Annotated in this window: 25 protein-coding genes; 8 read left to right on the top strand and 17 right to left on the bottom strand. The window is 72.0% G+C overall.

All coding sequences use genetic code 11. From position 1 onward, the window contains the following. Together EAO75_RS09070 and EAO75_RS45675 are read right to left on the bottom strand one after the other, a co-directional pair. The coding region (locus EAO75_RS09070) for a hypothetical protein (RefSeq protein WP_147994539.1) at positions 1-1,450 on the bottom strand (1,450 nt) is incomplete at its 3' end. A gap of 144 nt (positions 1,451-1,594) precedes the next feature. Continuing rightward, entirely contained in the window at positions 1,595-17,128 is a 15,534-nt protein-coding gene (locus tag EAO75_RS45675; RefSeq protein ID WP_187284360.1) for a hypothetical protein, read from the bottom strand. Between the two features lie 458 nt (positions 17,129-17,586). On the opposite strand from EAO75_RS45675, the gene EAO75_RS45670 reads away from it, so the two are divergent. The 4 genes from EAO75_RS45670 to EAO75_RS45655 all read left to right on the top strand — a co-directional run bounded on the left by EAO75_RS45670 (position 17,587) and on the right by EAO75_RS45655 (position 19,917). Further along, positions 17,587-18,231: a hypothetical protein gene (locus EAO75_RS45670; protein WP_187284359.1), complete on the top strand. Its 645-nt coding sequence runs from the start codon at positions 17,587-17,589 to the stop codon at positions 18,229-18,231. Between the two features lie 168 nt (positions 18,232-18,399). Further along, positions 18,400-18,897: a hypothetical protein gene (locus tag EAO75_RS45665; protein WP_187284358.1), complete on the top strand. Its 498-nt coding sequence runs from the start codon at positions 18,400-18,402 to the stop codon at positions 18,895-18,897. A gap of 30 nt (positions 18,898-18,927) precedes the next feature. Then, the gene (locus tag EAO75_RS45660) at positions 18,928-19,284 is read left to right on the top strand and encodes a hypothetical protein (RefSeq protein ID WP_187284357.1); all 357 of its coding nucleotides are present in this window, start codon (positions 18,928-18,930) and stop codon (positions 19,282-19,284) included. A gap of 324 nt (positions 19,285-19,608) precedes the next feature. Further along, entirely contained in the window at positions 19,609-19,917 is a 309-nt protein-coding gene (locus EAO75_RS45655; RefSeq protein ID WP_187284356.1) for a hypothetical protein, read from the top strand. 458 nt (positions 19,918-20,375) lie between these two features. On the opposite strand, the gene EAO75_RS09060 is transcribed toward EAO75_RS45655, so the two are convergent. The 8 genes from EAO75_RS09060 to eccD all read right to left on the bottom strand — a co-directional run bounded on the left by EAO75_RS09060 (position 20,376) and on the right by eccD (position 29,338). Continuing rightward, entirely contained in the window at positions 20,376-20,750 is a 375-nt protein-coding gene (locus EAO75_RS09060; protein ID WP_147994538.1) for a hypothetical protein, read from the bottom strand. A 2-nt stretch (positions 20,751-20,752) separates the two neighbouring features. Continuing rightward, the gene (locus EAO75_RS09055; protein WP_147994537.1) at positions 20,753-21,208 is read right to left on the bottom strand and encodes a YbaB/EbfC family nucleoid-associated protein; all 456 of its coding nucleotides are present in this window, start codon (positions 21,206-21,208) and stop codon (positions 20,753-20,755) included. A 157-nt stretch (positions 21,209-21,365) separates the two neighbouring features. Next, positions 21,366-24,440 (bottom strand): AAWKG family protein, encoded by a 3,075-nt coding sequence (locus tag EAO75_RS09050; RefSeq protein WP_147994536.1) that lies wholly within the window; start codon positions 24,438-24,440, stop codon positions 21,366-21,368. 24 nt (positions 24,441-24,464) lie between these two features. Continuing rightward, a complete protein-coding gene (locus EAO75_RS09045; RefSeq protein ID WP_147994535.1) occupies positions 24,465-24,935 on the bottom strand; it encodes a type VII secretion system-associated protein in 471 nt (156 codons plus the stop codon). A 181-nt stretch (positions 24,936-25,116) separates the two neighbouring features. Next, the gene (locus EAO75_RS09040; protein ID WP_147994534.1) at positions 25,117-25,425 is read right to left on the bottom strand and encodes a WXG100 family type VII secretion target; all 309 of its coding nucleotides are present in this window, start codon (positions 25,423-25,425) and stop codon (positions 25,117-25,119) included. Between the two features lie 87 nt (positions 25,426-25,512). Then, positions 25,513-25,848 carry a hypothetical protein gene (locus EAO75_RS09035; RefSeq protein WP_030955148.1) on the bottom strand — a complete coding sequence of 112 codons (336 nt, stop codon included), beginning with the start codon at positions 25,846-25,848 and terminating at the stop codon, positions 25,513-25,515. A gap of 477 nt (positions 25,849-26,325) precedes the next feature. Next, positions 26,326-27,891 (bottom strand): type VII secretion protein EccB, encoded by a 1,566-nt coding sequence (eccB, locus tag EAO75_RS09030; RefSeq protein WP_147994533.1) that lies wholly within the window; start codon positions 27,889-27,891, stop codon positions 26,326-26,328. A 40-nt stretch (positions 27,892-27,931) separates the two neighbouring features. Beyond that, complete coding sequence (gene eccD / locus EAO75_RS09025) at positions 27,932-29,338, bottom strand: type VII secretion integral membrane protein EccD (protein ID WP_147994532.1); 1,407 nt, start codon at positions 29,336-29,338, stop codon at positions 27,932-27,934. Positions 29,339-29,795: 457 nt separating this feature from the next. Here eccD and eccCa point away from each other — a divergent pair, with 457 nt between their 5' ends. Continuing rightward, entirely contained in the window at positions 29,796-33,779 is a 3,984-nt protein-coding gene (gene eccCa / locus EAO75_RS09020; protein WP_147994547.1) for a type VII secretion protein EccCa, read from the top strand. A 170-nt stretch (positions 33,780-33,949) separates the two neighbouring features. On the opposite strand, the gene EAO75_RS09015 is transcribed toward eccCa, so the two are convergent. From EAO75_RS09015 to EAO75_RS09000, 4 genes are all read right to left on the bottom strand, one after another. Continuing rightward, entirely contained in the window at positions 33,950-35,170 is a 1,221-nt protein-coding gene (locus tag EAO75_RS09015; RefSeq protein ID WP_147994531.1) for a S8 family serine peptidase, read from the bottom strand. Then, entirely contained in the window at positions 35,167-38,478 is a 3,312-nt protein-coding gene (locus EAO75_RS09010) for a right-handed parallel beta-helix repeat-containing protein (protein WP_147994530.1), read from the bottom strand. Before EAO75_RS09010 ends, EAO75_RS09015 begins: the two co-directional genes overlap by 4 nt. Positions 38,479-38,640: 162 nt before the next feature. After that, positions 38,641-39,897 carry an RICIN domain-containing protein gene (locus EAO75_RS09005; protein WP_147994529.1) on the bottom strand — a complete coding sequence of 419 codons (1,257 nt, stop codon included), beginning with the start codon at positions 39,895-39,897 and terminating at the stop codon, positions 38,641-38,643. Next, complete coding sequence (locus tag EAO75_RS09000) at positions 39,894-40,646, bottom strand: type VII secretion system-associated protein (protein WP_147994528.1); 753 nt, start codon at positions 40,644-40,646, stop codon at positions 39,894-39,896. Before EAO75_RS09000 ends, EAO75_RS09005 begins: the two co-directional genes overlap by 4 nt. 485 nt (positions 40,647-41,131) lie before the next feature. Here EAO75_RS09000 and EAO75_RS08995 point away from each other — a divergent pair, with 485 nt between their 5' ends. The 3 genes from EAO75_RS08995 to EAO75_RS08985 all read left to right on the top strand — a co-directional run bounded on the left by EAO75_RS08995 (position 41,132) and on the right by EAO75_RS08985 (position 44,424). Continuing rightward, positions 41,132-42,160, top strand: coding sequence for a mannose-binding protein (locus EAO75_RS08995; protein WP_147994546.1), 1,029 nt, complete (start codon positions 41,132-41,134; stop codon positions 42,158-42,160). A 319-nt stretch (positions 42,161-42,479) separates the two neighbouring features. Next, on the top strand, positions 42,480-43,766 hold the full coding sequence (locus tag EAO75_RS08990; protein WP_147994527.1) for a ThuA domain-containing protein: 1,287 nt from the start codon (positions 42,480-42,482) through the stop codon (positions 43,764-43,766). Between the two features lie 16 nt (positions 43,767-43,782). Beyond that, complete coding sequence (locus EAO75_RS08985) at positions 43,783-44,424, top strand: hypothetical protein (protein ID WP_147994526.1); 642 nt, start codon at positions 43,783-43,785, stop codon at positions 44,422-44,424. Here EAO75_RS08985 and EAO75_RS08980 read toward each other — a convergent pair. Genes EAO75_RS08980 through EAO75_RS08970 form a run of 3 tightly spaced genes read right to left on the bottom strand, consistent with a single transcriptional unit; the run spans position 44,393 to position 49,184 of the window. After that, complete coding sequence (locus EAO75_RS08980; RefSeq protein ID WP_147994525.1) at positions 44,393-45,526, bottom strand: PP2C family protein-serine/threonine phosphatase; 1,134 nt, start codon at positions 45,524-45,526, stop codon at positions 44,393-44,395. The genes EAO75_RS08985 and EAO75_RS08980 overlap by 32 nt on opposite strands. Further along, positions 45,523-47,718 carry an FUSC family protein gene (locus EAO75_RS08975; protein ID WP_261989211.1) on the bottom strand — a complete coding sequence of 732 codons (2,196 nt, stop codon included), beginning with the start codon at positions 47,716-47,718 and terminating at the stop codon, positions 45,523-45,525. The genes EAO75_RS08980 and EAO75_RS08975 overlap by 4 nt, the downstream gene beginning before the upstream one ends. Next, entirely contained in the window at positions 47,715-49,184 is a 1,470-nt protein-coding gene (locus EAO75_RS08970; protein ID WP_147994524.1) for an MFS transporter, read from the bottom strand. Before EAO75_RS08970 ends, EAO75_RS08975 begins: the two co-directional genes overlap by 4 nt. Positions 49,185-49,630: the final 446 nt, after the last annotated feature.

Here is a 49,630-nt window from a genome sequence, read left to right as displayed (position 1 = left end):
GCTGGGTACCCGGCGCGGACTTGGCGACGATCCTCACCTGGAGGGGTTCGCCCCGGCCGTAGTAGAAGCGGTTCTTGCCGGTCAGCCGGGGAACCGGGGGCGGCGGCACGACGCTCTCGTCCACGGTGTACGTCAGGAGGGACAGCGAACCCCTGATCTCTCCGGGCGGCCGGATCTCGACCACGGCGTCCACGACGTACTCGGTCTGCCGGCCGGCGCCATCGGGCGACACCCGCAGCTGGTACAGCCCGCGGGCGTCGGCGGGCGGAGTGACTGTGCCGTCGGACAGCGGGAGTTCGGTGAACTCCGGGACGCCGAGGGGTCGTAACCACACCCTGAAGTGCGGTTTGTCCGCCCATCTGCCGGGGCTGTGGGTCACGGTCAGGGGCATCGGCGWCCCGGCCGTCCATACGTCCGCGTCGTGCCGCTCCGACCCGTACGCCAGGGTGAGTTTCTCGACGTCGGCGTCCACCGCGCCCAGGCGTGTCCCGTCGGCGGCGTCGTACACCTCGAACAGATACCGCGGGTCGTTCCGTTTCACGAAGTACTTGCCGTCACGGATCCGCAGGTCCTCCACCACGTAGTCGCCGCCGAGGGGCTCGATCGGGATCGTGCGCCGCTGCTGGCCCTCCTTGTCGTAGACGACCACCTTGTGGTCTCGCCCACCGTCGAAGACCACATGGACGCGGCCGTCCTCGGACGCGTCGAAGCCGCTGAGGGTGCGGCCCGAGACCCTGCCCGGTGTGCTCCAGCGCTGGACCCCGTCGAGCGTGGCGGCGCTGATGAACCCGCCGGGGACCACCGCGCTGGACGGCCACGCCGTGTAGAGCCGGTCCGCGCCCTCCGCCACACGCAGACCGACCGGGCCCTTCGCCGAGATGGTCGCGTCGGGCAGGTCGGGCGGTAGCCCGGTGAGGGGGATGCGTGTGCCGACGCCGCCGGGGCCGAGCTTGAGCACCCGTCGCACATGCTGGTCGATGGCGTAGAACCCGCCGCTCTCGGCGGCCTCCACGCCTCCCGGCGAGTAGTAGCCGACGTCGTCGTCGGCGGCGAACTCGTCGTAGTGGCCGAGTTCGTTGAAGTGGACGTCCCAGAAGGTGATCCGGTGCGGGAAGTGGGCGTCGGCGGTCGCGATGACGCCCTGCGCGTCGGCCGTGATGGCCTGCGCCGCGTACCCGACCCGGGCGAAGGTCTGCTCCGAGCCGTCCGGCTTGAGCCGTAGCGCACGGCCGTCGGGCCGGCCCCCGACGACGAGATAGACGTAGCCGTCCCGGCCGAACCCCATCCGCAGGGTCGGTACATCGAAGACGGGGTGGTACCGGGACACGACCTGCTCGATCGTCCTCAAGCCCACGCTCACGCGGATCTCCCCCTTGAAGACCGCGTCACGCCCCTCGTGGACGCGCCACGGCACCCGCCGTCCGCGGTTGACGCGGGCATGCACCAGCATCACCGCGTGGACATGGCGAGCGAAATCGCCTCGCCGGGCGAATGGTCGAACTCCCGGCCGAGCTACGCCGATTGCGCCTCCGGGACCACCCCGCACACGCCCCCGTGATCAGGAACGGCTACGGCTGCCGATCCACAGGTGGGCTCAGGTCGCGTCGGTCTGCTGGATGCTGTCGCCGCGGTTGTTGATCGCGATGTACGTGCCGATGCGCCGGAAATCGTTGATCACGCCGAACATGCTCTTGTCCGACGGCAGCAGGGTGCGCACAGGAGAATCCTGCGCCAACTGGGCCAGGAACGCCGCCTTGTAGGCGTTGTACACCTTCGCCGTGTAGCCGGGCTCCGTCGCCGCGTTCATCCGGTGGTCGTTGGTGACCGCGATCGAGGCGAGGTCCATGAGATAGCAGTCGATCAGGTCCGTGACGTCCTTGGACCTTGCGTTGTCCTCCCCCGTCGCCGCGTCCTGGGCCAGGATCTGTGCCATCGCCACGACGATGTCACGGTAGATCCCGTGCCGCGTGCTGCTGGGGAAGGCGGCCATGATGTGGTCGGCCTGGCCCGCGCCCTCGGTGCTCATGGTCCGCGGAGTCCTCAAGTCCGTCAGGCCCGGCACTGCCAGCGGCACGGCCTCGAACATGGCTTCCTCGTCGGGGATGTTCGTGTTCCGGGAGGCCAGGGGATGCAGGCCGATCTCGTGGGCCAGCATCCCCATGATGTAGCCGATGTCGTACTTCTCGAAGTAGTAGCTGGCCAGGTTGATCTCCACGCCGGCCTCGCCATGGTCGATCACGTCGGCCGGGGTCTCGGTCATGCGCAGACGGAGGGTGACGCGGCAGGGACGGTTGCCGATGTAGTCCCGGATCGTGTCGTGCTTCCGCAGCAGCTCGATGATCCGGACCGCCTTGTCGCGGTACTTCTCGTTCGTGTGCTTCAGATTCGTGAACTCGAAGTTGCCCGACTTGAAGGGGGTGACCGTCGCGTCCTGCGGCATCAGGGGCGCGACGTCGGTCTCGGCAGACCGGGGCAGGGAGACCGGGTCCACCCACACCGACTTGTGCGGGACCGATACGGCGGCACCGCGGGCCGCGTCCCAGGGCTGCTCGGTGTCCTGCTCGGGGGCCGGGGTCACGTCCCCGATGAGCGCGCCGAGCAGGGCCAGGTGCCGGCTCCGGAGACCGGCGACGGCGAGTGAGGCGTCCTCGGGCGGCTGGTTCAGATCGCCCAGCAGGCTGCCCGGGATGTGGGGGCGGTGCGGGGAATCGGCGTCCCGGTACTCGTCACGCAGGCCCAGCTGATGGGTCAGCTCATGGACCAGGTGGACCGGGGCGGCGTCCGCCCACCAGGTGCTCTGGTTCATCACCCGGTCCCGGCCCGCCAGGTCCACCGTCAAGTGCGGGTCCTCGGCCGGGTCGACGTGCTCGACGGTCACGTGCAGACGGTCACCGTTGGGCAGGCGGTAAGCGGGGTCGTTCAACAACTCCCGCACTCCTGCGTCGAGTTGACCGCGCACGTGTGCGGCCTGGCCCTCCGGACCCCGGATCGCGAGCCGTACCGTGAGGTCGGTGACCGGCTCGCCCTCGTACGAGAACCGCCGCGTGTCGAAGCCCGACCGCACCACGAAACGCGGGCGATGATCGCGCGGGCCGCGCAACTGGGATGTGGCGGGCGGGGTTTGCTGCGCGGGCGCGTCGGTTTCGTGCGGGAGCCTTGGGCGGGCCTCGTCGGTCGTGATGGGCTGCTGGATGCTGTCGCCGCGGTTGTTGGTCGCGAGGCTGGTGGCAAGCGTGGCGAAGTCCCGCACGACGCCGAACAGTCCCTTGTCCGCCGGCAGCAACGGGCGGGCCGGGCTGTCCTCGGCCATGTGCTCGGCGAGCAGGGCCTTGTAGGCGTTGTAGACCTTGGCGGTGTTGCCGGGCTCCTTGGCCGCGTTCATCCGGTAGTCGCTGGTGATCGCGATGGAGGCGACGTCCATGAGGTAGCAGTCGATCAGGTCGGTGACGTCCTTGGCCTTGGCGCCCTCCAGGCCGGTCCGCGCGGCCCGGGCCAGCATGTCGGCCATCGTCAGGACGATGTCGCGGTAGATCCCGTGCCGGGTGCTGCTGGGGAAGGCGGCCATGATGTGGTCTGCCTGGCCGGCGCTGTCGGTGTTCATCGTGCGCGGCGTCTTCAGGTCTGCCAGCCCGGGCACCGGGATCGGAATGCCCTGGAACATGGCCTCCTCGTCTGGGATGCTCGGGTTCCGGGAGGCGAGGGGGTGCAGGCCGATCTCGTGGGCCAGCATGCCCATGATGTAGCCGATGTCGTACTTCTCGAAGTAGTAGCTGGCCAGGTTGATCTGCACACCGTCGTCGCCCAGGTCGCGTACGTCGGCCGGGGTTTCCGTGGTGCGCAGGTGCAGGGTGATGCGGCAGGGGCGGTTGCCGATGTAGTCGCGGATCGTCGGGTGATCCCCGAGCAGCTCGATGATGCGGATGGCCTTGTCGCGGTACTTCTCGTTGGTGTGCTTCAGGTTCGTGAACTCGAACTTCCCCGACTTGAAGGGAGTGAGCGTCGCCTCCTGCGGCGTGCGGGCCGCGACGTCGGTCCCTGATTCGGCCGACCGGGGCAGGGACACCGGATCCACCCAGACGGACTGGCGCGGCACCGGTGTCGTGCTCGTACGGGCCGCGTCCCAGGTCTGGTCGTCGTGCTGGGGCTGTGGGGTCACATCGCCGATGAGGGCGGCCAGGAGGTCGAGGTGCCGGCCGCGCAGGCCGGCGGCGGTGAGGGAGGAGTCCTCCGGGGGTGCGTTCAGGTCGCCCAGCAGGCTGCCCGGGATATGAGGCCGGTGCGGCGAGTCGGCGTCGCGGTACTCGTCGCGCAGGCCGAGCTGGTGGGTGAGTTCGTGGGCGAGTTGGACCGGGGCGGCGTCCGTCCACCAGGTGTTCTGGTCCATGGCCCGGTCCCGGCCGGTGAGGTCCACGGTGAGGTGCGGGGAGTCGGCGGGGTCGACATGCTCGACGGTGACGTGCAGGCGGTCGCCGTTGGGGAGTCGGTGGCCGGGGTTGTTCAGGAACTCGTGCACGCCCGCTGTAAGTCGGTCGTAGACGTGGGTCGCTTCTGCGTCGCTGCCGCGGAGAGCGACGCGGACTGTGAGGTCGGTGACCGGCTCACCGTCGTACGAGAAGCGGCGGGCGTCGAAGCCGGAGCGTACGACGTACCGAGGGCGGCTGTCGCGCCTGCCTTGCGGCTTCGGCTCGGGGTTCGGCCGCGGCGCGGTGTCGGTACCGGGTTGGGGTAGCCGGGGGCGGGCTTCGCCCGTGTCGGTGCCGGTCTGGATGCTGTCGCCCTGGTTGTTGAACGTGAAGCTGGAGCCCAGACCGAGGAAGTTACCGGTGACGTTGTACCAGCTCTTGTCCGCCGGCAGCAGCGGGCGGACCGGACTGTCCTCGGCCAACTGAGCGACGAACATCTCCTTGTACGCGTTGTAGACCTTCGCCGTATTGCGAGGCTCCCAGGCCGCGTCCTTGCSCCGGTCGCTGGTCACCGCGATCGTCGCCAGATCCATGAGATAGGTGTCGATCAGATCGGTGACGTCCTTGGCCTTGGCGCCTTCCTCCCCCGCCCGCGCATCCTCGGCCAGCACACCCGCCATCTTCACGACGATGTCCCGGTAGATCCCGTGCCGAGTACTGCTCGGGAAAGCGGCCATGATGTGGTCGGCCTGGCCCGCATCGTCGGTACTCATCGTGCGCGGCGTCTTCAGGTCCGTCAGGCCCGGCACGGCCAGCGGAACACCCTCGAACATGGACTCCTCGTCCGGGATGCTCGTGTTCCGCGAGGCGAGAGGGTGCAGGCCGATCTCGTGGGCCAACATGCCCATCACATAGCCGATGTCGTACTTCTCGAAGTAGTAGCTGGCCAGGTTGATGTCCACGCCGGCCTCGCCACGGTCGATCACGTCGGCCGGGGTCTCCGTGGTGCGCAGGTGCAGGGTGATGCGGCAGGGGCGGTTGCCTATGTAGTCCCGGATCGTGTCGTGCTTCCGCAGCAGATCGATGATCCGGACCGCCTTGTCGCGGTACTTCTCGTTCGTGTGCTTCAGGTTCGTGAACTCGAAGTTGCCCGACTTGAAGGGGGTGATCGTCGCGTCCTGCGGCATGAGGGGCGGGACGTCGGTCTCGGCAGACCGGGGCAGGGAGACCGGGTCCACCCACACCGACTTGCGCGGCACCGGTGTGGTGGCGGTGCGGGCCGCTTCCCAGCTCTGGTCGTTCTGCTCGGGCTGTGGGGACACATCGCCGATCAGCGCGCCGAGCAGTGCCAGGTGCCGATCGCGCAGACCGGCCCTGGTGAGGGAGGAGTCCTCGGGCTCCTCGTCGAGGGCGCCGAGGAGGCTGCCGGGGATGTGCGGGCGGTGCGGGGAGTCCGCGTCGCGGTACTCGTCACGCAGACCCAGCTGGTGGGTCAGCTCATGCACCAGATGGGCCGGGGCCGCATCCGCCCACCACGTCGTCTGGTCCATCGCCCTGTCCCGGTCCGCCAGATCCACGGTCAGGTGAGGCGAATCGGCGGGGTCGACGTGCTCGACGGTCACATGCAGACGGTCGCCGTTGGGCAGGCGGTAGGCCGGGTCGTTCAGCAACTCACTGACACCTGCGTCGAGTTGACCGCGTACGTGTGCCGCCTGTCCCTCCTGGCCTCGGATCGCGAGGCGCACCGTGAGGTCGGTGACCGGCTCGCCTTCGTATGAGAAGCGGCGGGCGTCGAAGCCGGAACGCACCACGAAACGGGGCCGGTTGTCGCGCGGGCCCCTCGGGACCGGCGCAGTGGCGGCAGGCTCGTCCGGTGTGAGTGACGGAGATTGCGGCAGGCGCGGGCCTACCGCGTCCGTGCCCGGTGCCGGGGAGCCGGGCACCGCGTCCGTGTCCATCTCGTCCTCGCCGGACTCGTATTCCGACGAGGACCCGGCGGGATACTGCGCGTTCGCGTTCTCGGTCCTGGCGCCCTGGAGCACCCCGGCCTGGTCCAGGTAGGCGCCGATGTTCTCCGCGTTGTCCCTGATGTACTGCATCAGCTGGGGCCGCCGGCGCATCCACTGCGGCATCCGCCAGCCGGGGAAGAACATTCCGTGAGTGCCGGACGCCTGCACCTGGTGACCGAGCGCGTTCCCGACGTGCTCGTTGACCGCCTGGTAGGCGAGGTCGCAGGAGGCGCAGGCCATCTTGAACCCGCCCAGGTTCAGCGTCTGGGGGGCGTTCGGGTCGCCGGGGTTGTTCTCCCAGTGCTCGACCCAGTGCCCGAGCAGGGTCAGCTCGCCGTGCTCGGAGCCGTACGATCCGGCCGCCGGGGTACCGTCCCGGCCCGCCACGTTGAGGAGGCGCGGACTCGCCAACGCCCGCTTGACGAGGTCGAGTTCGGGCGACTCCGGGTGGTAGAGCCGATACCAGCCGGTGGCCAGGGCGCGCAGTTTCGTGCGGTCCCGCACGTCCCGCGCGACACCGGGCCGCCTGCGCGCGAGCCACCGCTCGTCCCGGCGCCACTGCTGCCGGTCCGCCGTCAGGCGCTCCTGCTCCTGCTGGGCGGCCGCTTCGTCGTCCAGCAGGGTGTCCCACTGCTGCTGAAGCCCGTCGTCCCACACTCCCGACTCGTACTGCTCCTCCAGTCGCGGTCGCAGTTGCGCCTGTTCCTGGGACCGTTGGTCGAGTTCGCGCTGCTCCTGGTCCAGCCGCGCCGACCACTGCCGGTGCGCCTCCTCGTCCCTGGACCACTGCTCCAGTTCCCGCTGCCGCCGGGTGCCGCCCGGCTCCTGCCCGGAGACGAACCAGCGCAGTTCCTCCTCCACCAGGGCTGCCTCGTCCGGCGTGAGCGCCTTCGTGCCGGTGTTGCCGGCGATGCCGAGGGAACCGTCCGGCAGCAGTCCGACGGCGATGTGCGGGGTGACCTGGGCGTCCGCCTGGCGGTCCGGTTTCCGCAGCACTTCCTTCACCAGGCGGGCCACGCGGTCCAGCATCCGCAGCGTCACTTCGCGGTCCCGTGGGGAGGTGCCGGTCGGGCGCGTCTGGATGAAGGGGCCGCCGGTACCGAGGCCGAGCGCTTCCCGCAGCTGCTCGTACTCCTCGGGGGCCAGCCTTCCGGTCTGCTCCGCCGCGTCCAGGGCCTCGGGCACGCCGATGCCCGCGTGCTCGGTGAACGCGCTGTCGAACGCGACGTCCGGGAAGCCGCCGAGTCGTGCGTTGCGCCGTCGCACCACGTCCAGCAGGGCGTCGGCCCGCAGCTCGGGCTCGTCCAGCAGGTCGGCGAACTCGGCCGCGAACTCGTGCTCCGGGCCGGTCAGGACGGCCGCCTGCTCGCTCTCGGAGCCGGAGTCGAGGTCCATCTCGACGTCCGAGTCCGCGCCCACGTCGATCGCCTCGCCGGCTCCCGACAGTGTGCTGAGTTCGTACGCCTCCTCCTCGCCCGGCATGCCCGGGCCAGGGCCGGCCGGCGGGGACACGGGCAACGGGACGGTGGCCGGGTCCAGGTCCTGCGGCGTCGGGGCCGGCTCGGGTGCCGGGGTGCGCAGGATCAGGGGGACGAAGTCGCCGCCGCGGCGGCGGAGCCGCAGGTGCGGGCCGGCTTCGCCGGACGGACCGGGGTAGGTGTGGGCGGTGCCGTTCTCCTCGATCAGGGTGACGGTGGTACCGGTCGCGGCGGCGGCCCACTCGGCCACCGCGCGGTCGGCCCCAGGACTCCAGGGCGCCTGCGTGAGGTGCCGGCGCAGGTGCCCGTCGCGGGCGTCCCGGCTGGGCGGGGGCGCGCCCCGGCGGAGTGTGAGGGGCGGCGGCGTGAAGAGCGACTCACGCTCGGCCGGAGCACCGGGCAGGCCGTTGAGGCGCATCAGCTGGGCTGGCGGTGCCCCGGCGCGCAGGCGCAGTCGACTCGCCTCGTGGCGGTCCAGGCCGGGCTGCTGGGCAGCGTGCTGCAGGGCCGAGGAGAGCGCGCCGAAGAAGCCGTTGCCTCGGCCCGTGGGGGTGCCCTGGGTGTAGGTGGCGCCGTCCGGTGCGGTGAGGACGCCGTCGCGGTCGAGACCGTAGCGCGGGCCGGTGCTCTCGGCGGGCGGGTGCCAGGGCGGGGTGGCGTGGCTGCGGTGCGCGGGCGCGGGGCGTGTGCCGTCGGTGTCCGAGGTCCCGGCGTCCGAGTCGGTGTCGGCCGTGGTCGTCGTCGCCGGCAGCGGGGTGGCGACCGGGGGCGGAGTGCCGGGCGGCAAGGTGGCGTGGAAGAAGCCGTCGGCGGCGAAGAGGACCGGATCGGTGGCCGGGGCGACGGCGGCCGGATCGGTGCCGTGCGGAAGGAAGCGCTGCTCGCGGCCCTCACCCGTCACGACGGTGACCGGGGTGCCGAGGACCCGGGCGGCGAGGGCGGGCAGCAGGTCGGCGCCGCCGTGGTCGCCGGCGCGGCGCTCGGGCGGGGCCGGTTCGCCGTCGGGTTGCGCGGTGGCGTCCGGCTGCGGCTCGCTGGTGAACGGGCGGAGCATGGCCGCGGTGGCCAGCGCCACCCGCTGGGCCGGGGTCGGCCAGAGGGTCTGCGGGAGCCGGCCGAGCGCGTCGAACTCGGCCTGCTGGGCGGGCGTCAACCGCACCTGCGCGAAGTCGAGTTCGTCCTGGGTGAAGGTGTCCTCGGCGTCCAGGGCGAGGGAGTCGAGCAGGTCCTCGTTGCCGTCCTGGCCCAGTTCCCAGGCGAGGCGATTGCGGGCGGCCCGGACGGCCCGTTCGGTGATCGCCGGGTCGCCCGGGGCGGCGGTGAACCGGGCCGCGAGGTCGGTGCCGAGCAGGTGGGGCAGCCGGCCGCGGTCCTGGGCGACGGCGATGACCGCGTGGAAGAACGAGGCGCCGTCGTGCGGCATGTCGTGCACCTCGCGCACCGTGGTGCCGTCCGGCGAGGTGAGGGTGCGCGGCGCGGAGTCGGCGCCGTCGGTGATCGTGTACGGCTCGGGCGCCTCGGAGCGCCAGTCCGGCTCGGTGTACTCCTGCGGCCGGTCCGGCACCGGCATCGTGGCCCGGCCCTGGTGGTGGGCGGTGAGGCGGGAGGCGGCGAGGTGCAGCCGGTGGTGGTCCGCGGCGGCGGCGTCGGTGTACCCCTCCCAGCGGCGGACCTCTTCGCGGGCGGCCTGCCAGGCGGCGACGGCCGGCGACTGGGCCATGGCCTGCGGCAGGGCGGTCGCCTGGTCGGGATTGTCGTCGCCGAGCGCGGCCTGTTCGTCCGCGCTGAGGTCCAGCCATGTCTCGCGGGCCCGCGCCCGGGCGTCGTAGTAGTTCTTCTCGGCTGCGGCGAGGTCGCCGGCCGCCTTGGCCAGATCGTCCCAGGCCCCGCTGACCTCGTCGGGGAACGAGGTGTCGTCGAGGAGGCCGTAGTCGCGGGCGATGTCCTCGCGCAGCCAGACCAGGGCGGTGGTCTCCGCCTCGGCCGCGCGTGGGCCCCGCTTGGCCTTGCCGAGCGCGTGCAGCGGGCGGCTGTCGGTGATCCGGTGGTCCACCTCGGCCACCGACAGCCAGCTCACCGGCACCGCGAACAGCATGCTGCGGTCGGTGACGACCTTGAGGTGGGTGCCGAGGGTGGTGTCCGCGGTGCCCTTGAGTGCGGTGCCGTCGGTCGCGCCGCCGATCGGGACGGAGGCGCCCGGGTTCATGACACCCGCGTTGCTGTTGCCGGCCAACGGTGCGGTGCCGACGACGCCTTCGACGCTGTCGGTGATGCCGGCCTCCAGCGCGTCGGAGGTCTTCGAGCGCTGCATGGCCTCCATGCGCGGCTTGCTCTCGACGGCGAGCAGCCGGGCGCCGCTTCGGTGCATCTTCGCGTAGAGCCGGGAGTCGGCGGTGTGGGACTGCCCGAAGAGGCGGGCGGAGGCCTGGGCGGGCAGCGGTGAACCGTTCGCGGTGAGCGCCTCGCGGAAGCCGGCGGTCAGGCCGACCTGGGTGGTGGCCTCCTGCTGGGCCTGCGCGGGGGCGGTGCCGAGGCCGGTGAGCGGGGTGAGGCGGGCCATGCGGACGCGTTCGGTGAGGGACCTGCCGGTGTGCCTTGTGCCGAGGTCACCGTCACCGAGGCCGTCGGCGCGGGCCGTGGCCAGGGTCAGGGCGTCCTGCACGTTGGCCGCGCCTCGGATGTCCACGGCGAGGATGCCGGAGCCGATGCGGTCGTCGAAGGGCAGCACATCAGAGGCATCGGCGCCGCCGCCGCGCCAGGTGGCTATGCCATCCGGGCGGGCCTGATCAGCCGTCAGCATCCGTACCGCGCGCTCCGGTTCGGGCACGTCCTCCTCGGTGAGCGCGCCGTCGGCGCCGTCGCCGGCGGGGGTGAGGAGCCCGGCCGGGACGATCTCGTTGAGCGTGCCGACGGACGCGACAGCCCGCGGCGAGAGCGCCTCGCCGGTCGCGTCCGTCATCGTGACGGTCAGGACGTAGCTGGTGACGATCTCGGCGTGCGCCTGGGTGGTGGCGATGTTCGGCATCGAGGTGTTGCCGGTGGTCTCGGTCCGGGTGCTCGACTGCCCCTGGGCGGCGGTGCCCTGGATCGAGGGGTTGGCGAGGAGGACGCCGCTGTCCGCCGCGCGCTGGCCGACGCCGAGCGTCACGTCGCCGCCGCGGTCCTGGGAGGAGGCACCGGCGTCGTCGCGGGCGGTGGTGCGGTAGTCCTCCAGCTCGTAGCCGGTGCGCAGCCGCTCCACGGTGGTGGTGATCGGCGTCAGCTTGAACCGGACCTGCCCGGGGCTGCCGCCGACCGGCAGATGGGTCGGGCTGCTCCAGGTGCGGTAGCGGACCGGCAGGGTCATCCCGTCGGTCGTCAGCTCGTGCAGATGGGCGCGCAGGAAGTCCGGGGAGAGCCGTTGGAGGACCTGCTCCCGGTCGTGCGAGGACACTCCGATCTTCTTCATCCGCCCCATCAGCTGCTGCGCCGCGTGGCTCGCGTCGAGCTGGCCACTGGGATGACTGGGGAAGCGGCGGCCGCGCAAGAAGGGAGGCAGCCGGTAGCCGCCGCCGAGGTTGCGCGGGGTGGTCGTGCCCAGGCCGTCGGGGGCGAGCCCGGCCTCGATGACGTCCTGCATCGGCAGGTGGAACATCACCGCGTCGCGGACGCGTTGGAGCGCGGCGGCGGCCCGGCGCGGGGCGAGACCACGGCCGAGGCGCTCGGACAGCCGCCCGGCCGCGGAGCTGATCCTGGCCCCGGCCTTGGTGCCCATCGCACCCATCGCGGCAGTCCAGTTGTCCCGTACGGCGACGGTCTCGGCGGCGTCGGCGACCACCAGGTACATCCGCCCGCCGAAGCTGAGGGTGGTGTTGCGCCCCCGGGTGACGGTCTGCGAGATGGCGCGGCCCTTGCCCCAGGCGTACTGGAGGGCGGTCGAGTAGGAGCCGACCACTGCCGGCCCGCCCGGGGCCTGTTGCAGCGGCATGTCGGCGCCCTGAACGCCGACGGTGGTGCGCGAGACGGTGCTCGCGCTGCCCGCGACGCGGTGCTCGTTGCCGATGGTGGCTTCGAGGGTCGCCGGCTTCGGGTCGCTCTTGACCCGTAGGTTGTCCAGCTCGCCGCGGATCGCGGCCTTCAGGTAGTGGGTCTGGAACGGTCCGGCGCCATTGAGTCCGGTGATGCGGGAGCCGAACGGGCCGAGGTACTGGCCGAGTTGACCGGCCACATGGAGGTTCGCCATCGCCCGTCGCAGGGCGCCGCGCACCGGGGCGCCGGGCGCGCTGACGTGCCAGGAGGTGCCCGAGGCACGGTCGGCGGTGTCCTGCATGAGCTGCTGCCGCTGCGTGCCGCCCTCGGTGCTGAGCACCACGTGCGGGGCGCTCAGCAGCTTCCGCACGAGCCGCCGGTCGGCCGAGTCCGCCCTCGGCAACGGACGGGTGCCGTCGAGGAGTTGGTCGGCCTCGGTGGCGGAGAGCCGCTGCGGTGCGGGGTCGGTGGCGGGGGCGGGCCCCGTGGGCGTCGGGTCGGCGGGGCCGTGACGGTCGGAGCCGTGCGCCATGGGCACGGCCAGCTCCACCCGGCCCACCGTCTCACTCCCCCGGCCGAACAGCGGGCGCTCCTCGACCTTGCTGACGAAGACGCCGGCGCCGAGCAGGCCGACCGAGGCGAGCCGGGCCCAACCACGCGGGCGGCGATGGCCCTCGAAGGTGGCGCCCAGCTCCACCTGGTAGCTGTAGAGGTCGGCGCCGTTCTGGAACATCAGGTGGTCGTGGTTGACCGCGACGGTGCTGCGGGTGGCCTTCTGGTCGGTCTTGGCGTAGCGGGCGCCCAGGGACACGTTGCCGGTCTGGCGCGGCAGCCCGGCCTCGGGCACCTTGTCGTGGTCGCGTGGTGAGATGCCCAGCTCGACACCGGCGGAGAGCGTGCTGGACGCTTGCTGCCCCTGACCGGAGACCTCGGTGCCGATCACCGCGTTGCGCAGCGAACGTTCGCTCATGGTGGTCTCGAACCGCCGGTCGGTGAGCCTCGCCCGCAGGATCAGCGTGTGGTGGCCGCGGCGCACCTTGCCGTCCTCGGTGAGGGTGACCGGCACCCCGGTGGTGGTCAGGTCGTCCAGGCTCTGCGCCAGGCTGGGCCGGTTGAGCGCCTCGCGGACCTGGCGGTCGTTGTGCAGCGCGGTCCGCATCCGCCCGTCGCCGTACCAGAACTTCGCCAGTCGCGGGTGCCGCAGCATCAGGGGCGGGACGAACAGCGACGGGTAGGAGCGGTGCAGGGTGTCGAGGACGGCGTCCGCGAAGGCGCGCAGGGGGTCCTGGGGGGTGGGTTGCCCGTCCTGGTTCTGTGTCGGGTCCGGCTGCTGGTTCTGATCCTGGCCCTGGTTCTGAGCCTGATCCTGACCCTGGTTCTGAGCCTGGTTCGGTTGATCCTGACTCTGATTCGGTACGGAGTTCTGCGCGCGGTCGGGGCGGAAGCCCTCGGCGCGGACCTGGCCGCTGAGGTGTACCGGGTTCTCCACGGTGAGGTACCAGGGCACCGGCGGCTCGGCGTCCGGGTTCGGACCCGTCCGGCCGGGCGTACGGCTGTCCCAGCCCGCGAGCCGGCGGGCGTCCTGGGTGGAGATCCAGTCCAGGCTGACCACCCGGACCGGGCGGGCCGCGGAGGACGGCTCGCCGGCCTTGCGCACCATCAGCGTGCGCTCCACCCGGTAGAGCGCGACGGGGTGGTTGCGGACACGGCCGGTGGTCTTGCGGGCGGCGTCGGTGCCGAGGTAGTGGCCGCGCCCGGTGCTGAGGTCGGTGCGGACCAGTGGCCCGCCCTGGAGTCGTACGTCGGTCTCCGGGCCGACGAGGGTGTAGTTGGGGCCGGCGGTGACCTGGACGCCAAAGCGGGTGTCGCGGACGTGGCCGCGCTCGTTCTGGTACGTGGTCTGGGTCAGGTCGCGCAGTTCCGCCTTGACCGACTCGGTGACGAGGGTGGCGCGATGCGGGATCGACCGCTCGACGACGAGGTGACCCAGCGGGTGCTGGCCGCTCCCCCGCGTCAGTTCGGGTCCGCTGACCGGCCCGGAAAAGCGACCGAACAGGGCGAGCAGCCGCCCCGGACGGACGTACGAGACAAGGGTGCGGTGCGCCGAACTGCCGGGCCGTGCACCGGAGATGGCGAGCGCGACGTCCTCCGGCGGGTCCGGCAGATGCAGTCCGGTGGTGTCGGTGACGCGCGGCTCGACCCCGTCCGGGAAGGTGAGCGTCTCGGGCGCCCGCCGAGGCCCCTTGAAGGGCACGGTGAGGTCGTCCGGCAGCCGCCAGCTCAGCCCGTCCCGCATGGCGAACTCCGCGGTGTGGACCGGGCTGCGCTGCCAGCGGGGGCCGGGCGCGGGCGGGGCGGCCGCCGGCTGCTCGGCGGGGTTGCCGTCCGGGCCGGTCGTGTTCGGGCCGGTGCTGTCCGGGGCGGCGGTGGTCCTCGGGCCGGTGGTGTTCGGCGATTCCGTAACCCGCTCTACGCGCACCCGGTAGTGGACATCGTCCAGGTGCAGGTGCGAGCCCTCGTGGGCGCGGTGCTCGGTCTGGTGGTACGCCTGGGTGCCCAGGGAGTAGTCGGTCCGGCGGGTCCAGCCCAGCGAGACGCCGATCTTCAGCAGCCAGTTGAGGGGCGGGCCCATGCTCAGCGCGGCGGCGATCCGGCGCCCGTAGCCGACGCTGCGGCCGCCACCCGTACCGGCCTGGCCGCGCCGCATGGTGTCCAGTCGGGTGGTGCCGCCGTCCACGTCGGAGAAGCGTTCCCAGCGGTGGTACGGGATGGCCTCGACGGTCATCTCGTGGCCGACCCCTGACTTCTCCCGGCCTACGAAGCGCGCGCCGCGCGGGGCGGTGAAGGCGCCGGGCTGGTCGGTCAGCAGGCGCAGCAGTTCCGCTTCGTCGAACTGGGAGCGCAGCTTCTTCGGCAGATTCCCGAGGATCTCCTGGGCAACCTGCTCGGGTGAGCGCAGGGTAAGGACGCCGGGGCCGGCGAAGAGGCCGGTCCTGGCGCTGTGCGGGGTCGTGTCGTCCGTGCGGGAGTCCGGACTCCCGTCGTGCGGATCGGCGTCGGGGCTGATCAGGACGGTGGGCAGCCTGCTGCCGTCCTCGAAGGTGACGGTGCGCGGTGCCGGGCCGGGCGGTGGGGCGTCCTGGCCGGTCAACAGGCGTGCCGGGCGGTGCCGTTCGAGCTGGGTCTCCAGCGGCACCGGGTCGCCCCGGTCGGGGGTCTCGGTGTCGGGGCGGTCGAGATCGGTGATCCCGCCCATGCCGCGCAGCCACTCGCTGAAGGGGTCGGAGCCGTCCGGCTCCTCGGTGGCCGGGTCCCCGGTGGCCGCAGTGGTGGTGTCGTCCGGTACGGCATTGAGCGGGGCCGTGGCGGGAACCAGGGCGTCGTAGTGGTCGCTGCCGTTGTAGGCCAGGTGCAGCGTGCCGCCCCGGCCGCCCGGGTGGAGGGTGGTGACGTGGGTGTTGGCCGGTGCGTGCGGGTCGGGCTGGACGAGGCGCAGGTCGAGGTCGAGGGTGTGCGCCAGCGCCTGCGGGAGCAGGTCGGCGAAGGGAGAGGACCACAGCCCGGGGAGTTCGGCCGCAGCGGCGATGAGCGCCTCGGTGCCGAGTCGCCGCGCGTCGGCGGGGGTCGGTGCCACTCCGGCGAGCTGCGGGTAACCGCTGTCGCGGAGGATGCGCCGCCACTGGCGGGCGTCGCCGTCGGTGACGACCGCCTGGGCGATGCGGTTCCAGCGCTGGGTGATCCGGCCGCGCGCGTCGGGGTCCCGCACTCCGGCGACGGCGGTCATCCGCAGGTCGTCCACCACGGCGAGCACCGGGTCCGGGGTGGCCTCGGCCGCCGCGGCGGCCAGTTCGGACCCGGTGATCCGGTCGCGCAGCAGGGTGCGAAGCCCGGCGACGTTCCGCGCGGCCCACGCGGGCGGTATGTCCTGGCTGCGGGCGCTGTCGAGCATCGCCCGGAAGAGGCAGTTCCCGCCGCCGGGGGTGTCGAGCCGCCTGAAGTTCCGGCCGCCCGCGCGCACGGTGTCCGTCGGGCCGGGCGTGGTGGCGCCGTTGCTCAGCACGGCCACGTCTTCGGCGAGACTCTCCGGGCGGCTCGGCGCGGGCGCCAGGTCGGGCCTGCGGCGGGCGAGTTCGGCGGTGTCCTCGGGGCTGAGTGCCAGCTCGGACAGCAGCAGCGGGGTGTCGGAGAGGGACCAGGTGATCTGCGCGGAGGGCACGTAGGAGAGACCGCGCACGTCCTGCGGCGAGACCAGGGTGTTCGGCGGGAGCGCGGGCGGCGGCGGGGGCAGCAGGGCGTCCAGCGTGGTGTCCGGCCCGGCGATGGAGCGCAACTCGGCCGCGGCGCGCAGGAAGTCGGTGTACTGCTCGGCGGTCGGGCCCGTAGCCGGATCGACGGTGCTTCCGGGCCGGTCGGTGACCATCCGGCGCAGCAGGTCGGGAGTCATCCGGCCGTCGCCGTAACGGGCGGCGGTGTCCGGGCTGAGCCAGCGCAAGCCGTCCACGTAAGCAAGCCCGGCGAGCAACTCCCGGTTCCCCGGCTGCTGTTCGGCGTCCGGGCCGAGGGCGTCCCGCAGTGTGCGGATCTGCTGGAGGGTACGGGCCCGGGCGAAGGCGTCGGCCGGTTCGGGGCCCGTGTGCAGGCCGGCGTCGCGAGCCAGGCCGTCCAGGTCGGCGCCGTCGGGCTCCGGGGTGAACAGCCGCCAGCGTCCCGGCCCGTCCGGACCCTCGGTCAGCACCGGGCGGACGTCGCCGTTGCCGTCCCGGGCCGTGCCCACTTCGGTGGTCGGCGCGTACACCTGCCGTCCGGTGCGGTTGGCGACGTGCTGGGCCACCGGTAGCCCGGCCACCTGCGGCTGCCGGCCGGTCTCGCAGGAGAACAGCACCAGCGGCCGGTCCTGATCGCCCTCCTGCGCCCAGGACTTGAGCACCTCGCCGAGTTGCACACCGCTGACCTTCACGGTGGGGCGTGCCGCGTCGTCGGTGCCGAGTGTGACGGTACGAGGGGTGCCGTGCCCCGTGAAGTAGTCGGCGCCCCGCTCGGTTCCCGAACCGGGCAGCGCGACCGGCGGGCCGGTGAACACCGTACGCGGCGGGGACTGGACGGAGTTGGTCTCCGGGGCGAGGGGGCGGGAGGTGGTGCGCACACCGCGGAAGGTGTCCTGGCCGAGCAGAGCCTGGCGGGCCACGCTGTGCGACGTACCGTCCTCGGCGGGGCTCTGCGAGATGGTCAACGTCTGTACCGCACGCCCGGGTTGGGGCTTCACGGACGTGTCCGGCACCAAGCGCCGCAGCTGCGCGAGGGGCACCGTGTGGCCGTCGAGAGTGGTGACGGCCGGCTCGCGGGCGTGCGGTACACGTCCGCCCGGTGCTGACCGAGGGTCCGGACGGGCCGGGACGCTGGCGGCTGTTCACCCCGGAGCCCGACTCCAGGTGCAGGTCGGTGGCCGTTTCGGTCCAGGGGCGGGACAGGGTATCGAGTTTGGCCGCGGGGGGTTCGGTGGTAGCGGTCGTGGTCGTGATGACGACTTTGGAATCGGGGTCGACTCCGTTGTCGTGCACGGGGGTTGTGGACTCGGTGAGCACCTTCGAGGGAGGCGGAGGCGAGCTCTCGGTGACAGGGCGGGGTGCCGGGCCCAGGGCGTCGGCGAGAGGCAGCAGTACGTCCGCGCCGGGGAAGTCGGTCTCGGCGGTGGCGGGGACATCCGTGGTCTCCGTGGTCTCCGTGGTCTCCGTGGTGCCGTCCGGCGTCACGGTGGGCGCAGGGCCGGTCAGCGGCCGGACGCGAACCGGGGCGCCCGGTCCCTCGCGGGTCAGTTCCACGGCGGCGCGAACCGGGCGGCCGGTCCCGTCCGGCGTGACCTGCGGCCCGAGCACCACGGCCCGGTCGGTCCCGGCCCGGTCCAGCAGCTCGGCCGCCTCCGGCGCCCCCTCCCCCGGCGGCGGTGTCTCCGAGACGACGATCGTCAGGGGCGGTGCGTGGGTTGCACCGCTGGTGTCGCTTACGCCGGCGGCGTCGGCGGTGTCGGCATACGAGCCGGTGGTGCTCACCTTCGGCGGAGCGGTGGTGATGTCGCCGTCCGGGGTGGACACGCTGTCGGTGGAGTCCGAAGTGACGGTGCTGTCGGACGAGTCGACGGTCTGCGGAGAGGGAGTGGACTCCGGCGAGGGCGAGGGCGAGGTCTCGGAAGGGGAAGTGGATTCCGGAGAGGGCGAGGTCTCGGGAGAGGGAGTGGACTCCGGAGAGGACGAGGTATCCGGAGCGGAAGACATCTCCGGCGAGGGCGTGGTCTCCGGCGACTGCGACGTCTGGGCGGAGTCGTCCGTCGTTGTCTGAGAACCGTCCACCGGAGCCGTGCCGTCGGGCGTACGGGTGTCCTGGGACTGCGGGGTCGAGGGCCCCTGGGTGCCTCCGGCGACGGGTGCGCCACCCGGTCGACCGCCGGTGCCCGCGCCCGTACCCGTGCCCGTACCCGTCCCTGAAGCGCTGGAGTTGTGAGAGCCGTTGGAGGCCACGGGACCGTTGTTCACCTGGCCCGGCATCGGAGCCGTACGGTCGTCCTGCTCGGCTGCCGCACCCGGATCCGGCGAGTTCTGGACGTTGCTCTCCGGGGCCCCCTCCACGGTGAGCGGGGTGTCCACCGTGACCGGTGTGCCGAAGCCGTCCAGGGCGCGGCGGACGTTGTCGGCGTCGACCTCGACGCCGGGGCCGTTCCCGGCGGGCACCACCCGGACCTCGGGCCGCTGCGACAGGTTGCTGTGCACGCTGTCGCGGACGTCGACCTCGGTGCTGCCGGGCGGCGGGGTGCCGCGCAGGTCGGCGAGGTCGCGCAGGGCCTGCTCGCGGACCTCGGCGGGGCCGTGGTGGACCTGCTGCCACAGGGCGTTCTCGGCGGAGGTCGCGGGCAGCGGGCCCGGGGAGTACCGCGGCGGGTCCTGGGTGGTGTACGACGGCGGATCCTGCGTCGAGTACGGCGGCGGGTTCTCGGCGAAGTCGGGTTGAGGCGACGTGCGCGGGGAGCCTGCGCCGCCGGTGAGGTCCGTGGTCGCGGGACCGCCGGTGCGGTCGGGTCCGTCGCCGTCCTGGGTGCGCGAGGAGTCGGCGGAGTCCCGCGTGTCGGAGTCACGGGTGTCGCCGGTGTCGCCCGTGTCACCGGAGGAGACCGTCGGCGGCTGGTTGCGCATCTTGTCGATGACGTGGCGCAGTTCGGCGCCGCTGTTCAGGGCGCCGTCGGTGAGTGTCGACTCGACCTGGCTGCTGACGCCCGCGCCGACGAAGGTGGACCAGCTGGTGGACCAGTCGCCGTCGAAGGCGCCCTTGATCAGGATCTCCGCGACCGACTCGCCGGCGCCGGCCGCGAGGAAGTCGGCCGTCCCCTTGATCCCGTAGTGCCCGGCCAGCGCGCCCGGCCGGTCGGCGTTGTTGCGCAGGAGCTGGTTGTTCCGCCACAGGTCGGGGTTGTTCCGGAAGGAAAGCGGGTCGTTGCGGAACGTCACCGGCGTGTTGTTGGTGACGTTGGGGCCGTTCCCGTTCCCGTTCGGGTTGGGGTCGGGGCGGTTGTTCGGGCCCGGCCCGGGGTCGGGGTTCGGCTTGGGGTTGGGGCTGTTGTTCTTGAAGTCGAGGTCGGGCGTGTTCCGCAGGTTGGGGTTGGGCGGCGGCTTGAAGTCGAGGTCCGGCCCGTTCTTGAGGAAGTTGTTGTCGTAGCTCTTGACGATGTTCTTCGCGAAGTTGTCGAAGATGCTGGTGAAGAAACCCGCGGCGGCGCCGAACGCGGCCGACTTCAGGATGTCGTTCCAGTCGAAGCCGTCGGGACGCCGGCCGTCCGGGGCGAAGTTCATCATCGCCAGCCGCACCGCGAAGGTGGTGAACGCCTCGGCGAACGCCTCGGTCAGCGAGGGCGCGATGTGCAGCCGCTGGAGCAGATGGGTGAGCGTGGTGAGGATGAGGAACCGGCTGCGCAGCTTGGCCATCATGATCTGGCTGGCCGAGGCACCGCCGGTGAAGAAGGACATCGCCAGGTAGATGGCGATCTCGATGAGCAGCCGGATGACCTCGGCGATGACCTGCCACTTGGACTCCATGATGTCCATGGAGGTTTTGCGCCGACCCTCGGCGATCTTGTCGAGCTGTTCGGCGAAGTCGCGCAGGTAGTTCTTGCCGCCGTCGTCGATGAGCATGCCCATCGCCTTGGCGTACGACTTGGACAGGTCGTCCGGCATGACCTCGGCGATGTCGTGGATCGACTTGTCGATCAGCGCGGACATCCGGTCCAGCTTGCGGCCCAGCCCGGAGTAGGGCTTGCGGCTGTCGAAAGCCAGGTCCTCGTCGGCGTCGATGAGCTTCTCCCCGGTGAGGATGAAGATCATCGCGTTGACCTCGGGCGATGCCTTGATGCTCACCGGCTGCCGCCCTGGGGGCCGTGCGGGCAGGACGAAGCGGCCGCTCCCGGTCCGGTGCGGGAGCGGCCGGCGGTACGGAGGTCAGCGGCGGCCATGCCCGCCCGGGCCGTCGCCGTTGAACCCGTTGTTGTTCAGGCGGTTGTTGCCCCGCTCGATGTCCTCGAGGTTACGGTCGCGGGTGCCCTTCATCATCCGGACCTGGCTGACCGTGGCGTCGGTGATGCCCACGAGCGCGTCGCGGATGGACATCATCGTCTCCTTGGTGGTCTGCCGCTCCTTCTGCTCCTGGGGCCTTGCCTTCTCGGCGAACTCGCCCTCCGTGCCGGGCCAGCTGACCGTGGGCAACAGCTCGTCGAGGAACTCCTCGGTGACGCTCGTGGCCAGGGTGCCGATCTCCTCCAACTGCCTGGCCAGGGCCTCGATGCGCTGCGGGTCGACGTAGTAGCGCTGTCCCATCGTCAGTCCTCCCCGTCCTCGCCTAGCGCGTCCCGCCAGGCAGGAGTCGCCTGGCCGTCGCGGGCGGTGTCCTCGTCGTCGTCGCGCAGCACCTCGGGGCCGAAGATCCGCTCCCAGTCCAGCTCGAAGCCCTTCAGCTCCGGCACATTGCTGCTGGGCTCCGCGAAGGGCGCCATCGCCTTCATGACATGCCGGTTCATCTTCAGGCGCGCCGCGTTCGCCGCCTCCAGGACGCTGGCGGCCAGCTCCTGCGGCGACATGTCGCGGTACTTGTTCTCCAGGAACTCGATCCCGGACAGCTCGCCCTGCGGGCCCACGGTGGCGCGGACGGCGCGGTCGGAGGAGAGCACCGCGAACGACGCCTGCCGCAGCTCGCGCTCGGTGCGCGCGACCGCCTCCTGGGCGGCCTGGAGTTCGGCCATGGCCTTTTCGAGGCGCTTCTCCAGCGGTTCCGTCACGCCCGCTCCTGCCTTGTGAGTCGGTCTCCGAACGCCCGGCCGGGTTGCCGGTCCCTCAACTGCCCTGCTGATCTTGCCTGGTGAGGCCCCGCCTGTGGAAGCCGGAGCCGCGTGGTGTTCGTCTCCGCGCGCTGGTCACACCGAAGCCGTACGGTGCTCACCGGCCGATGACGGCCGGAGTGCCGCCCTCTTCGGTGCCCCACACGTCCGCGTCCTCCTCCAGGTAGTCGGCGGAGCTGCTGGTGGACCTGCGGCCCGGCTCCGTCTCCTCCTCGGGGGAGTCGCCGCCGGTGGTCGCCACCCGGGAGGCCGGCGCCAGGAAGGTGTCGTCGTCCTCCTGGCGGTTCCACGGGCTGCGCCGCCGGCGGTTGCGGCGCTCGCTCTCCTCCGCCGCGTCGACCAGGACGGCGCGCACTCGCTCGCCGTTGCCCTTGTCGCCGCCCGCGCCCATGCCGCCCATGCCCCCGCCGCCCATCGGCATACCGGGGCTGCCGGGCATGCCGGGCGCGCCAGGGGTCCCGGCCGTGGCGGCGGGAGCGAGCGGGCTGCCCGCGCCGGCGGCAGCGCCGAGGCCGTCGAGGATGTCCGAACGGTCCACGTCGCCACGTGAGTTGAGATCGTGCAGGTTCACCGTCTCGGTCTTGCCCTGCGGGTCGGTGACGGTGGCGATGCCGGTGTCCGGGTCGATGACCTGCTTGCTGCCGTCCGGGAAGTCGGTGGTCAGCTGGCCGTTGTCGAGGCGGGTGATGGAGCCGTCCGGGTTGGTCACCGTCGCACCGTGGGTGAGGTCGGTGGTCGTGGTGGTGCCGTCCGGGTTGGTGCTGGTGAGCAGGCCGCTGTCCGGATCGAACTTGATGCTGCTGCCGTCCGGGAACTCGGTGGCGATGTCGCCGCCGGTGAGGCTGGTGCTGCCGCCCGTCGGGGTCGGAAGGCCGGAACCATCGGTGTTGAGGTTTCCGAGGTTGCCCAGGTCGCCGACCGACTCGGTGGGCAGGTCGGTGTTGATATCGCCGAGGTCGCCCAGGTCTCCGAGCCTGTTCTGGCCGTTGAGGTTGCCCAGGTTGCCGAGGTCCTGGGTGGTCGTCGTGCCGTTCGGGTCGGTGATGGTGGCCTGACCGGTGGTGGGATCGACGGTCTGGACCGTGCCGTCGGGGAACGTGGTGGTCAGCTTGCCGTCGTCGCCGAGGGAGGTGACCGAGCCGTCCGGGTTGGTCACCCGGGTGCCGTCGCCCAGATCCTGCGTGGTGACGCTGCCGTCCGGGTGGGTGGTGGTGAGCAGCCCGCTGTCCGGATCGAAGGAGGTGCTGCTGCCGTCCGGGAAGTCGGTGGTGAGCTTGCCGCCGTCGAGCTGGGTGTTGCTGCCGGTCGGGGACTTGAGGGAGCCGCCGCTGTTCAGGCCGCCGAGGCTGCCGAGGTTCTCGGTGATCGCGTCGTTGGCGGCGTTGTTGTTCGTCCCGCCCGGTCCGTTGTTCAGCGATCCGAGGTTGCCCAGGTTCGTGGTGGCCGGGGGCCCTTCGGTCCTGAAGGCCTGCTGCATGTTCAGGGGGGTGAGGTCGCCCAGGCTCTCGGTGACCGTGTTGGACAGGGCGTTGGGGTCGTTGATGCCGCCGAGGCTCTCCTGCATGGCCTTGGTCTGCTCATCGGCGAGGCGCTTGGCCTCCTCCTGCTCACGCTTCTGCTCTTCGCGCAGCTCGTCCTGGTACTTCTTGTCCTCGTCGCGCTGCTGGTTCTGCTCGTTGCGCAGCTCCTCCTGGAGCTTCTTGTCCTCTTCGCGCTGGCGGTCCTGCTCCTCGCGGAGCTCGTCCTGGTACTTCTTGTCCTCTTCGCGCTGGCGCCGCTGCTCCTCGCGGAGTTCCTCCTGGTACTTCTTGTCCTCCTCGCGCTGGCGGTTCTGCTCCTCGCGCAGCTCGTCCTGGTACCGCTTGTTCTCCTCGTTCTGCCGGTTGATCTCCTCCCGCTCCTGCTCGGCCTTGCGCTCCTCGTACTCCTCCGAGGCGGTGCTGGTCGACTTCGGCTTGGGCACGTTGTCGGAGAAGTCGTCGCCCAGGTCGAGGAAGTGGTTGTTCAGGTTCGACTGCACCTGGGCGGCGGGCTTGCCCAGAAACTCGTCGACGCCCTGGCTCCAGATCTTGACCGCCTTGTCGCCGACCTTCGCCCAGTTGGCGATGTCGGTGAGATCGCCGTACTCGGGGTGTACCTGGGTGAAGTCGGCGTGCGGGCTGTGGCTGACGGTCGTGGTGTAGCGGGAGGTGTACGACTTGATGTCCGTCTTGGCGACGTTGTTCGCGTCCACCCACTGGGCGAGGTCGTCCAGGACGTAACGCAGCACCTGGTGGGGGTCGTAGTACGGGGACTTGGCCCAGGCCAGCCAGGCCTCCAGCAGCTTGGTCGCCGCGTCCTCCAGGTACTTGCGCCCCAGCGAGAGGGCCTTCGAGTACACGGTGCCGCCGGTGCCGGTCTCGTCGCCGGAGCCGGGGCTGGAGTTGAAGGTCTCGACGTAGTTGTCGTAGTTCTCGCGGATCTTCTTCAGCAGGCTGCGGAAGACCTCCGCCGCCTCGCCCTTCCAGCTGGCGTCGTCCCGGCCGAAGCGGTCCTCCCAGTCCTTCAGCACCACCGCGTGGTCCTTGAAGAACTTGGCGGCGAAGTCGAAGGACTCGCCTGTGGTGTTGAAGGAGTTCAGGTCCACCACGTCGGCCCCGGGCACGCCCAGGTTGCTGAACCGGGCGTCCGTGGTGTTGCCGCCCAGCAGGGCGAGGAGCGCCGCCCGCGGCCCGTTCATGTACCGGGCGAGCGGGATGGTGCTCATCTTGTCCTTGTTGTAGTCCGTGAACTCGTTGCCCTCACGGACCTGTGCGTCATGGACGTTGTCCGAGCCCGGACCGGCGAAGATGATCTCTTCGCCGTCCTTCACGCGGCCCTCGAAGACGATCCGGGCCTGCATGATCGACCGCTTCTTGCCGCTGTCGAAGAACCAGATGTCGTAGTCCTCGCCCTTGTTCCTCAGGAACCCGGAGTCCTTGACGAGCAGGGAGAGGCTGCGTTCGGGGATGTCCATCCGGAACAGCTTGCCGCCGTGTTCGGAGCGCAGCGTGTCGAAGACGGTGTTTCGGTCTGGCACCGGATAGCCGGTGATGTGGGTGACCAGGGTGGCCCAGGTGTCGCCCGACGGATCGCCGGCGTTGTCGAACTTGTCGAGGTTGGCGACGGAGTTGGGATCGTACCGATCGGCCACCTGGCGCCCTTTCTGTTCGGTTGGTCAGGACTCGTCGTCCGGATCGCCGGTGCCGCCGGCGGTCAGGGTGTCGACCTCGTCGAAGGTCTGGAGCAGTGTCTGCGCGTCGATCGCGTCGAGGTTCTTGTCCTTGGTCTTGTTGGCCTCTTCGATGGTCTCGGTGAGGGCCTCCTTCAACTCCTTGAAGAGGTCCATCTGGTCACCGAGCAGCTTGTCGATGGCCGTTGCCGCGGTGCGGATGTCCTCGATCAGCTTCGGTCCCGAGACCAGGGGTTCGGTGACCATCCTGCCGATGCGCAGGAGCTGCTTGTCCTGGGCGAGGTTGTCGGGCGTGGTGTGCCCGTCGATGAGGTGGCCGAGCGGGCGGATGTGGGACCCGTCGCCCTCCTCCTTGTGCTTCTTCGCGGCGGTGTAGACGGGCTGTACCTCGTTGTCCCGGAAGTACTCCATCTGCTTGAGGTCGAAATGCTTGACGTCGGCCTTCTCACCGGCCATGGGACGCTCTCCTGCCGCTTGGTGCCGGACGGGGTTTCGGGGGCCCGGCGGGCGCCCCGTGCACGGACGACGGCCGTGCCGGGCGCCACGCGTGCCGCCGGGGCGCACCGGCCGGTCCGGAAATTCCCGCCGGCTGCGCGACGCCCGGCACGGCCTCCCGGGACTCTTCTGGGTTCAGGCCCTAGCGGGCCCGCACACCGCCCCAGTTGTCGGCGCTCTTGCGCTCGTCGCGGGAGTGGTTGTCGTGGATCTGCTGGATCAGCTCGCCGTTGTCGCCGAGGAGCTGGGCCATGTTCTTGGTGGCCTGGTCCCACTCGGCCTGGACCTGACGGTACGTCTCCTGGTCCGATCCCTCCCAGGAGTTGACGAGCGGCTTCAGCTCGTCCTCCAGGTTGTTGAGGGTGGTGATGATCTGCTGGGTCTGGGCCATCAGTTCCTCGATGGCGTTGCGGACCACGGGGTACTGCACGTCGATGATGCCGTCGGCCATGACGTCTCCTCTCGTACGGCCGGGCGCCGGCCCGGGAAGCTCAGGGGGTCCGGCCTCGCCGTGACGGGGCCGGTGCTGCCGGTCGGGTCAGCTCAGCGCTTCGAAGACGCCCTGGCTGGTCTTGCTGTTGAGGACCTCGGTGAGGTCCTGGTTCTCCTGCGCCAGGCGGTTGGCGGAGGTCACGTTCTCCTGGAGCGCGTCGACCATCTTGCTGATCTGGATGACGACCTTCTGCGCCTCGGCGTTCCAGCTGCGGAAGAGCTTCAGCAGGGCCTGGCCCTCGTCGCCGCCGACGCCCGAACGCGCCGCGATCTCCGCGACGTTGTTCTGGATCTTCTCGACCTGGCTGCGGGCCGACTCCAGGGAGGAGACACCTCCCAAGCCCTTGGCATAGTCCGCTTTCCTCGCGGCGCTGTCCGCCATGTCGCGCTCCCTTCGTTCAGGCCTGTCTCGTCGTACGTTGCTCGCTGAGGCTAAAGAGAAGCCGGCGTTGCGCGCAACGCGATCAGGGAAAGATTTGAGCTTCGGTCAGCTCACCTCAGAATTCTTGCGTGGCAAGGGAGTTGTGCCGGGGTTTCACGGAAATGAACAAGCCTCCCCGGTCGGTGCCGGGCGGGCGGAGGCGCACCGTCCACCGGGTGACGCGATGCGGGCAGAAAGCGGGCACGCCCAGATGGGATACGGGCATGAGGGAGCGCCGTATCCCGGCATTGAGAGCGCTTCCACGGGATTCCGCGGGCACGGCCGGCCGAAATATCTGAGCTTTGTTTGAGGTTCTCCGCGGACTCGATGCCGTGATGGCTCCGGGGAGTTCACATCATCGGCACCGAGTTTGGCCAAAATTCTCTGTTGCCGCGCCCTTTTCCTTTTCATCGGCGGCTAATGCACCGCTTGCCATGATCAGCGCGCGGTGTCCGCCTTGTCCGGTCCGGCGCTCTGCTCGCCCTGCTCCCGCTCTTCGGCGGCGTCGCAACTCGGAGCCGTCACCTTGGGCTCCGCGGCGCCCGCGGCGGCGGCCGGGTCGAGGTCCGCGCCGGTCGGCAGAGCCGCGAGCAGCGGCGCCGGGACCGAGCCGATGTCCGCGGCCCCGTACCCGAGGGCGGCCAGCGAGTTCTTGCTGGAGACGCGGTACTTCACGCCGTTCTCCGCCACCAGATAGGTCGTCCCGGCGTGAGCGGCGCCGCTGGCGTGCAGGGCCCGGACCAGGGCGCCCCGGCCGGGGCGGACCACGGTGGCGTCGGTCGGGACGCAGGCCGGCTGCACCGGCTGGGCGGTGCCCTGCGACACCGCGACCGGGGCGAGCCGGGTCAGCGGCACCAGCACCGACCTGATCCGGACGCCGCCGTCGTCCCCGTCCACCTGCGCGCAGAGCGCGGTACCGCGTGGCGCGGACTGCGGGACGGGGGGCGCGTCCGGCAACTCCTCGGACGCGGTGGGGTCCTGGTCCGCGGCGCGGTGCTCGCGCAGCGCGTCGGCGCCGACTGTGCGCACCTCGGGCGAGCGCCCCTCGTAGGCGTCCTTCTGGGTGGCCGGGTCGCCCAGCACCAGGGCGGCGCCGAGCCGGGTCAGCGGCACCAGGCCGTCCTCGGTCAGCAGGTGGTACGTACTGTCGCCACCGGGGACGCTGACCTTGAACAGCTGGCCGATCCGGCTGGCCTCACCGCCGAGCACAGGGCCGTCCTCACCGCGCCCCGGCACCGCGGGCGGCTTCAGGACGGGGCCGGGCGCCAGCGCGTCGAGGAAGGCCGCCGAGACCGGCATCGGCTGCTCGGAGCCGTAGCCGAGGGCGTTACGGGCGTCGGACTCGCGGTCCAGCGCCAGCCTGCTGCCCCGCCACACCAGGTACTCGGTACGGTCCGGCCCGCGCACCAGCATCGCGCGGTCGCCGTCGATGCCGCGGGAGTCCAGCGGCGACCCGGCCACCACGGTGGTCGCCCCCGGCTCCTCCACGCCGGTGCTCGCCACGGCACCGGAGGTGTCCGGCAGCGCCCCGTCAGGACCGGTGACGCACATGTGCCAGGCGCCGGAGTCGAGTTGGCCGGGCTCGGGCACGGTGTCGGGGACGCCGGGGATGCCGGCCGGGGCGCCCACGGGGACGTCCCGCAGCGAAGCGGTGCCGACGTCGACGGTCTCCAGGTCGGAGCCGCCGATCAGCCGCGCCGAGGCGTAGTTGCGCACGGGGTGCAGTGCCCCGTCGGTGCCGGTCCACAGGTAGCGGGCGCCGGTGTCGCGGTTGACCACCAGGTGCTCGCCGTCGCGCCAGGCGTCGTTGCCGCCGGGGCGCAGCAGGCCGTAGACGGTGGCGCCCGCGCCGATCAGGACGGTGACCAGCATGCCGAAGGCCACGCCGCGGGTGGTGCGCCCGAGGGGGCTCTCCGGGGCGTCCGGGTCGGCCATCAGCAGGCCCGAACTGAGCCTGCCCATCATGAAACTGTGGGCGTGTACCTGGTCGCGTTTGGACTGCACGGCCTCTCCTACTCGTTCTCTTGCCGCAGTGCGGGTGTGCTCAGCCGAACAGGCCGCGCAGCCAGCCGAAGAGTCCCGCCACCCACAGGCTCAGCGGCAGCAGCGCCACCGCGAGGCCGGTGTGCGCGATCTCCGCGGCACGGCCCCAGTACGGCAGCATCCGGCGGCCGGGCACCGTCCAGGCGGCGATGACCAGGGCGGCCGCGGCGCCGAGCAGCACCGCGAAGACCACCAGTCGCCCGTCGCCGTCGCTGTCCACGGCCCAGGCCCGCGCGAGCAGCAGCAGCCCCCAGATGCCGGGCACCGCCAGGGTCAGCCGCTGCCCGATGTGGACCAGGCCGCGGGAGTGCAGGAGCAGCAGCAGGCTCAGTGCGACCGAGGTCAGTACCTCGGGCAGGTCCGGGTGGTGGGTGAGGACGGCCAGGGCGGCCGCGGCGATGATGCCGGTGACGGCGAAGAGCGCGGTGACCCAGCGTCCGGCGAGCTCGGTGCGCTCGGCGACCTCGTCGCCCGCGTAGGGCTCGATGCCCTCCTGGAGCTGGCTGGCGGAGGAGGGCAGGGCGGGCATCCGCATCCCGGCCAGCTTGAAGGCGAACGGCGCCACGGTCCCGGCCGCGAGCGTGACCACCGTCGCCACCAGGGCCACCGCGGCCTGCACGTCCAGGTCCGAGTACCCGATCAGGGCCCCGGAGATCGCGATGGCCACCGACACGACCGCGGTGCCCAGCAGGGCCGGGGCGCCGACCGCGGTGGCGGCCAGCGCGAGGACCGCGCCGCCCGCACCTGCCGCACCCGCGGCGAGCAGTCGCGCACCCGCGACCTGCGCCGCGTCCGGGCCGGTCAGATCACCGCCGGGCAGCACCCAGCCGGCCAGCGCCAGGCAGGGCGCGACCAGCAGGCCGAGCGCGGTCGCCGAGAGACGGTCGCCGACCGCGCGGCTGGCGGTGCCCGCGCCCGCGAGCAGCAGCAGTCCCGCCACGGCCGCGCAGGCGGCCTTCAAGGAGCCGGAGCCGGTCACCCCGGGCCGGAACACCAGGACCAGGGCGGCCACCACGGTCGCCACGGTGGTGCCCACCAGCAGCCCGCGGGCCGCCTCGGGGTGCCAGGTGTGCAGCCGTCGGGCGGCGGTGTCGGCTATCCCGTCGACCAGGTCGTCGAGCCGTGCCTCGGGCAGCGCCTCGGTGTGCGGACGCAGATAGAGCACGTCCCCGTCGGCGAGCCCGGCCCGCGCGAGGGTGGTCTCCTCGTCGAGCGGGGCGTCGCCGAGCCGCTGCAGCACCCAGCCGGCATGGTCGAGTCCGGCTTCCTCGGCCTCCTCGCCGACATAGCGCAGCAGCGTGGGCAGCAGATCGGCGACCGGAACGTCGGCGGGCACGGCCAGATCGACGGAGACGCTCGGCGCACGTACGGTCAGGCGGCACAGTTCGGCCACCGCGCTGTCGGTCATCAGCTGAACTCTCGTCTTCCTTGGAGGGTTTGGCAGGAGGACTTCGCCCGCGAGAGGGGCAGTGCGAAGAGTACGGAAGGTTCGCACGGGCCAGAACAGGAGGGTCGGACAGGGGAATTGTGTCCGCGCACCCGGCAACCACCCCTCCCGCGTGGACAGGTCGCGTTACGTGAATGCAGACTACTGCCTACGCTCGCCGGATCGTGCTGGGGACCGGGCTCCTTGTCCGGTATGCAGTTGAATGGTGGGGGAGTTGAGAGTTCCCTGCTCTTTGCCCACAACATTCATCCGGCGTTCACCGCGTACCCGGGTCCCCGGAAAATGAGCGCGGTGCGGTCTTTCCCGCTAGCGGGAGTGTGCCGGTATTCGGCGCGGGCCGGAAAGCCAGTGAAACCGGAGGTTCTGTTCCTTGAGTGTGGTGCTGTTTCGCCGGCCGGCCCGCAGGCGCGGCCCCGAGATGCCCGAAGGGCAATTGACCCTCCAGGAGCCACCGGTCCTGGCCGAGACGGTCCCCGACACCTCGGCGATATGGACCTATCTGCCGATGGCGCTGATGTCGGTGTCGATGATGCTGATGTTCCTGCGCCCGGGCGGCGGCAACGGAGTCTTCATCTATCTGGCGCTGGGCGTCATGGCGCTGTCCGCCGGCGCGATGCTGCTGGGCCAGCTGATGCGCCGCTCCAGCGAGCGCAAGCAGCGCCTGAAGGGCGAGCGCCGCGACTACCTCCGCTATCTGGCGCAGACCCGCAAGCGGGTCCGGGCCACCATCGTGGAGCAGCAGCGGGCGCTCGCCTGGCGCCACCCGGAGCCCTCGTCACTGCGTTCGCTGGCCCGCACCACACGGCTGTGGGAGCGCCGTCCGGCCGACGAGGACTTCGGCGAGGTCCGGCTCGCGGTCGGTGAACAGCAGCTCGCGCTCACCCTGAACCCCGTCTCCACCCGCCCGGTGGAAGACCTCGAACCGCTCTGCGCACACGCCCTGCGCCGCTTCATCCGCGCCTACTCCACCATCCCCGAACAGCCCCTCGGCCTCTATCTGCGCTCCTCCGCACGGGTCATGGTGCGGCCCGAGGAGACCTCCGGCGAAGCGTCCGGCGCCACGTCGGAGCCCGACGCCACCGACGCCGTACGCGCCCTGGTGCGCGCCGCACTCGGCCAGCTCGCGGTGTTCCACGCCCCCGAGGAGCTGTGGATCGCGCTGTGCGTCAGCGACGAGCGGCGGGCCGACTGGGAGTGGGTCAAGTGGCTCCCGCACGCGCTGCACCCGCACGAGGAGGACGGCGCCGGCCAGGTCCGCCGGATCACCGCCGACCTCACCGAGCTGGACGATCTGCTCGGCGCCGAGTTCGCCGAACGCCCCGGCTTCGATCCGGACGCCCGCCCGGGCCGTGACGAGCCCTACACGGTCGTCGTCCTCGACGGCATCACCGTCCCCGAGGGCCACCGCTGGGAGGGGCACGGCTACCGCAACGCCGTGGTCCTGGACGTCTCCGGGGCGCTGCGCTGGCGGCCCGGCCGCAACACGCTGCGGCTGACCGTCGGGCCGGACCTGGTGAACCTGGTGCGCACCGACCGCAGCCGCAAGGAGCGTTCGGTGCCGCTCGGCCGGCCCGACCGGCTCGGCCCGCTCGGCGCCGAGGCGCTGGCCCGGCTGCTCGCCTCCCGCCGGATCAGCCTGGGCAGCGACATCGCGCAGCCGCTGGACGCCGACGTGGAGCTGACCACCCTGCTCGGCATTCCCGATCTGCACCGGCACGACCCGAAGGCCCTCTTCGCCCGGCAGACCGGATCCGCGCGGCTCCGGGTGCCGATCGCGGTCGGCGTGGACGGCCGCCCGGTGGAGCTGGACATCAAGGAGTCCGCGCAGGGCGGCATGGGCCCGCACGGCATGCTCATCGGCGCCACCGGCTCCGGCAAGAGCGAACTCCTGCGCACCCTCGTCCTGGGCCTCGCGCTGACCAACTCCTCCGAAACCCTCAACTTCGTCCTGGTCGACTTCAAGGGCGGCGCCACCTTCCTCGGCCTGGAGGAGCTGCCGCACACCTCAGCCGTCATCACCAACCTCGCCGACGAGGTGGCCCTGGTGGAACGCATGCAGGACGCCCTGCACGGCGAACTCATCCGCCGCCAGGAACTGCTGCGCGCCGCCGGCAACTACACCTCCGCCCTGGAGTACGAGCGGGCCCGCGCCGGCGGGGCGGACCTCAGGCCGCTGCCCAGCCTCTTCGTGGTGGTCGACGAGTTCAGCGAACTCCTTGCGACGCACCGGGAGTTCATGGACCTGTTCGTGATGATCGGCCGCCTCGGCCGCTCCCTCGGTGTGCACCTGCTGCTGGCCTCGCAGCGCCTGGACGAGGGCCGCATGCACCAGCTGGAGAGCCACCTGTCCTACCGCGTCGGCCTGCGCACCTTCTCCGCCATGGAGAGCCGTGGCGTGCTCGGCGTGCCGGACGCCTACGAACTGCCGGCCCAGCCCGGCAGCGGCTATCTGAAGTCCGGCGTGGAGGCCCTGACGCGGTTCCGCGCCGCCTACTCCTCCGGTACGTACCGGCGCCGGACCGGCGCGGTCGTACAGGCCCGGGTGGCCAGTCAGGTGGTGCCGTGGACCAGCGGCTGGGTCGTGCCGCGCACGCTCGAAGCCGCGCCGGAGCCGGAGCCGGAGGCCGAGGAGACCGGCGACGAGGAGACCCTGCTCGACGTGGCCCTCGACCGGCTGCGCGACTCGGGCCCCGCCGCCCACCAGGTGTGGCTGCCCCCGCTGGACGAGCCGTCCCCGCTGGACGCCCTGCTGCCCGGCATCGCCCCCGACCCCGAGCGCGGCCTCACCGCCGCCGGCTGGTCCGGCAACGGCAAGTTGCGGGTCCCGGTCGGCCTGGTGGACAAGCCCTTCGACCAGCGCCGCGACCCGCTGATCGTGGACCTCTCGGGGGCCGGCGGCCACGTCGCCATCGCGGGCGGCTCACAGAGCGGCAAGTCCACCCTCGCCCGCACCCTGATCGCCGGCCTCGCCCTCACCCACACGCCCGCCGAGATCCAGTTCTTCTGCCTCGACTTCGGCGGCGGCGGCCTCTCCCAGCTCGCCGGGCTCCCCCATGTCGGCGGTGTCGCGGCGCGGCTCAACCCGGAGCGGGTGCACCGGGCCGTCGCCGAGGTGATGACGCTGCTCGCCCGGCGCGAGCAGTTCTTCGTCGACCACACCCTCGACTCCATGCAGTCCTACCGCCGTCGCCGGGCCGCCGGGGAGTTCCCCGACGAGCCGTTCGGCGATGTGTTCATGGTGATCGACGGCTGGTCCACGGTCCGTCAGGACTACGACGAGCTGGTCCCGAAGTTCAATGAACTCGCCGCCCGCGGCCTCAACTACGGCATCCATCTGCTGATCACCACCACCCGCTGGGTGGAGTTGTCCGCGCAGGTCCGCGACCAGGCCGCGACCCGCCTGGAGTTGCGGATGGGCGACCCGATGGACTCCGAGATCGACACCCGCAAGGCTCGCTCGGTGCCGCGCAGCGGCGGCCGGGGCATCACCGCCGACAGCAAGATGCACTTCCTCGCCGGGCTGCCCCGCCTGGACGGCAGCGGCTCCCTCGACGACCTCGGCGACGGTGTCGCCCACCTGGTCGCGGAGATCGCCAGGCACTGGTCCGGGCCGGCCGCCCCGCAGGTCCGGATGCTGCCGCACCGGCTGCCGCTCGCCGAACTCCCCGCGCCCGAGCCGACCGAGGGCGGCGGTATGCGGCTCCCGCTCGGCATCGACCAGGACGCGCTGGAGCCGGTCTGGCACGACTTCAGCCGCACCCCGCACCTGATCGTGGTCGGCGACACGGAGAGCGGCAAGACCAACCTGCTGCGCCGCATCACCGAGGGCATCACCGCCCGCTACGCCCCGAACGAGGCGAAGATCATCGCGGTGGACTACCGGCGCACGCTGGTGGACGCCATCCCGGAGGAGTACCGCATCGGGCACGTGATCTCCCTGGACAACCTCACGGAGACCATCGACGGCGCGGCCCGCGCGCTCAAGACCCGCGTGCCGGGCGCGGACATCGCCCCCGCCCGCATGCGCAAGTGCGACTGGTGGACAGGGCCGCGCCTGTTCATCCTCGTCGACGACTACGACATGGTCGCCGGCAACTCCTTCCAGAGCCCCTTCGAGCCGCTCTTCGAGCACCTGACCCTCGGCTACGAGATGGGCCTGCATCTGATCATCGCCCGCAGCGCCATGGGCGCGGGACGCGGCCTGAGCGACTCCCTCATCCGCCGCCTGGACGAAGCGAACAACCCCGCCGTCCTGCTCTCCTGCCCGCCCACCGAAGGCCGCCTCTTCGGCAACGCGAAGCCCCTCAACCTCCCGCCCGGCCGGGCCCAGCACATCGCCCGCCGCCGGTCACGGTTGATGCAGACGGCGCTCGTGGAGTCGAGCCACGGACAGGAGGACTGAGCGGACGAGACGGTGAGGTAGGCGGCGGGGGTCATCCGGGACGGCCCCCGCCGTCGGCTTTTCGGGAGGGGCCGCGGGAGCCGGGTGGGCAGCCGTCGGAAGCCGGGAGGGGCCTGGCCCTCAGGGACAGCCGGTCGTACCGAGCACGCGGCCGTGCCCCGGGGCTCGGCTCAGTCCTCGCTCGATCCGCCCGCCCCTGCCGGGCGCCAGCCCCGAGCGCGGGCCCGGGGAAGGGTGAACGCGGCCCACAGGACGGTGAGTACGGCGGCGGAGCCGAGGATGACGAAGAGGGTGGCGCGGCCCGTCGCGCGGTCGGCGGAGGAGGTGTCCCGGACGGACACGGGTTGTGCGGCACGCTCGCCCCCGACCGGTGCGCCCGAGTCGCCGAGGACCGTGGTCACGGCGGCATAGGCGTCGAGTTGGGGGATGTCGGCGGGGTAGGCGGTCGCGGTCAGGCGGTGCGTGACGGCGTCGGGCGAATCGGCGGGGTGGGCGGCGCGGACGACCGCGGCGGCCCCGGCAGCGTAGGCGGCGGCCACCGACGCGCCGGCGCCGAGGTAGTGGCCGTCACCGCGCGGGCCTCCGGAGACCACCCCGGCCCCCGGGGCGGCCAGGTCGATGCCCGTGGTGGGCAGGGCGCTGTCCGGGCGGACGCCGCCGGGAAGCATGTCGGCGACCGAGAGGACGCCGGGTTCACCGGCCGGCCAGTACACGCGGGACGGGATCTCGTCGGTGCCCCGGGACGGCGGGTCCGGGGTGGCCGCGGCGATCACGACGGCACCCGCGCGGCGGGCCTCGGCGACCGCGCGGGTCAGTGCCGTGTCCCGGCGGGGCAGGGCCACGGTGACCGCGATCACGTCGGCCTCGGCGTCGGTGGCCTCGCGTACCGCCTCCGCGACCAGCGCGGCGCTTGCCTCACCGCGCGTGTCGGTGCCGCGCAGGGCCAGGATCCTTGCGCCCGGGGCGACTCCGGCGAGGCGCGCGCTGTCCCCGCCGGTCCCGGCGATCAGCCCGGCCAGGAAGGTGCCGTGCCCGACGCAGTCCTCGGCGGCGCTACCGCCGGCGGTGACCCGGCCGTCGAGGCCGTAGGCGTCAGGGTCGACACCGGTGTCGATCAGGGCGACGGTCACGCCCTCGCCGGTGCCGTGCCCCCGCAGCCGGTCCAGGTCGAGGCGCTGGCGTGACCAGTCCTGCTTCTTCGCTGTCTCGCGGGACGCGGCGGTGCAGTCCGCCTCCTCCGCGTCCGGATCGAGCGCGGAGGGCATCGCGGGAAGCTCCTGGCCCTTCGCACCGTCGGCCGTATGAGCCGGCACGGCCGTGGGCAGCAGCAGGGCGGCGGCGAGACCGGCGCCGGACAGCAGACGTACGGCCCCTCGGGCGTACGCCGTCACAGTCCGACCCCCTTCGGAGCCGCCGTGACGTCCTCGGGAATGAGGATGCGCAGGTCGTCCAGCGTGGGCGCGGCCAGCGAACTGAGCCGGCCCGCCTGGCGGGTGACCATCGACTCGACGACCTGCCGGGCCAGCCGGGCGTTGCCGAACGAGCGGTCCCGGGGCAGCGCGTCGAAGTACGCCTTGAGCACCGGGCCGGTGCCGGGTCCGCACTCGTAGCCCATGCTCGAGGCCTGTGCGCGCACGATGGTGACCAGTTCCTCGGAGGAGTAGTCGGCGAAGGAGATCCGGCGCGGGAAGCGGGAGGACAGACCCGGGTTGGAGGCGAGGAAGCGCTCCATCTCGTCGGTGTACCCGGCGACGATGACGACCACCTCGTCGCGGTGGTCCTCCATCAGCTTCAGCAGGGTGTCCACCGCCTCCTGGCCGAAGTCGGCGCCGCCACCTTGCGGGGTGAGGGTGTAGGCCTCGTCGATGAACAGCACGCCGCCACGGGCCCGTTCGAAGACCTCGCGGGTGAGCTGGGCGGTGTGACCGATGTAGCGGCCGACCAGGTCGGCGCGGGCCGCCTCCACCAACTGGCCCCGTTGCAGGATGCCGAGCTGGGTCAGGATCTCGCCGTAGAGGCGGGCGACGGTGGTCTTACCCGTACCGGGCGGGCCGGTGAAGACCAGGTGGTGGCTGAGCGAGGGCACCGGCAGCCCGGCGGCGGCCCGGTGGCGGGCGGTGGTGATGAGGTTGACCAGGTCCGCGACGTCGCGCTTCACCTCGGCCAGGCCGATCATGTCGCCGAGGCGGGTCAGCGGGTCGTCGTCCGGTACGACGGACTCGGCGGCCTTCGCGGCGGTGGCGGAGACGTCGTCCGGCAGCAGCAGCCGTAGATCGTGCTCGCCGACCTGGGGCAGGGAGGCGAGGCGGACCGCCTGCCGGTCCACCATCTCCTCGAACACCCCGCGCGCGGCACGGCCGTTGCCGAACCCGGCGTCCCTGGGCATCGACTCGAAGTGCGCGGCCAGTGCCTCCGCGGTGCCCTCGCCCAGTTCGTACTGGTGCTGGGCGCACATGTTCTCCATGATGGCGACCAGTTCGGGCACGGAGTAGTTCTCGAACTCGACGGTCCGGGAGAAGCGGGAGGCGAGGCCGGGGTTGGAGCCGAGGAAGGACTCCATCTCGCGGGAGTAGCCGGCCGCGACCACGACCACGTCGTCGCGGTGGTCCTCCATCAGCTTCAGCAGGGTGTCCACCGCCTCGCGGCCGAAGTCGGCGCCGCCGTGGCCGCTGTCCGCGGTGAGCGTGTACGCCTCGTCGACGAACAGCACGCCGCCGAGGGCCCGTTCGAAGGTCTCCGTGGTCTTGATGGCGGTGCCGCCGACGACCTGTGCGACCAGGTCGGCTCGGGACACCTCGWCGAGGTGCCCGCTGCGCAGGGAGCCCAGTTCGGCGAGGATCGCCCCGTAGAGGCGGGCGACGGTCGTCTTACCGGTGCCGGGAGGTCCGGCGAAGATCAGGTGACGGCTCATCGGCGGGGCGGACATGCCGAGTTGTTCGCGGCGCTGGGCGAGCTGGGTCAGGTTGACCAGGGTGCGCACCTGCTGCTTGACGTTCTCCAGGCCGATCAGCGCGTTGAGGGCGCCGAGCGGGCCGTCCTCGCGGTCCGGCGGGGGCGCGTCCGCGGCGCCGGATCCGGCCGGGTCGGTGTTCTCGGCGCTGCCGGTGCCCCAGGCGTCCCGCTTGCCGTTGCCGGTGCTCTTGAGGCCGTCCACGGCGAGCCGTTCGCCGGGCGCGGTCTGCACCAGGCCGCCTCCCTCGTTCTCCCGGGCGAGGCAGTTCACGAGCGAGACGGGCGCGGTGGACTCCACGCGGAAGCCGTCCTGGGCGCCGCCGGAGACCTCGCAGCCGCTGAGCGAGGCTAGCGCGCCCTCGCGGAGCAGGAAGCCGTGGCCCTGGGCGGCGTGCACCGTGGTGCGGTTGGCGGTCAGCTCGCCGCCCGCCTCGACCAGCACGCCTTCCTCGCCGGATATCTCGATGCGGAAGTCGCGGACGGTGACGTTGCCGCCGTCGTCCACGACCAGGCCGTTGGTGGCGGTGTCGGAAACCCCGCCGCCGGCGAGGTAGAGGGTGCTGCCGGAGCCGGCGCGTACGCCCGCGCCCTTCGGCCGGACGATCTCGCAGTCCTCGGCGCGGCCGCGGGCGTCCTTGCCGACCGCGATGCCGTCGCCGGCCGGCTCCACCAGTCGGGCCCGGCGCAGCAGCGGGTTGGCGCCCGCGCGCACGGCGATGGCGGGCGAGCCGCCGATCACCTCCAGGCGGTCCAGCTCGGGCGCCGAGTCCTCCTCCAGGAGCAGCCCCGTCTGTTCGCAGTCGCGGACCGTCAGGCCGGTCAGCGCCGGGGAGGCGGCCCCGGCGACGCGCAGCGCCGCGCCCTGCGCGCCGTCCACCCAGCAGTCCTCGAAGGTGCCGCGCGCCCGGTCGGTGACCAGCACGCCGTGGCCTCGGGTACGCGAGACGCGGCAGCGGCGCAGCACCGGGTCGGTGCCTGCGGCCAGCGCGATCCCGTTCCCGGAGGCGCCCGTGACGCGGACGTCCTCCAGCGTCGTACGGCCCGAGCTGCTCAGATGCACGCCGGTGCTGGTGTCGTGCACCACGGTGCGGATCACCGTCAGGGAGCAGTTCTGCTCCAGGGCGATGGAGGGCTTGTCGGTGGAGGAGATGTCGCAGTCCTCGACGCTGCCGGTGGCGTCGCCGTTGGCGAGCAGGCCGTTGCCGCGGGCGGCGCGCACCGTGCAGCCGCGCAGGCGGGCCTCGCCCTGTTCGGCGAGGACCAGGCCGCTGGTGCCCAGGTGCTCAAGGGTGCAGGACTCCACGGTGGTGGGCGTGGTGGAGGTGACCACGATGCCCGCGCCCTGCGGATTGCTCACCCGGCAGTCCCGCAGCGCCAGGGAGCCGGTGCCTCCGGCCAGCATCGCGGTCCAGGCGGCGCCGACGATCTCGCAGCCGTCGAGCGCGGCCTGCCCGCGTCGCACGTCCACGGCGGGCAGTTCGGCGTCGCCGCCGCGCAGGGTCAGCTCGGAGAGCATCACGGCGTCGGCGCGCAGCGCGAGCACGCTGCCCGTACGTGGCCGGATCTCGACCGTGCCCCGGCCCTCGGCGGCGGTGAGGGTGACCCGAGTGTGGATCACCAGGTTCTCGGCGTATGTCCCGGGCCGGACGCTGATGAGCGCGCCGGTACGGGCAGCCGAGAGTGCCTCACCGATCGTCCGGTAGCGGTCCCGGTCCCCCGGACCGACCGTGAGTACCTGGCGCGACACGCACCAACCTCCTTGCTGGGGGGCGTTTTCAGCGGGCGCCCCCGGGGCGTCGGGGGCGCGTGGTGTCGGCGAGCCGACGGTGCCATCATGCCCCGCTGCCGGGGCGGACGGTTGCCGGGAGCGATGCTCTCGGCCTGAAGGCGTCTGACCTCCGGCGTCCGGTCAGACGCTCCACTTCTGGTTGTCGGTGCCGGCGCAGGTCCACAGTTGCAGCGCGGCCCCGTTGCCCGTGTTGTTGTCCTTGATGTCGACGCACTTGCCGACAACGGTGTTGACGAGGTCGTGGGCTTCGTTCACGACGAACTTCTGGGCGATGTTGCCGCTGCACCAGGCGATCTGGATGGGCGTGCCGTCATTGAAGTTCGCGTTGGCGACGTCCAGGCACATGCCGTTGATGCGGATGGTGCCGTCGGAGGCGAACCGCCATTTCTGCGCCGCGCCGTTGTTGCAGTCCCAGACGATCAGCTTCTTGCCGTCGGTGAAGTCGGCGTTCGGTACGTCGACGCAGCGGCCGGAGAGATGGCTGCGGATGGAGACCGGGGCACTGAACGTCACGCCCGAACCGGAGTTCGCGGGCCGGCCGCCACCGGACGCCTTGTCACCGGTCGACTTCGCCGGCTGCTCCTGCTTGCCCGCGTCGGTCTTGGGCTCGTCCTTCTGGCCTGCGTCCTGCTTCGGCGTGGCCTTGCCCGGGTTCTGCGCCGTGCTGCCCCCGGGTGCTTTCTGCACCGGCTTGTCGGGCTTGGCGGAGTTCTCCTCGCCGTCGGCCGGGGCGCCGGTGTCGGGTTTGGTCACCACGAAGTCGCCCGGAGCCTCCTTCTCTCCGCCACCGAGGACGGTTCCGCCCGCCGGCGCCACCTTGGAGTCCTTGTCGTCGCCCCCGGTGAGGACGAGGAACGGCACCGACACGAGCAGCGCCCCGGCGACGGCCGCCCCGGCCAGCACCGCTTTGCCCGGCCGCCCCACGTGACGGGTCTGCTGCTCGGGCCGGTCGATGGCGGTCGCGGTCATGGTCCGCACGAGTGCGGGGAGCCGACTCTTGGCCGCCGCGGCGGCACCGGGGTCGGCTTCGGCTTCGGCCTCGGACGCGGATTCGGACTCGGACCGCCCGCGGGGGGCCGCGCCGACTTCGGGACCGGTCTCGGCTTCGGGACCGGTCTCGGCTTCGGGACCGGTCTCGGCTTCGGGACCGGTCTCGGCTTCGGGGCCGGTGGTGGTCCGGCTCACCGTGGCGGCTTCGGCCTCGGCGGCTGTTTCCTCAGCCCCGGTGGCCTGAGCCCCGGTCTTCGCCTCGCTCGGCTCGACCTCGACCTCGGGCTGGGGCTCGGCGACGGCGGCAGCGGTGGCGGCTGTCTCCTCGCCGCCGGAACCGGACTCCGCCCTCGGGGAGGTGGGGTTGTGCTGGACCGAACGCGTCACGGCGTCCTCCCTGTTGTGTGGGGCCAGGGTTCAGAAGGGCTGTGGGTCCGGTCCTCGGAGCGGGCCACGGGTGCCTGCTCGGCTCCCGGTTCGCCTACGGGATCGGGGAGTCCGTCCGCCGGGACGAGCAAGGGGGCCGCGGCGCCGGCGTTGACCATCAGCCGGGTGCCCGAGCCACGCAGTGAACGGGCCAGCTCCCGTGCCGGAACGGTGTCATGTCGAAGTGCCTCGGACATGAACTCGTGGGCCGGGGAGGTGAACAACAGCACCACGGGCGCCCCGTCCAGGCCGGCAGCCGTGAGCGGCCCACCGTCCGGTCCGAGCACCACCGTGATCTCCGCTTCCGCGAGCGCCGCCAACGCCTCGTCCACCGAGCCGTAGCCGGTGGCGGCCCGCTGCGCCGCCGCGTCCACCGGGTCCGTGGGCTCCGGCCAGCCGAGCACCCGAGCCGAGGGCCGGTACGCCGGGTTGGGGCGGTAGTCGCCCACCGCCCCGCTCTCGTCCGACTGCCACTCCCCCAGCACCGCCCATTCCGGCGGCGTCCGCTCGTGGGTCCACTCCGGGTCCACCACGCCGATCCAGTGACCGGGGGCCCGGCGGGCGGCTGCCTGCACGGCCTCGGGTATCTCGGGGGTGTCGGTGGCCACGGCGTCGTCGGCGCCGGATGACTCGGCGGTGGTCGGGCCGGAGCCGTCGGGCAGCGCGGGCCGGACGTCATGCCCGCCCTCTTGGCATTGTCCGGGCCGCATCTCCACCTGAACTCTTCGGTCAGTACGAACACTTGGGTGCCGACGGCGTACGCACGCGCCGACACTGATCAGATCGGGGAGTCAACACAATGCCACACCAGCCCCGCCCGTTGCGGGGCAGGCAGGGTCCGAATCGGGCGTCCGCGTGCCCGTTTGCTGCCCGGGTAGGGGACTTTCCGGGAGCAGGGAGACGAGAGTGGACGAAGCGACGGGAGAGTAGAGGCGGGTGGTACGACTGATCGCCCCCGGGACGGGCTAAGTTGGGCCGCACGGGAAGACCTCGCAGCTCGGAAGGGCGTCGGATCGGCCTGCGGCCGCCACCGCGGCGGGTCATGCACGCCTCGACGACCGGGGCAGGGCCGAACCAGGCCCACCCCGGCGCGGCATTCGACCAACGCCCGCCGGGCCTCCCGGCGTTCGTCCAGCCGGTCACTGCGCGGGTCCCGCCCGCCACCGACAGCTCCGCCACCGAGGAGGAGTACCGCATGTCCCCCCAGCACCCCACCCCCGGCGCGAACGCGGAGGCGGCCGCCGCCCGCGTAGGGGAGGCCGGTTTACCGGCCACGCCCTCCGAACCGGACGAGGCGGCGCMGAGCCGAACCCGGGCCCCAGAGGCGGAGTCCGGGACCACGGGTTCAGCGTCGGGCGCCTCCGGCACCGCCGAGACGGASTCCGCCACCACCGGGGCCGAGGAGACCACGGCCACCCCGTCCCCGTCCCCGTCCGCGCCCGCGGCCGCCGCCGGAACCACTGAGGCGTCCGAGGAGCGCGKCGCCGTCGCCGCGGCCGTCGGGACGACCCCTCCGGGTGTCAGGACCGAAACCGGCGTCGGCAGCGGACGCCCCCGCAAGCCGATCCTGGCGGGCGCCGCGATCGCCGGCGCCGCGCTGATCGCGATACCCCTGTTCCTGGCCGGGAGCGCGAAGGACGACGGGCCCCCCGACTCCGCCAAGGGGCTGGCCGCAGAGGGCTCCGACACCGTCCTGAACCCGAGCTCCGCCCCCGCCGGCCTCGACGACTACGTGGCCGAGAAGCCCAGTCCGTCCCCGAAGAAGACGAAGAAGAGCGCGCCGCCGAAGGTCACGGCCCCGGTGCCCGCCGCGCCCGCACCGGAGCCCAGCCCGAGCCGCACAGCCAAGGCGACACCCAAGGCGAAGCCCGCGCCCAGGCCCAAGGCGACCCCGAAGCCGAACTGGAGCACCGAGACCGTCTTCGCGACCAGTGTCCTGGAGGTCAACCAGGCCTGGACCACCAACCGCATCCGGATGGTCATGCAGACCGACGGCAATCTCGTCGTCTACAACGAGCAGGGCAAGCCCATCTGGGCGTCCATGACCTTCGGCTCGAACCACCGGGCGATCTTCCAGCAGGACGGCAACCTCGTCATCCACAACGCCGAGGACCGCCCCATCTGGGCCTCCCAGACCTGGGGCCGCGAGGGCGCGCAACTGGTGCTCCGGGCCGACGCCAAGGTGGTCATCGTGCACAACGGCGGGGTGGTCTGGTCGACCTGACGGCCTGACGGCCTGACGCTTTCGGCAGGGCACGTCGTCAGACCTTGCCGCAGGCACCCGGACCGTGACCGCGACCCCGCCGATGCCCACGCGTCGGCGGGGTTTCGTGACCGGATCTCGGCGGAGCCTGGAGGATTGGCCTATACCAAAGTCTTGACAGGGTATTTCCATCGCCACTTAAATCACGTACTGAAATAAGGCTTCCTGTCATGCCCACGCCGACCCCGCTGGGGCGAGCACCTCACTCGGACACCGGTACAGGAGAAGACATGCCTGACACCAACTCCCCCGCCAACACGGCCTATCCGGTGAGCCACCCGTGAGGTGGCTGGCCGCACGGCTCCTGGCGGGACTCGCGATCGTGCTGGGGCTCACGGCCGCCCCGACCCCCGCCGCACCCGATGCCTCCGCAGCGCCCCAAGCAGCCGCCTTCAAGGTCGTCGCTTTCTACAGCGGAACCTGGGACGCCGCGCACATCGACTTCGTGAAGGAAGCCAACGAGTGGTTTCCGCGCACTGCCGCCCAGAACAACTTCACCTACACCGCGACGACCAACTGGGATCTGCTCGCGAACGGAGGCGTGAACGACTACCAGGTCGTCCTCTTCCTCGACGACGCGCCGCACACCGCGGCCCAGCGGGCCGGCTTCGAGCGGTACGTGCGGGCCGGGGGCGGCTGGATGGGCTTCCACGTCTCGGCGTTCACCACCGACGCCGGATCGTGGCCCTGGTACTACAACAGCTTCCTCGGCAGCGGGAACTTCCGCTCCAACACCTGGGGGCCGACGACCGCGGTGCTGCGCACCGAGGACCGCACGCACCCGTCCACCACCGGCCTGCCCACGACGTTCACGTCGTCGGTCAGTGAGTGGTACAGCTGGTCCAACGACCTGCGCACCAACCCGAACATCAAGATCCTGGCGTCCGTCGACCCGTCGAGCTTCCCCCTGGGCACCGACCCCAACCAGTCCTGGTACAGCGGCTACTACCCGATCCTGTGGACCAACACCCAGTACCGGATGCTGTACGCCAACTTCGGCCACAACGCCATGGACTACTCCACCAACACCCGGCTGTCGTCCACGTTCGCCAGCGCCACCCAGAACCGCTTCCTCATCGACGGGCTCAAGTGGCTCGCCGGCGCGAACGGCACTCCCACACCCCCCGATCCGATCTCCGACACGGCCTGGTACTCCCTGGCCAACACGGGGAACGGCACCTGCGTGGACGCCAGGGCGGCGGCCACGGCCAACGGCACCGCGATCCAGCAGTACGCCTGCAACCAGACCCTGGCCCAGCAGTTCCAGTTCCGCCCCACCGACAGCGGCTATTCACGCATCGCGATCCGGAGCAATCCCCAGCAGGTCGTCGATGTCGCCGGCGTCTCCACCGCCGACGACGCGCCCCTGCAGCTGTGGTCCTACGGGGGTGGCGGCAACCAGCAGTGGCGCCCCGTGCGGGAGGCATCGGGGAGCTATCACTTCGTCGCCCGGCACAGCGGCAAGTGCCTGAGCAGCACCGGCAGTTCGGCGAACAGTGTGCAACTGGTGCAGCGTCCCTGCGACAACTCGGGTGCGCAGTCCTTCCGTCCGACCGAGCAGCCCTGACGGGGCGACCACGCTCATGGCGGCCATGAACTCTGCCGCGCCGAGCCGGAATGGGGCCGGCTGGCAGGATGGCCGTATGGCGAACAGTCAATCGATGACCTATGTGCGGATTGCCGAAGTTCTCACCGGCCTGGGAATGATCACCGAAGAGAAGGCCCAAGGGGTCCTGGAGGAGTTCGCCAAGTTCGCCTCCGAGCCCATCGAGTCGGGCGAAGAGATCGCCAGTGCCCTCGAATCGTTCGACGTGGCCGTTTCGATCCACACCGACGACGTCGACTTCGCCGACGCGCACTACGAATGGCTCCTGAACGAGGCCGCAGCCCTCACCGGAGGCGAAGTCACCGTCTCCGACTACCGCTTCGAGAAGTACCACCCGCACGACGAGGACTGCGGCCTGGGGACGATGCACTTCGCATGCAACGGCAAGCCGCTCTCCTTCGGCGTCGAGCAGGAGTCGAACGACTACCTCGACATGGGAGCGGCCAGGGAGGCCGTCGAAGCGCTCCGCAGCGACGGCTACCCCCGGGAATTCCGCTGCGTCGTGCAGGAAGGCCCACAGCTCAGCGACGACATCATGGTCCTGGCCTCGTCCGAGCAGCGGGAAGGTCTCCTGCAGCACCTGGGCATCACGTTCGACGAGCCTTGGTATCGGGGCTGACCGCCAGGGAGAGGGCGAGGACGGCCCGGTCGTCCTTGTCGGACTGTGTCGACCAGCGATCCGCGTCGGTGCGTACGAACGACACGACCGTCTCCGGGTCGGGTGCGCACTCCCCGGAGAATCGTTCGGCGAGCCGCTCGAGGACCGGGTAGAAGACGCCGTCCGCGTCGCGTGCCTCGCTCACTCCGTCCGTGTGCAGGAGGAGCACCTCCGAGGGTTCGAGCGGGTGGACGGTCGTGTCGTCGCCGTTCGGCGCCAGTGCGCCCAGCCCGAGGGGCAGTCCGGGCGCTGTGGCCAGGCGTCGGGCGCCGTTCGGGCCGACCGCCAGGGGCGGGGGGTGGCCGCGGTCGACGATGCGGACCTCGCCGCCGCCCGGCGGGAACTCCAGCACCAGCGCGGTCACGAACAGCTCGGGGTCACCGTCCTCGCCGGCCGGGCTGTTGCGGGCGATGCTGAGCTCCAGCCGGGTGGCCAGGGCGCTCAGGCTCTGCCACTCGTGGGCCGAGACCCGGAAGCTGCCCAGCACCGCCGCGACCGTCTGCACCGCGCCCAAGCCCTTGCCGCGGACGTCGCCGATGAGGGCCCGCACCCCGAACGGCGTCTCGCACACGTCGTACAGGTCCCCGCCGACGAGCGTGCCGCCCTCACCGGCCTCGTAGAACCCTGCGGCGCGCACCGGGCCGAGCCTGGGCGGCACGGGACGCAGCAGGGTGCGCTGCATGGCCTCGGCGACGGAGTTGGCGCGGATGAGGTGTTGCCGGGTCCGCTCCCGCTGGGCGGCGAGCGCGACGCTGGCGATGCCGATCAGGGTCGTGGCGATGTACATGGCGACGTGGTGCTGTTCGTCGAAGTGGCCGGGGCGGCGGGCGGCCATCCACATCTGAAGTCCCAGGCACCCGAACGTCGACATCGCGGTGCCCAGCGGGCCGCGCGTCGCGGCGGCCAGTGCCGGGACCGCGACGAGCATGAAGCTGACCGGTTCGCGGCCCCTGACGATCAGTTCGGCGGCCACGTCGACGAGCACGGCGACCAGTGGCAGCCACCACACCCAGCCGCGCGGGGTGGGGGCCCGTGGCTCGTGGCGGACGTTCCGGCCGGTCACGGCGCGCCTCTGGCGTCGTCCGGTCCTGCGGGGCCGGACCCGGAGCTCCCGGTCTCGGCCATCGTCGTGCCGCGTGGCGGTCGTCGGATCGCCTCGGGCAACCCGGCCTCGATACGGGTGAGCTGGGCAGCGAGGCTGCGCAGCCACATGTCGAGGTCGACCAGCGCGGGCATCGGCGGCCCGGCCGGCTCCCCGGGCGGCGGTGCCGTGCCGGATGTCCGGGGTCGTCTGCCGCCGCACAGGGCGGCGAGCCGGTCGGTGGTCTGTGCGAGCGCGCGGGCGCGGGCCTGCGCCCGGTCGGCGGCGCCCGGTGGCAGGGCGGTGGCGGGCAGGTCGAACCGTGGCAGCCACTGGGCGCCGAGCAGAATGTGGTGGGAGGTGATGAGGACGGCGTGCCAGTCGGCGCGGACGTGTGCGTCGCTTCCGGGTTCGCTGCGGAACTGGGCGTAGGCGGACTCGGCCAGCCTCAGCCGGTGCAGCGCGGGCAGCGTGGGTGGTGCCGGGACCGAGCCCGGCGGCACGGCGGCGAGCATGGCGACGGTGCCCCTGATCAGCGGGCCGCACTCGTGCAGGAGGCCCGCCATGGTTCTGCGTACCTCCGCGCGGGCGCCGGCCGGCCAGGCGAGCATCCCGCACAGCAGGCCGATGGCGCTGCCGGTGGCCACGTCCACGATCCGCGCCTCGGCGAGCCGCCAGGATGCCGGGGCGATCTGGGCGAACGCCGTGGCCACCACCAGCGTGAACAGTCCCTGGGCCCAGGCGATGCCGAGCAGCGGCCCGAGTGCGAAGGCGATCAGCATGGCCGGTGCCAGGATCGCGGCGTACGCCTCGGTGTGCCGGCCCAGGCCGATGAGGAGGGCGCCCGCGGCGACGGCGCCCACGAGGTTGCCGATGACGACCTGGCGGATGGCCGACCATGTCTCGATCACGCTCGTCCGGCTCAACGTGAGCACCGCGAGCAGTACCCAGAAGCCGTGCGTCAGATCGAGTGAACCGGCCACCAGACGCGCGGCGGCCAACGCGATCGCGATCCGCAGGGCGTTGTGGAACTGCACCGAGCGCAGCGTCATGTTGCCGGTGATCCGGCGTAGCCACAGCTGGGGAGTGGCGGCGTGCGTGTACCAGAACAGCTCCCTGGGTTCGATGGGCGCGGTGCGCCTCCCGTCGAGGCCGACCCGGACGGAGATCTCCAGGGCGCGCACCGACTCGGCGAGCGCCAGCAGGGCCGCCTGCCGGCGCAGCACGTCCGCCGGGGGTACCTCGTCGACGGGTCCGGCCGCCTGCCGCGTGCGCATCCGCTGGAACTCGTCGATGGCCTCGTCCATTCGCTGCGGGCCGGGAACCGTGCGGCCCGTGTGCAGGGCGGTGACGGTCTCGTCGAGGAGGGACACCACTCGCGGCAGCAGCGAACCCAGCGCCGAGTCCGTGCCGTGCGCGCCACTGCCCGCGCCGCCGCGGACGAGGTCGCGCAGTTCGCCGAGCTCGGACAGATGGGCCAGTTGTTCGAGCAGCCGGCGGGCGGCGGATCCCGCCTGGGCCTGGCCGCGGGCCGCACGTCCCGGGCCCGCCGGGCGCTGTGCGGGCGCGATGCCGGACAGCCGAAGCCGCGCGCCGGCCTCCCTCAGTTCCTTGGGCGTGAGGCCGTTGCTCCCGGCGATGGTGTCGCGGGCCGTCGCGAGGGCCTGGGCGAGGGTGATCCGGTACGACGGGTCCGGCGGGTGCGGCAGCACGAACAGCTCGCCCAGCACCAGCGCGACAGTTCCGAAGGTGAGCCCGGCCAGCCGCAGCCCCAGCGTCTCGGGCTCGTACGGCGGGAAGCAGGCCAGGATGTAGAAGAGCTGGAGTCCGGGTGCCGCACCGGCGGGGCGCGGGCCCGCGATCGCCGCGAAGGCGAGGAGGAAGCCCACGACGAGCATGCCGAGCACGGCCGCCCAGGTGTGCACCGCCAGCACGGTCCCCAGGGTCACCAGCCCCAGACCCACGGGCAGTGCCTTCAGCATGACCTCGGCGCGCTGCCGTCCGGATCCGGGGATCGGGGACAGCAGGCCGAGCGAGATCGGCGCGAAGAGCGCGTACAGGGCCAGGACCGGTTCGTCGAACCCGTACACGAACGTGTAGAAGCCCACGGACGCGGCGAGGGTCACCCGCACCGACCGGTGCAGGATCCGGTTCCACTCCGGCCCGCCCCTCACGGCAGGCGCCCGCCGCGTGACGGCCGTGAGCCGGTGCCGCCCGGGACCCGCAAGCCGGCCGAGCCCGGGGTTCCCGTCGCGCCGGGCGGCGGGATGCTTCCGGTGCCCACGAGCCGGTGGCCTGCGACCAGGACGACCGCGGAGGCCGCCAGGATCACCACCCCTGCGAAGCGGAGGATCGCGTCGTAGGCGGCCTGCGGTGATCGCTCCGGCAGCATCGCCGTGATCGCGGCCGCGGCCCCCGCCAGCGCGACTGCGCCCAGCGTGACCAGGGACGTCAGCAGTACGCCCGAGGCCTCACCGGCCCGCTCGGGCGCCACGACCTGCTGGGTGGCCACGCTCGCGAAGGTCCAGCCGAGCCCCAGGCCCAGTCCGCACCAGGCGAACACCGGAACGTACAGCCACCAGGCCGTGACCAGGGTGAGCACGATCATCCCGGTTCCGGCGACCGTCCCGGCCAGCGCCATCACCGACACCGGCCGCATACGCCCGGACAGCCTGGCGCCGAGCGGCCCGCTGAGCGCCACCAGCGCGGCGGGCGCCAGGAACACCACGCCCGCCATCAGCGGTGACAGCCCCCGCACCTGCTGGAGGTACAGCGTCGACACGAAGACGGTGACCGCGTAGGCCATGTTGGTGACGGTTCCCGTGCCGGTCACCAGGACGTAGGGCGTGTTGCGGAAGAGCCCGAGGTCGACGAGGGGATGCCGGGCACGCCGCTCCCGCCGTACGAACAGTGCGCCCGCCGCGGCGGACAGGGCCAGCAGGGTGAGCGTGCGGGCGTGGTCCCAGCCCCAGGCACTGCCCCGTTCCACGGCCAGCGTGAGCGCCGCCAGGGCGCACACGAAGGTGGCGCAGCCGGTCAGGTCCAGCTGGCGTGGGGCTGTGGGATCGCGGGAGTCGGGCACGTACACGTATGCCACGGCCAGCGCCAGCAGGCTCAGCGGTGCCAGGAGCCAGAAGATCCAGCGCCAGCCGGGCCCCTCGGTGAAGCCGCCGCCGACGAACGGGCCGAGCGCCGTGCCCACGTTGGCGATCCCGAACACCGCTCCCAGCGCGCGTGCCCGGGTGGTGTCCGCAAAGGCATTCGTGATCACGGAGACCGACACGGGGAAGACGAAGCCGGCCCCGATGCCCTGCACGACCCGCGCCCCGACGAGCGCCCACAGCCCCGGCGCGAGCGCACACCCGACCGATCCGGCCGCAAACAGGGCCGTGCCGCCGAGCAGGGCGCCCCTGCGTCCGAAGACGTCGCCGACCCGGCCGCCCACGATGAAGCAGCAGCCGATGGCGAGCATGTAGGCCGACAGTGTCCACTGGGCTGCCGAGGCGGTGACGCCGAACTGGTCGGCGATCCCGGGGACGGCCAGGTTCAGTGCGAAGAAGTCGAGCTGGATGCAGAACAGCGCGACCGCCACCGCGATGAACGCTCCCGTCCGCGCCGTCGGCGAAGACTCAGCGCCCATGTGCACGTTCCTCTCGGACCGACACCACCACGGCAGCGGACCACGCAGTCGCGCGGCCGGCCGGACATGCCCTCCCCCGCCCAATTGTCGGCCGACCCCCGGGCGCTCGCAGCCCGACGACTGCGCAGCGCGGCGGCGCCACGGACGGACAACGGATCACGGCCCGGGGTGCCGCTCCGGCAGCCGAATCGCAGCTGAGCCGCAGGTGGGCCTGCCCGGGAGACCGAACCCGCAGACATGCCGCTGCCCGCCCGCGCTGCCCGACGGTTTGCCCGTCGCAGCGCTGCTCAAGGACGTCGAGATCGAGAGGGGTACGACTGCCAGGGCGCCCTGACCGCGCGCCCGGCCCCTCCCCCACCGGGCCGGTACCGGCCTTCGGGCGAATTCCGGGCCGGCTCCGCGATCCGAGGGCGGACGGGTGGTACGGGCATGGGGATGTCCACGCC

This window comes from Streptomyces sp. UW30, from assembly GCF_008042075.1.
In the GTDB taxonomy this organism is placed as follows: domain Bacteria; phylum Actinomycetota; class Actinomycetes; order Streptomycetales; family Streptomycetaceae; genus Streptomyces.
This window is presented reverse-complemented; position numbering and strand designations above follow the sequence as displayed.

Excerpts from the sequence above, each read along its gene's own strand:
- EAO75_RS08985 (WP_147994526.1), top strand. The coding sequence starts at position 43,783 with ATGGCGGCCATGAACTCTGCCGCGCCGAGCCGGAATGGGGCCGGCTGG.
- EAO75_RS09000 (WP_147994528.1), bottom strand. The coding sequence starts at position 40,646 with ATGCGGCCCGGACAATGCCAAGAGGGCGGGCATGACGTCCGGCCCGCG.
- eccD (WP_147994532.1), bottom strand. The coding sequence starts at position 29,338 with ATGACCGACAGCGCGGTGGCCGAACTGTGCCGCCTGACCGTACGTGCG.
- EAO75_RS09045 (WP_147994535.1), bottom strand. The coding sequence starts at position 24,935 with ATGGCCGGTGAGAAGGCCGACGTCAAGCATTTCGACCTCAAGCAGATG.
- EAO75_RS09040 (WP_147994534.1), bottom strand. The coding sequence starts at position 25,425 with ATGGCCGACGGCATCATCGACGTGCAGTACCCCGTGGTCCGCAACGCC.
- eccCa (WP_147994547.1), top strand. The coding sequence starts at position 29,796 with ATGCCCGAAGGGCAATTGACCCTCCAGGAGCCACCGGTCCTGGCCGAG.
- EAO75_RS45655 (WP_187284356.1), top strand. The coding sequence starts at position 19,609 with ATGTTCTTCGCGAAGTTGTCGAAGATGCTGGTGAAGAAACCCGCGGCG.
- EAO75_RS09060 (WP_147994538.1), bottom strand. The coding sequence starts at position 20,750 with ATGGGACAGCGCTACTACGTCGACCCGCAGCGCATCGAGGCCCTGGCC.
- EAO75_RS08970 (WP_147994524.1), bottom strand. The coding sequence starts at position 49,184 with ATGGGCGCTGAGTCTTCGCCGACGGCGCGGACGGGAGCGTTCATCGCG.
- EAO75_RS09035 (WP_030955148.1), bottom strand. The coding sequence starts at position 25,848 with ATGGCGGACAGCGCCGCGAGGAAAGCGGACTATGCCAAGGGCTTGGGA.